A 57,671-nucleotide genomic window follows, 5' to 3' on the forward strand; every position below is an offset into this window, starting at 1 on the left:
TGACCGGCGTGAACGCCGCCTCGCCGGGATCGGCATCGGTCACCGTCAGCGTGCCGCCCGTGGCGAGGTGGCCCGCAGTAACGCCCTTGTCCTCCGTCAGCGCGCCAACATCGGTCCCGGCGATATGGGCGACATGCGGTACTATAGGAGGAATTTTGTCGTTGCCCAGCGTCGGCGGAATGTGATCCGGGGGCAGCTGGTTCGGAACCTTCATCCCGTCGGGAACGAGGTTCGGCGTATCCGTGCCCGCGACAACCGGCGGAATATGATCCGGGGGCAGCTGGTTTGGAACCTTCATCCCGTCGGGAACGAGGTTCGGCGTATCCGTGCCCGCGACAACCGGCGGAATGTGATCCGGCGGCAGCTGGTTTGGAACCTTCATCCCGTCGGGAACGAGGTTGGGCGTATCCGTGCCCGCGACAACCGGGGGAATGTGATCCGGCGGCAGCTGGTTTGGAACCTTCATCCCGTCAGGAACGAGGTTCGGCGTATCCGTGCCCGCGACAACCGGGGGAATGTGATCCGGCGGCAGCTGGTTCGGAACCTTCATCCCGTCGGGAACGAGGTTCGGCGTATCCGTGCCCGCGACAACCGGCGGAATATGATCCGGCGGCAACTGGTTCGGAACCTTCATCCCGTCGGGAACGAGGTTCGGCGTATCCGTGCCCGCGACAACCGGGGGAATATGGTCCGGCGGCAGCTGGTTCGGAACCTTCATCCCGTCGGGAACGAGGTTCGGCGTATCCGTGCCCGCGACAACCGGCGGAATGTGATCCGGCGGCAACTGGTTCGGAACCTTCATCCCATCGGGAACGAGGTTGGGCGTATCCGTGCCTGCGACAACCGGGGGAATGTGATCCGGCGGCAACTGGTTCGGAACCTTCATCCCGTCGGGAACGAGGTTCGGCGTATCCGTGCCCGCGACAACCGGGGGAATGTGATCCGGGGGCGCGGTCAGCGCCGGACCCGGGCCGAGATGAGGCACCTTGTCATTGCCCAGCGTCGGCGGGATGAGATCCGGTGACAGGTGCGGCGGCTGCCCCGGAAGATCCGCCCTATGAGGCAACGTCTCGCCAGGTCCCATGGCCGCCGAAGGTATCCCGGGCGGCCCTTCCGGCGAAATCGGAGATCCCCCAACGCCGGATGGAACAGGCGGGCTCTCATGCGTGTCTACTACCGGTTCGACATAGCCGGATGATGCTGGAGCACCCGCGGTTCCGGCATCGACATGGCCTCTGCCCGGATCAAGATCCGCGGCAATCCAACCAAATCCCTCTTCAGACTGGACTTGGCGAGGATCCTTAGTCTCGGTCGGAACCGCCGAACTGAACGGACTGATGTCTTTGGCGTCCGGCGATGAGTTGCCGCGATGTTCGGATCCAAAGCGAGCACGTGTCATGGTCGTCGCCTACCGTTCGGTCATTGCCAGATCGAGATTGGTGAAAACCGGCTTCCAGACATATTCAAACACGGTCTTCTTTCCCGTCAGGATATCGGCCTCCCCGGTCATTCCAGGGAGCAGAGCGAAACGGGCGGGATCATTTCTGAAGTAGGCCTGCGGAATGTCGATCAGCACTTCATAGTAAGCAGCGCCACGATCGGTCACGATCGTGGTCGGGGAAACCTCGGTGATCGTCCCGGAAAGCGCGCCATAGCGGCTGAAATCAAATGAATCGATCTTGAGGTTCACCCTTTGCCCGGGCACGACGAAACCAACATCCTTGGGCGAGAGCTGCGCAGCGAACCGGAGATCAACGTCTTTGGGTACGATCTCCGCGACGAGACCGCCGGGGGCCACCACGTGGCCGGACATCGTTTCCGGAACGGTCTGGACGAACCCGGCAACCGGGCTGGTAACGCGGGAGGCAGCGATGCGACGCCTGAGGCGGACGACCTGTTCCTCCATCTGCTGAACATCGCCGTTTATCTGCGTGATGCGATCTCTCGATTTGGTGGATTCGGTCAGTGCGATCTCACCCAACCGCTCTTGCAGTTCAGCCAATTCCGCTTCGAGTACGGTCTTCTTTCCAGAAAGGACGGCCAACTGGTAATCGTAATTGGATTCAGCCACCAGCGCCTCAGCCAAACGTGCGCTGGTCACTAGTCCTTTGTCAGCCAGCCCCTGAATGGCGGTCTTCTGCTCGTTGGCTACCGTGAGCTGGCGTTCGATCGCCGGCATTTCCGTCTCAGCAGCCTTAATATCCGCGACCTTGCCGGCGATCTGCCGTTCGATGATCTTGTGTTCCCCTTCCAGGAAAGCACGACGGGAGAGGAAAGCTTGAGTTTCGCGGTCAATTATCTGATGGATGCGATCCTCAGCGTCACTCCGGCTGATTACGTTTCCATTGATTGATGAAAACATCATCTGTGCGTCAACAGCACGCCCCCTGATGCTCACGAAACTTGGCTGCCGATTTTCCACCAAGGCAAGCAGGCGCTCACGTTCCAGCTCAAGCGACAACTGCTTTGCCAACGCTTCGCGAAGCTGGGAATAGTACTCCCGATTGTCGAACACTGCGATGAGATCGCCAGCCTGTACCAGATCGCCTTTGCGGACCGCGACGGATGCCACAGCACCACCGAACTCGCTCTGCAGGCGCTGCACTTGGCTGACAGGCTCTACCGCGCCGCGCGCCTTTGCTATTTCATCGACAGGCGTCAGCACCATCCAGGCAATAAGCATCACGAAGCAGACCATGACCAGCATCGCGCAGGCGTTGGCCAAATGTACCACGGGTCCATCGTTGATCTCGAAACGCCGAAGCTTTTCATTGTCACTGTGAGCGTTCATCTCTGGGAAGCCTTCTCAATCGGGCGTTCGGGACTCGCTGTCTTCTCGATCGGTCCGAAATACATAAGCGCGCCGCGGTTCAGCACCACGGCATTGTCGGCGATGCCGACCAGAGACGTGTCGTGCGTGGAGAAGAAAACAGTCGCTTTACCGCGGCTGGAATGGATGAATGCTATGAAATCCTGCTGTTCGGACTTGTCAGCACAAGCCATCGGATCATCCAGCAGCACGAGCGGCTTAACGGGGTCTATCACTTCGTCCCGCAGCGACGGATCATCTGGCCGAGAGCTTGGCCCAACCGCGCCGCGCTCTCCCATGACCGCCGCGATCGTCTGCCCGGTGATACGGCGTGGATTCCAGGAGCGCCCCGGCGAGGCTATTGCGTCCCGGCGTTCGGCGATCGCCGGCAGAATGAGGGTCGAAAGGGCGAGTTCATCAGGATCGTACTGGCGCGTGCTGATCCCATTCAGAAACACCTGACCAGATTGTGGAGTGAGAACACCAGCAAGCAGCCGTAGCAACGTTGTCTTGCCGGAGCCATTCGGACCGAGCACGACTGTCACACTACCAGGTTCGACCTTGAACGACAGGCTCGCGGCGGCCGGCTCACTGTCGCTGTCATATCGGAAATAGACTCCGTTAACGTCGATCGAAGGCGCGCTCCGCGGCGTGTGCTCGAGAGCGACCACCGGAGTCGCCAGGGTCGGGATATTGAGCGTCTGGTCGAGACCGGCCAGGGCTGATCGCGCAGCACGCAGTCGGGCGAGCCCCAGAAAGAAACCCTGGGCGGGTCCGGTTATCCGCCATGTCAGCATCATCGTTCCAACCAGAGCGCCGGACGATATGACACCCTCGATAGCCAGGTCGACGCCAACGGCAAGGGTCGCCAAAGCTGCCCCGGTGCCAAGGATCGAGCCGATCGACTGCAGAGCGCCGTAGCGAACCGCCGCTGCGTGTGCGCCGCGCGCCGCAAGCTTGGATGTATCGGCAAACCGCTTCAGCCATGCGTCGGCCAGTCCGCTTTCGCGGATCTCCGTCGCGCTGGAACTCAGTTCGTGCAACAGCGCTGTCCGCTCCGTCGCGGCGCGTGCCAGTTCGGGATCGACCTCGCGGGATGTGCGCGACAGCCAGAAGGCGACGGCAACGAAGAGCGCAAGGTAGACAATCGGTACGATGGCCAGAACGCCACCAATGAACGCGATAAGGACCAGCGAGACGAAGATGAAAGGGGCGTCGAAAACCGCCGGTATGTTGGCCGAAGCGAAGAAGTCGGCGATGCGGCGAACATGCGCAATGCGGGCATCGATCCTCTCGATCGACTGTTTCTGTAGCGCTTGCAGCGGCATGCGTAGGAGACGCACCTCCGCTGCGAGCCCTGCAAGCGACGAAAGTCGCGCATATTGGGCTGCCAATAGTCGAGAGCGGGCCAGCCTAAGGAGGAGCACGCACAGGACCACAACACTTGCACCCGCGATGAGCGGCACGAGCGATTCTGGCGCTCTGGCGCCAAGTACACGGTCGAACACCGCCATGGAAAACAGCGGAACGAGAGCGGCGAAGACATTCACGAAGAGAGACAATAGCAGGCCGTGACGCACCGTTCGCCGAACGCGGCGGACAAGTGACTGACGGATGATCGATCCGGCAGTAGCGCCGTCAAGGTTGCGCAGATAAAGCACTCGTTTTGAGTGGGCCAGGATATGTCGGACCCGTGCTGTGGTTGCCCCATTCGTGGACAATTCCCGATCGGCGCCGTTGACTCGAACGATCGCAAAAGCCTCGTCGCCCGCGATAGCCAGAACCGCACCGTCGAGCCCGTCCTGCCAATCGCGCGGCAGGCCAGGATCCACACTGACCGGAAGCTCGAGCAACGCAAGAACGGCCGCGGCGTCATCAAGTCGCTCGATGCCTACATCTTCCGGCAGTGCGCTGGAGAGGACCTTCGCACTGCGTCGCCAGCCCATTTCCGAAAGCACCTCGGCAAGCAGGCTTTCAAGGCTTGTCCTACCGTGGTGCGCACTCGCAGGTTCGACACGCTCGGAGGGCAGGCTGATCGGATCGGCTCCAAGCCTCTTCATGCTGCGATGCTTTCGATGGGCGAGGGGGCGACAATGACCCGCTCCGAGGTCGGCGGCAGCCCTCCCATGATGCCTTCACGTGTCAGCACGATAATGGTGATACGCCCCGCCAACTCCCCTAGAAGGGCTGCGAGACGGTCGGCGCCATCTTTGTCGAGGGCGTAGGTCGGGTTATCCAGGATGACAGCGCGCGGCGAGCCACTGAGACCACGTACGATGCCGACCCGTTTCGCTACGCCGCTCGAGAGCGGCAGACCGAACTCCGCACCAACCTGCGTTCTCACGCCATTTGCGAGGCGGCCGATCGGTATGTCGAGACCGAGCTTGGCGGCAATCGCCAGAGCCTCGTCAATGTTGCCGTTGTCGAAACCGGTTAGGTTATCGAGAATGGTCCCGCGAAATAGTTTCGGCATCGAGTTGACCAGTCGAACATTCACGTTGCCGGTTGCCGGTATGTCGCCCCCCTCCTGATCCGTCAGGCGCAACGACAGACGGCCAAGTGTCGCTTCGCCGCTTTGCGCAAAAGTGTCGGACACATCGCGAAACGCAGCCTCCGCACGCTCGAAGGACGCGAAGTCCAGGACAGTCAGGCTTCCCGGATCCACCCTGACGGTTACGCCATCCATCGTGAACGCGATGCCTATCGGACCACTTCCGCCGTCAGTTTTGGAACCGTCATCGCCAGACCTGGCAATACCCACGGGACCAGCCAACAAACTGCGAAGATGCTGATCGGCCGCAGAGGCGAGCTGCCGGCGCGCGAGCCCGGATGCGATGCCCACGAGGCCGGCAACAGCACGCTGACCGAGAATGAGACATGCTGCGACAGCACCCGTTGTCATGCTCCCATCCAACGCCATCACCGATCCCACGGCGAGGATGGCAACTGAAGCCGCGACGCTGGCGACCTGCGTCAGATCCATCAGAACGCCAGCCTGCGTTTCGGCCCTCTCCGTCGCCTCCGACGCTGTTTTTTCGGTGCGGACCAGCCGCATCATCAGCGTGCCGGCGATGCCCGTCGTACGAAAGACTTCAGCGAACTCTACGCCGGCCATAAGCAGCGACTTGTGCTCGCCGCGGGCTTCAAATCGATTGACCTCCGCAGCCTTGTGCCAACGCGCCGAAAGGAAGACAAATAGGCCCGCAACGGCAACAATGGCCAGGGGCGCGACGACCACTGGGCCACCTAAGAACCAGACCAGTATCAGGAAGACCACCGCAAACGGTGCATCGAAAAGCGCCAACAGGGACTGGCCGACGAGCACATCCCGGGACCGGGAAATCGCTGCGAAGAACTCTTCAATCTGCCCGGCTCCAAATCGTCGCAACTGGCTGCGCCGCATGGAAAGGGCCTGTTGTGCAACCTTAATGGAGAGACGATATTCAGCAATACTGCCCAATCGGCTGAATATCGCGGCGCGCGCGAAACGGGTCACGCCGTCCAACGCAATGGCTATGAGGACGGCAGAAAACAGCACAAAAGCTGTCCCGATGGCCTGATTTGCGAGTATGCGATCATAAACTTGGATCAGCGCCAGCGGCAGCGCCAGACCAAGAGCATTAGACAACACCGACAAGGCGACGAGCCACATTTTTGCGATTATTGATTTCGTCATCGTTCGCGCTCGTCCTGCTACAAACTATCGCCGGCGGCGATAGTGGCAAACTACGCTACGGAACCATCGAAATTGCAATCGCATTCAACCTAATTTTTTTTGTTTATATACTGCGGAAAATCACCATTTTTGATATTTTAAAATAATTCTAAACCTGACTTATTTTCTCCGCCTCGTCCACATCGTATTTTGCGGTCGGATGTCATTCGCGCTCGGAAGATGGCTGCCTTACCGTTGCCCGTAATCAGCTGCCACCAACGATGACATCGGGAATGACGAAGGTCTCGGTCCCGTTTACGGTTACATTCGTGTTGTCGTCATGGCGTCGTATCGTAACGCTCGCACCGTCAGGCGCGACGATTTTTCCATTGCTAAACACCAGCTTCCGCACGAATCCGTCCGGGAACGTGATGTCGATATCTGCCTCGCCCTGTCCTTTTCGGATGACACCGAAGCTGCACGTCGTTACCGACGCATCCCCCTTGAAACGGCAACTTATCCGGCCTGTGGCATGGTAGGGAGTCCCCGCAACGAGAGCGTCCGAAGTCGGGTCCGGCGGTGTTTCCGCTTCCCGAAGAAAGCGCCCATTGACCCACCCGACTTCATCGGAATCGCCCAGCAACTGGACCTTGCACCATCGGCCGGCATCGACCGGCCGGCAGCCAAGATTTCGAACAACAGCGCCGGTGGCCAGCTTTAGAACGACAGGGGCATCGGCCGAAGGCGAGGAGCGCAGATTAAGAGCGTCGCCATCACTTATGCCCGCCACCCGCCAAAAATCCGGCCCACCTCCATACCCGTCCGCAAAATCTGATTTGGGCGCGGCCACAGGCTTATTGTCATTCGCCGGAGCTATCGGCGCCTGCCGCGTTACCGTGTCGATGCGGAATCCGATCGTGAACGTGGCGCTGTCGGCGCCTGGCGCAATTACGTTGTGATAAGTCGAGTCATTGTCGGGGCTGAACGACACGGGCATCTTTTGACCGGCGCGCGCGCCAAGGGTGTATTTGACCGTGTCATAGCTGCGCACCGTGCCGCTGTAGGAGGCTGAACGTGCGCCTTCAGGAAAGTGAACGTTGATCGCGGACACGTTGTCGGCGTTCGCCGGAAGCGTGAAGACGCTTGTCGTCATCAGCCAAACTGCAGCAACAAGCACGCGCATGGCACAATTCCTTCAGAAAGCCCGCCCGCCGCTGAAAGACGGAACGCGGCCGCGAGCCGTCAGTTGACGTGACGCGAAGAACCCCAAGGTGTCCAATGACTAATGTCGCCGTCACGTGAGAAAAACTCATGCGCGCCGACGATGTGGCTGCGGCGGATATGCAAGGCACATGATGACCTGATCGACCTTCCAGAGCGCGCGCCGGACGCGCTGCTTGCCGACAAAGTCTATGATGCTGATGCCATCCAGAGCGCTTCAGCTTTTCATGAAAACGCAGAAACGCTCACTCTCTTTGTTTTTCCGCGTTTCCTTCACGCGAACCGCTTCACATTTCGCTCGGAAACGCTCCGGAGCGTCATCGCGACGCGGATGAACGCCCATAGCATCGGGTTGCCGTCCGTCCGCGCGGCAACTGAAACAGGACCTCAGGCGCTCAGAGACGGACGCTCTCAGAACCCCGCCATTCACGCCCACTATCCCCCGGCATTGCGCGCCATGAAATCCGCCGCGCCGCCATTGGCGGGGTCCACGAAGGTGATGTCGTCCGGCGCCCGGCGGGGGCTGTCGATGGAGAGGAAGACGACGGGCTCTTCCAGCAGGGTCGGCAGCGCGTGGACCACGCCGCGCTCGAAGAAGAGGAGGTGTCCGGGCGCGAATTCGGCTTCGTCGGACGGATCGCCCATCCAGAAGGTGCCGCGCCCCGACAGCACATAGAGATATTCGTCGCATTCGCGGTGGAAATGCGCGGGCACGGGGCGATAGGCGCGGAAGACCCGGCAGCTCGCCTCGGGCCGGTCGGTCAGATATTCGTCCGCCAGCATGGTCTGCGCGGTCGCCGGCAGCCGCGCGGCGATCTCGGCGGGAATGAACCGTGCCGATCGGGCGGCGCCCGATTGTTGTTGAAGATCCTCCGGCATCGCGCCCTCACATGGCCTGATCGAACAGCAGCGGCACCTTGCCCCGGACCGACAAATCCTCGGCATAGGCGCGCACCGGCGCGGGGAAGGTCAGCCCCTTCACAATGGAGAGCGAGCGCAGCACCGGCCAGAGCTTGATGTCGCTGATCCCGATCGCGCTGCGTCCCTCCAGAAGCGGGGCCAGCGCGTCGAGCTTCGGCTGCATCTGCGCCAGCAGCGCGGGCGTGTCGGCCATGAGCGCGTCGAGATCGCCGAAGGCGCGCTCCTCCCGCGCCCGATAGGCCTCGCGCGCGTCGGGCGTCGCCATCTCGGCGAAGTCGCCCTTCGTGAAGCGGGGAATGAACAGCTTCAGCCCCGGCTTCCAGGCGTCGTCGATCCAGGCATCCAGTGCCGGGTCGGCGGGGCCGTCGAACAGGGGCGTGCCGAGATGGTCCACGAAGCGGACGATGTCGAGGCTTTCGCCCATGAAGCTGCCGTCGTCCTTTTCCAGGATCGGCACGGCCTTCTTGCCGATCATCCGGATCGGTGTCTCGGCATCGCCCTCCAGGATCACCGACAGGTCCACGGGCACATCCTTCAGGCCGAAGGCCAGGCGCGCGCGGGTGCAGAAGGGGCAGTGTTCGTAGATATGCAGTCTCATGCGGCGCCTCCGGCCAGCGGGGTCAGCGGGATGACTTCGGAGCTTTCGATATAGTGCGGCAGCTCCGCGAACAACTTGGCGATATGCGGCGCGGCCAGATGGCGGTCGAGAAGCGCGCGGCTCGCCCATTCCTCGGTCCAGACGAAGCGGGCGGGGTCCGCGGCGTCGCGGTTCAGCTGATAGGTGATGCAGCCCTCCTCGGCGAGGGTGTCCGCGATCACGCCCCGGAACAGCGCCTCGACAATGGCTTCCGTGCCCGGCTTCGCGCGGAAGATGGCGACGACGGGAATGGTGGCGGCAGGGAGGGTCATGGCATGTCCTTACTGACGAGTAACTTACTCGACAGTAACTTTTCCATTGCGAAACGCAACCCCGCTGTGCGAAGCTGCGCGCGAGGCAGATTGAGGTGTCGATGGTCGACATATCCCCGCGCGTGGAGATGACCCGCGCCCGCCTGCGCGCCGCCGCGATCGCCGTTTTCGCCCGCAAGGGCTTTCACGACACCAAGGTCAGCGACATTGTCGCGGAAGCCGGCCTGTCGCAGCCGGCCTTCTATCTCCATTACGCGAGCAAGGACGCGGCCTATGAGGCGCTGGTGGCCGCGTTCCGCACCCGGCTGCTGGATGCCACGCGGCAATGCCTGATCTTCGCCGAGATCCGCGCCGCCGATGTCCCGGACAATGTGCGGGCGAGCTTCGTCCGGTTTCTCACCGTCCTGTCGGCGGATCCTGCGCTCACCGAGATCGGCTTCTACCAGCTTCCCGGCAGCAGCCTGACGCGGGCGCAGATGACCCTGTGGAGCATGGAGAATATGCGCCAGGAACAGGCGGCGGGCATCCTGCGGGCGGACATTCCGGTGCTTCACCAGGCCCAGTTGGTGATGGGCCTGCTGGACCAGATGGGTCGGCTGACGCCGGACGAGGTACCGGGGATCGCCGACATCTGCGCCGCCCTGTTCTGCAGCGCGCTGGTCGTCCGCAAATAGCGGCCCCTCTTATGGTTCCGCGCCCCGCGCCTCGTGGATCAGCAGCAGGATCTCATAGGCGAGATAGGCGGCCAGATGCGCGGACATTCCGTTCACGTCGTGGCCCGGGCTGACCGTGTTGATGTCCACGGCGACGATGTTGAGGCCCGACAGGCCGCGCAGCAATTGCAGCCCCTCGCGCGCCGAGAAGCCGCCCCAGGTGGGCGTGCACACGCCGGGGGCGACGGAGGGGTCGAAGGAATCCATGTCCCAGGAGAGATAGACCGGCCGGCCCGCCATGGCGGCGTGCAGCTCGGCCAGCACGTCCGCCTCGCCCCGCCGCACATAGTCGCGCATGGTGATGATGTTGTAGCCGAGGGTGCGCGTGTGATCGACCACCCCCGGCCGATAGGTCGAGCCGCGCACCCCCACATGATAGGAGGCGCTGGCGGAGACGCGCTGTTCCAGCGCCACATGGCTGAACTGGCTGGCGGCGTCATAGGGGTGATCGGGATCCACCGGGTGGCAGTCGGTGTGGCTGTCGACGTGGAGCACGCACAGGTCCGGCCACAGGCGCGCGGCGGCGCGCACCAGGGGCACGGAGATGGAGCCGTCGCCGCCGAAGCCCACCACCGTGGCGCCGGAGGAGGCGACCCGGAAGGCGGCCTCCTCGATGCGGGCGAACGCCTCCTCGATGCGGCCGGGCGTGAGGGTGACGTCGCCGCAATCCACGAGGCCCAGGGCCGCGCGCACGTCGAAATCGGCCCGCTCGGATTCATAGGCCCGCACCAGGGCGGACTGCTCGCGGATGGCGCGCGGCCCTTCCCGCGAGCCGATGCGGAAGGGATGGGTGCCGCAATCGAAGGGCACGCCGAGAATGGCCGCCTTGGCGCCCGTGGCCTGGTCGGACCAGGGCGCGCCCATGAAGCCGCTGCCCTGGTGCATCAGGGCGGCGCCGCTCAGCTCGGACATCTTCATGGGGCGGTGCCTTCCTGTGCCTCGGCCAGAAAGTCGAAGGCGGTCAGCGTGTGCACCTTGGCCACCGCCACCAGCTCATCGACGAGGATATATTCGTCCGGCGCGCCCATGTTGAACGGGGTGCAGCCGAACACGACGCTGGGAATGCCGAACATGCGGTAGATGCGGGCGTCCGACGCGCCCACCCGCATATTGGTGACCGGCGCTGCGCCGAAGACGCGGCGGGTGGCCTCCACCGTGCGTTGGACGATCTCATGGCCGGGCGGGGTGAAGCTCGCCGGATAGGACCGGATGATGCGCCAGCGCACGCCGTCGAGGCCGTCCAGCCCGTCATGCAGCGCCGCCTCCACCGCCTCCAGCGTGACGCCCACGGGGATGCGGATGTCCGCCGCCGCGGTGGCGGCCGCCGGCACCAGATTGGGAGAGATGCCGCCCTGCACGGTGCCGATATTGACCGTCACCCTCTGGAGCGTGTCCGCCTCGCCCACGCCCGACAGGGGCTCGGAGACGGGCTTGGAGGCCGCGATGGCCGCGCTCACCTCGGCGGGCGCGTCCACGGGCAAATCCTCCAGGCGCTTCAGCGCGTCCAGCGCATCGCGCAGGCGGTCGATGGCATTGAGGCCCTTGTGGACATGGGCACCGTGGGCGGGCTGGCCCTCGGCCTCGATCTCCACCCAGCACAGGCCCTTCTCGCCGAACCGCACCACCGTGGGCGATCCCACGTCGCCGCACAGCATGGCGTCGCCGCTGGCCTCCGGCACATGCTCCAGCAGCCAGCGGGCGCCGAGCGATCCCATATTCTCCTCGTCCCCGGCCAGGGTGACCACCAGTTCGCCCGTCCATCTGTCGGTATGCCCGGCGAGGATCCGGGCCGCCGTGAGGGAGCTGGCGATGCCGGCCTTCATGTCGGACACGCCGCGCCCATAGATGCGGCCCTCCCGGAGTTCGCCGCCCAGCGGCGGCACGCTCCAGGCGCCCTCGCCGATGGGGAAGGTGTCCAGATGCCCGTTCAGCACCAGGCGCCGGCCCGGCCGGCCGCTGGAGATGACGGCCACCAGATTGACGATGCCGGGCGCGCTTTCATAGCGGCGCACCCGCGCGCCGGGGATCTCCGCCAGCAGGGCGGAGGCGGCCTCGGCGATGGTGGTGACATCGCCGGGCGGGTTGGGCGAGCCGATGCGGACGAGGCGGCGGGTGGTCTCCACGAGGTCGTCGCGGCCCGCCTCCACCGCGTTGATCAGGCGGTCATGGAAGGGGGAAAGGTCACTGGCGGGCAAGGCGTCGCTCCCACACGCGGATCGCCATCGCCAACGGCCAGCAGATGCAGAAATAGACCACGGCGATGAAGGTGAAAATTTCGAGCGGCCGGAAGGTGGTGGAGGACAATTCCATGCCCCGGCGCGTGATCTCGCTCACCGAAATGACGGAGCCGAGCGAGGAGAACTTGATGAGCTGCACGAAGTTGGACGCCAGCGGCGGCAAGGTCATGCGGATGGCCTGCGGCATCACAATGCGCAGGAAGCTCTGCGTGGGCGTGAGCCCCAGAACCTGCGCCGCCTCCCGGTGGCCCTTCGGCACCGCCTGGATGCCCGCGCGGTAAACCTCCGAGATGAAGGCCGCCATGTAGAGCGACAGGCCGATCAGGATGGCGGCCAGCGACGAGATGCGGATGCCGAAGACGATGGGCAGCACGTAATAGACCCAGAGCAGCTGCACCAGGATGGGCGTGTTGCGGATGATCTCGCCCAGCGTGAGGCTGAAGGCCCGCAGCATGGCGAATTTCGACATGTCGAACAGCGCCAGCACGAGCCCGCCCAGCAGGGCGAAGACCAGCGACGTGGCGGAGATGATGAGGGTCAGCTCGAGGCCGGACAGAAGGAAGTCCAGGTTGCTCCAGATGATGTCCCAGCGAAACTGATAGCTGTTCACGGCGGGCCTCCTCCTGCGCGCCTCGGGGGTGGGACACGCGCTGCCCTGGCCGCTCCGGCCAGGGGCCGGGCGACGTGGCGGCGCGGGGTGCGGGCGAGCAGGCCGGCGCCGTCAGGGGGCGCCGGCAGCGTGTCTCAGGGGGATGGGCTCAGGGCGCGACGATGGGGCCGAGCTTGTTCTTGTCGGCATACTTCTTCAGCCGGCCATCGAGCTTGATGGTATCGATGAAGAGGTTCACGTAGTTCAGCCAGACCTGGTCGCCCTGGTTCACCACATAGGCATAGGGCGTGACGGCCAGCTTCTCCGGCGGCTCAAGAGCCTTGGCCCAGTCGAACTCGTCGGTGACTTTCACGGCGGTGGGATAGTCGGTCATGATCGCGTCCACGCGGCCGGCCACCAGTTCGCCTTCACGGGTATTGGGCGGGGCCACGGAGATCAGCTCCGCATGCTTCAGGTAGCCCTTCATGAAGGGCTCGATATAGGAGCCGAGCGTGACGGCCACCTTCATGCCGGGCTTGTCGATGTCGGCCCAGGTCTTGATGGGGCCGTCCTTGCGGGTGACGGCATAGATGTTGGTGATGAGATAGGGCTTGGAGAATTCCACCGCCTGGGCGCGCTTCAGCGAGGCGCCGACACCGAACATGCCGATGTCGCACTTGTTGGCCTGCAGGTCGGCGATGAAGGTGCCGAAGCTGGATTCCACGATTTCCAGCTGGGCGCCCAGCTCCTTGGCGAGTTCCTTGGAGAGATCGGCGTCGATGCCCTCGATCTCGCCCGTCTTCGTGTTGCGGAACGAGATGGAATAATAGAGCGGATACTGGCAGACGCGCAGCTTCTTGGTCTTGGTGATCTCGTTGAGCCGCGAATTCACCGCCTGGGCGGAGGCGGGCAGGGGCGCGACGATGCAGGCGGTGAGCGTGGCCGCTGCCGCCCAGCGCAGGAATTTCGGAAACACGAGCTTTGAAAGCGTGAGTGTCATGGCTTGATCCTCTGGTGGTTGTCCCGGCCTTGGATGGCCGATGTCAGTCCTGGAGAAGGGAAAGGAAGCGGCGGGCGCGCTCGGTGCCGGGCGCGGTGAAGAAGGCTTCCGGGGTCGCCTGCTCGACGATTTCGCCGCGATCCATGAAGGCGACGCGGCTGGCCACCCGGCGGGCGAACCCCATCTCGTGGGTCACCACCACCATGGTCATGCCTTCGCTGGCGAGCTGGCGCATGACGGCCAGGACCTCGTTGCGCAATTCCGGATCGAGGGCGGAGGTGGGCTCGTCGAATAGGAGCACCTTCGGCGACATGGCGAGCGCGCGGGCGATGGCCACGCGCTGCTGCTGGCCGCCGGACAGGCGGCTGGGATGCACGTCGCGCTTGTCGGAAAGGCCCACCTTCGCCAGCAGGGCTTCGGCGATCTCCACCGCTTCCGCGCGCCGCATGCGCTTCACCCGCAGCGGCGCCTCGATGATGTTCTGGAGCACGGTCATGTGCGGCCAGAGATTGAAGTGCTGGAACACCATGCCGATGTCCGGCCGCACCTCGCGCGCCGAGCGGCGCTCCTCCGAACTGTCCGTGGCGGAGGAGATGGTGACGCCGTTCATCACCACCGTTCCCGCGCTCGGCTGCTCCAGCAAGGCGAGGCAGCGGCACAAGGTGGTCTTGCCCGAACCCGAGGGGCCGATGAGGCAGACCACGTCGCTTGTCTGGATGGCGAGATCCACGCGCCGCAGCACCTCCACCGGGCCGAAGCTCTTGCTCACCTCATGGGCTGCGATCAGCGGCACAACCAAGGTCGGCTCTCCGTTCACCTTGACCATAAATTTTCGTTATGGTCTAAATTCGTTGTGGTTCAACACTCACTCATATTCGAGTGAAACGAACGCAAAAACGCAATAACCAAAATTTATGCAAATGGACTATCGCCTCCTCGAAGCCTTCCGGGCCGTCATCGATGCCGGCTCCGTCACCCAGGCGGCGGTCGCGCTGGGGCTCACGCAGCCAGCCGTGAGCGCGCAGATCGCGCGCCTGGAGCAGGAGGTGGGCTTCTCGCTGTTCGAGCGCTCCGGCAACCGGGTGCGGCCCACTGCCGAAGCCCTGGTTTTTCGCGAGGAGGTGGAGCGAACCCTCGCCAAGATCAACGATCTCAGCCGCGTCGCGGAGCAGATCCGCACCGGCGAGATGGGCGCCCTGACCATCGTCAGCCACCCCATGGCGGGCGTCACGCTCCTCCCGCCGGTGATCGCCGCCTTCGGCCGGGCGCGCCCCGAAGCCAAGGTGGAACTGAGCGTGCGCAACTCGGACATGGTGCGCTCGCTGTTTCCCTCGCGCACCTACGACATCGGCATCGCGGAGGCTTCGGTGGAGCCGGCGGGCCTCAGCATCACCCGCTATCGCATCCCTTGTGTCGCCATTCTGCCCAAGGGACATGCACTGGCTGCCCAAGACGTGCTCACGCCCGCGCTCCTGTCCGGCATGCCCTTCGTCAGCATGTCCCGCCAATGGGCGGCGCATCATCTGGTGGAGAAGGTGTTCGCGGAGGCCGGGGCCCATCTGAACGTGGTGGCCAATTCCGAGCTGTTCGCGGCCATCTGCATGATGGTGGCCCACGGGCTCGGCGTCTCCATCGTGGATGGCGCATCCGCCGCCCAGTTCCAGGGGCTCGGCCTGGAGGTCCGCCCCTTCGCGCCCACCGTCCTCTATGAGGTGGCGGTGTTCCACTCGGCCGACCGGGTGCCCTCGGCCATCGCCCGCAGCTTCCTGGACCTGTTCGATGCCCATATGGGCGCTTTCCTCTCTCCCGCCCATTCTCCCGCCCATGAGCAGCCCTGATGTCCCCCTCTCCCGATTTGTCCGCCGCCATCGCCGCTGATGCCCGCCTTCAGGAAGAATTCGACGCGCTCTGCGATTTCGGTGGCCGCCTCGCGGGGACGCAGGCCGAGGCCGACGCAATGGCCTATGTGGCCGCCCGTGGCGCCCTGGCCACTGGGGTGCCCTGCCGGATGGTGCCTGTAAGCTATGGCGGCTGGCGCGGGGGCGCGGCCGGACTGGACTTCGCCGATGGAAGCACGGCGCCCTGCCATCCGCTGGTGCGCAGCCGACCCACATCGCCTGAGGGCCTTGAGGCGGAAGTGCTGGATCTCGGCCGGGGCACCCCGGAGGAGTTCGAGGCGCACCGGGACGAGATCGCCGGGCGCATCGTGCTGGTGCGCCACGAGCTGATGTTCGTGGCCGGGACCATCCATCGCCGGCGCAAATACAATTGGGCCCTTGAGGCCGGCGCGGTGGGCTTCCTCATTGCCGGTCCCGTCCCCGGCGGGCTGGTGGCGGGCTCCTCCGGCCGGTCCGGGGACGAGCCGGGCATTCCCGCCGCCGGTATCGCGCCCGAGACCGCCGCCCGCCTGGCCCGCACCGCCGCCGGCCGGCCGAAGGTGCTCCTGCATATCGACGCGCAGGACGTGCCGGGCGAGACCTCCACCTTGCTGTTCGACCTGCCGGGGCAGGGGCCGGACCTGGTGGTGCTGAGCGCCCATGTGGATGGCCACGCCCTCAACGAAAGCGCCCTGGACAATGCCTCGGGCGTGGCGGTGGCGCTCGCCGTGATGCGCGCGGTCGCGCCCCATGTGGCGGGCTTCCGGCGCGGCGTGCGGCTGGCCTTCTTCAGTGCCGAGGAATGGGCGCTGACCGGCTCCGCGCAATATGTGGCGGGATTGGCGCCGCAGGAGCGGGAGCGCATCGCGCTCAACATCAATCTCGACACGGTGGTGGGGGGACGCCGCCATGCGGCGCTGACCAGCGGCTATGGCGCCCTCGAACCCTTCCTGCTGCGGGCGGCGGAGGGGGGCGGCCATGCCCTGCGCTGCGTGCGGCCGTTCCTGCAGAATTCCGACCACGCCAATTTCGCCGCCGCCGGCATTCCCGCCTTCCGGCTGGTGGCGGGCTATGACGAGCCCGACGCCGCCGTGCGCTTCGTCCTCACGCCGCAGGACATGCGCGACAAGGTCCTGCCCGGCGAGCTGGCGCGGGCGACGGAGCTGGCCGCGACGCTCCTCCTGGCCGCCTGCGCCGCCCCGCCGGAGGAGGCGGCGGGATGGCGCGTCATGTCGGCTTGAGGGGAGGGGGCGGCGCTGTCCGCCCCGCCGCCGGCCGCCGTCTCCGCCGATGGGGCGGCGGCGCGAGGGGTGACGTTCGGCGTGTGGTTATTCGGGGCTATTCTGCGGGAACACGGCCGCGCAGCCCGGATATATCGGCATGCTCGGACGCCTGATCCGCCTGCTCGGCGCGCTCCACGGCCGTTCGACGGGGCGTCGCAAGTGCGCGGTTCCGGGCGAGGGGGCGGGTTTGGAATGACGATTGAATACTTGGATCACAGCCTTCTTTTCTTTTGCCGAGACAAAGTCTCCGAAGGCGTTTCGCCGTAGCGGGTTTTATAAAGACGCGCGAAGTTTCCCATATGTGTAAAATATTGGGAGGCGATCATGATCACCGTGTCCTCCGCCGTCGCGACCAGCAAAAGCCGGCGTACCGCGTCCAGTCGACGGTCCGTGATCCACTGGATCGGACTGACATTCATGGCGCTGCGGAACGCATATTGAAGTCCGCGCGCGGAGAGGCCGCTGACACCTTCGAGGTCCGTCAGCGTGATCTTCTTTTCCAGGTGAGCCTCGATATAATCGCAGACCAGTTTCACTTTCGACGACACGGCGGCCGGCGAGGGCGTATGCGTATCCAGGAACAGATGCGGCGCCGTCAGCATGATGGTCGAGCGCAGGATCATCTCGGAAATCCCGAGCCGCGTGAGGAGGTTCAGGTCGGCCCCCATAAGATCCAGTAATTCCGCGTAATGCCGGAAAATCTGGTCGAAATTCACGTTTCCCGCCGCGAGCTTCAGGGGGCGGGGCGTATCCCAGTCCACGATGCGCTCGCGATCCGCCTCGGGGCGATCGCCCAGCATGGTGCGGGCGATGGTTTCCAACCGGCCGGGATCGATGTCGATGCCCATGATGGACCGGGCGCCGCTCTCGCCCTGCGCGTTGCCCGGCGGAAGATAAAGCGCCGCGCGGCCTTGCCCCCACTCGATGGACCGCTGTCCCCGGCGTGTCTGGCAATGGCCCAGCATGGGCAGCATGACGATGCCGCGCGGGCTGTCCGAGGTGGAAAACCGCATGGGCGTGCTGGAGGCCGCGACAAGGCGCAGATCCTCCACCTGGGCGGCGGAGAACGCGAACTGGAAGGGATCGTCCCGCTTGAGGGGGCGGTACTCGATCTTCAGCCGGGCGCTGGCAGTCTGCTGCTCCGACAGGTTCGCAAAATCGTTGAATGTAATGCTGTTCTTTGTTCCGAAAGGCAGCGGCGGCGATAGTCGCTTGTTCTTTGATTTCAAGATGATGCCATCTCCAAGATAGCAGTCGTCAATAACGTATTATGATCAAGCTCTGCGTCAGTTAGGTAAGGCGGGGCCGGTGAAAGAGTCAAGATGGCTGGTTGAAGATGAGCTGTTATGTAACATAATACCTATACGAACTCATTTCGGCGAGCGCCCGAGAAGCACCAGAAATAATTTTTCAGCCTCCTTTTCGCAATGGCGACAGTCCCTTGCGTAAGCCCGATTGCGGGCGTCGCGATGAGCTTCGTAGTTTCCCGGGCAATTGATTTCACACCCTAGGGTGGTGTGAGTCGGCATGCGCCCCCATTTCATCTTGGCGCGCATGCCGGTCTGCTGGGGAGCGGTATGATGCGCTTTGGGGCTGAACAGGCGGGCGGGAATCGGCGGGCCGCCGCAGGTCGCGGCAATGCGAGGCTCGCAGGTGCTCTCCCCGCGCATCCCGTTTCAGGAACGCGGCCCCATCTCCTGCATTCAGCGCCGTGCAAGGCCGGTCGCAGCGGCCTGATGTCCTCCACGCTCGTTCCGGCCCTGCGCGTCTCGATCATGGTGGCGGGCATGCTGCTGTGCACCGTGCCGGCCTTCGCGGATGGCGGCGCGGGCGGCGGAGGCATGTCGGGCGGCGCCGATCAGGCGACGATAGCCGGGGATAATGCCACTGCAGCCGGAAGCGGGTTCGGTGGCGGCGGGGGCGGGGCTGGTCTCACAGGCGGCTCCGGCGGCACGGTGACCGGGGGAGGCACGGGTGGCACCGGCGGCTCGTCTCCCGGCCAGGCGGGCAATGCCGGCAGCAACGGCAGCGGCGGCGGTGGCGGTGCACACGGCGCGGTCGTGACCTCCGGGGCCTTGCCCACCGCTTCGGTGACGGGCGGCGCGGGCGGCGCCGGCGGCGCGTCGATTAATTTTTCCGGTGGCGGCGGCGCGGGCGGCTGGGGTGCCGTCATCACGCTCCCGGGATCCCTGGATTGGGGATCCACGACCCTGTCCATCACTGGCGGAAACGGGGGAGCCGGAGGAAATGGTGGCTCCCTCTCTGATGCCGGGAACGGCGGCACGGGTGGTTACGGACTTTATATTTCGCAAGCCACGACCCTGGTTGGCGGCGGCCTGACAATCACCGGCGGAAATGGTGGTGCCGGGTATAGCAGCGGAAACGGCGGTATCGGTCTGTTCTTTGAAAGCGGAAGTCCCGTGACCGCAACGGTCGGCTCCGTGACGGGCGGAAACGGTGGTGCGGCGTGGCAGTCAACGCCCGGTACCGGCGGAGACGGCATCCAGGCGGGGACCCTCACTCTCACCACCGCGGGCCCGGTTACCGGCGGTAATGCCGGTGCCGGCGACTATGTGGCCTCGAATGCGGGTATCGGCATCAATGCCTATTCGCTCACGGCGACCATCAACGGGGCGGTAACCGGCGGCGTCGGGTCAACGACGCTGGGTATGAACGCCGTTGCCAGCAATGGCGGCGCGGCCATTGTCGGGTCGATTCTTGATCTGACGCTGAATGCGAACGGAGACGTGACCGGCGGGCAGGGCGGCCGGGCAGAAAACGACCAGAGCGGGAATGGCGGGGCGGGCATCATTGCCACCAACAGCCTTATCCTGACCGTGAACGGAGCAACCATCTCCGGTGGCCAGGGCGGTACGACGGGTTCGGGTACGGAGGGGAATGGCGGCGTCGGCATCATCGCGTCCTCCGCCACCATCACGCTCTCCGCCGATGCGAGTGTCATCGGCGGGGTCAGCGGAGATTTTGTCGTTCAGGCGAATGCCATCGAACTCTCCGGAAACAACAACGTACTCGAACTTGTGGGTAACGGGGCGAGCTATGCCACGTTCACCGGAAATGTGGTGGGGTCCACAACCGCCAACGACAGCAACTCGATGCGGCTCACGGGCACGGGTGGCACGTTCGATCTGGGCCTGATCGACTATTCATCTACGGCAAAGTTCCAGAATTTCCACGCCTTCGAAATCGACACCACCGCCACCACGGATGTGTGGACGCTCACCAATATGGCGCCCAGCGCGGCCCAAGGGACCGTATGGACCCTGACGCGCGGCACTTTGCAGGTGGGTGACAGCGGCACCAGCGCCACCATTCCCGGCAGCCTGACGGTGAAGAACGCGACGGTGCTGCGCAACGTTGGCGACGGCACCTCGTCCATCAACATCTACGATGGGCTCACCATCGAGAATGGCGGCACGATCACCTTGGTCGCGCGGGCTGATGACAGCACCCTGGTCGTCGGGCAGGCAACGGCCGGAGCGCTCACGTTCGGCAGTACGTCCGTGCTCAACGTCACCCTGGGCGCGCCCGGCTTCAATCCGCCGCTCATCGATGTGGGCGGCGCGCTGACATTCCAGGGAACCTTGAACGTCACCCCCGGAGCCGGCTTCGGGGTGGGCGACTACCGGCTGATCATCTTTCAGGGTGACAGCTACGGAACGGGCATGGCGGTCGATGCCTTCCCGTCCGACTACGATTACAACCTGCAATACGACACCGCCAACAAGCAGGTCATTCTCAGCGTCCTTGAGGGCGGCCTCTACTGGAACGGCGAGACGCTGACCAGCCCGCCTGTTGGCGTTCAGGGCGGCGACGGCGTGTGGATCGCCGGCAGCAAGACCAACTGGACCAATGCGGCCGGAACCAATCCGGCCTCCTGGAACGGCACCAAGGCTGCGACTTTCGCCGGCACGGCGGGCACCGTGCAGGTGGACGGGTCGGTGTCGTCGGGCGGGCCGGTGTCGGCCAAGGGCCTCAAGTTCGTCACTGACGGCTACACAATCGCGGGCCTGACACCCACCGACACGCTGACGCTCGTCAACGGCACCACCATGCCGAAGGTGAATGTGGACGGCTCCGGCACCACCGCCACCATGTCCGTCATCATCGCCGGTGCCTATGGGTTGGAGAAGATTGGCGATGGCACCTTGGTCCTGACGGGCGCGAACACCTATGCGGGCGGCACCACCGTCACCGCCGGTACGCTCCAGATCGGTACGGGCGGCTCGCTCCTCGGGGACATCGCCAACGAAGCGGCGCTGGTGTTCAGCACTACCGGCACGGCAGCCTATGCCGGCAACATCACGGGCACCGGCACGCTGGCGAAGACCGGCGTGGGCACGCTGACGCTCACGGGCACCGTCAGCCCCGGCGGCGGCACGACCATCTCGGGTGGCGAACTGCAGATCGGTGCCGGCGGCACGGCCGGCAGCATTTCGGGCGCCATCACCAACAACGCCGGGCTCGTGTTCAGCCGGTCCAACGACCTGACCTATGCCGATGTCATTTCCGGAAGCGGCACGGTTGAGCAAATGGGCGTCTCCACCGGCAAGCTCACGCTTTCGGGCACGAACTCCTATATCGGCGCCACCACGGTCACGTCCGGCGTGCTTGAGGTGACCAACGTCTCGGCCCTGGGCACGACCCAGTCGGGAACCACCGTCTCCAGCGGGGCCAGCCTCCAGATCAATGTGGGCGGCACCATCAGCGAGGCATTGACGCTCAGCGGCGCGGGCGCCTCGGGCTATGCGGGCGCGCTGAGGAAAATCGGCTCCGCTTCGCTCAGCTATGACGGCTCCATCACCCTTGACGACGACGCCACCATCGATGGCGGCGCGAACGGGTCGATGACCATTGCGGGGGGCATTTTCGGCACCGACGCGATCCTCACCCTCAGTCAGGTCGGCACCATCAGCGGTGTCATCGACCTCGATGGCGGCGGCGTCGTTGTGGGCGGCAGCTGGATCTTCTCCGGCGCCAATACCTATACGGGCACCACATCCGTCTCGAACGGCGCCACGCTGAGCGTCCAGAACAGCGATGCCTTGGGGTCCACCGCAGGCGGCACCACAGTGGCGGCGGGCGGAACGCTTAGCTTGAACGACGTAAACGGCGCCGTGACCATCGGTGCCGAGGCGCTTTCGCTGGGCGGTGGCGGCGCGAGCGTCGCCACCCTGGAAAGCGGCGGCGTGGGCAACAGCTATGCCGGCGCCATCACCCTGTTGGGCGATGCCGTGATCTCCGTGCGGCCCGGTTTCCTGGGCATGACCGGTAGCCTGACCCTTTCCGGCGACATCACCGGAACGGGGCAGAATCTTGCCCTGGAAGCCATGGGGACGGGCCTGATCTCCGGCAATATCGAGACGGGAACCGGGACGGTCACCGTCAATGCAGGCACCTGGACCCTGACCGGCGAGAATAGCTATTCGGGCCTGACCACCATCAATGGCGGCACGCTGCAGATCGGCAATGGCGGTACGACGGGCTCCATTGAAAGCGATGTCGCGAACGGCGGGGCGCTCGTTTTCAACCGCTCGAACGACTTCGCCTATGAAGGCGAAGTGTCCGGTTCCGGCACCCTGGAGAAGAAGGGCGCGGGCACGCTGACGCTCACGGGCGCCAACAGCTATACGGGCGCCACCACCGTTTCGGCAGGCACGCTCTCCATCGGCGACGGGACCACGGCAGGCTCCATCGACCCCACCGGCGGCATCGCCGTGAGCACCGGCGCGACACTCGCCTTCGACGCTCCCAACGTCGTGAGCTATGGCGGTGTGGTCTCCGGCGCGGGCGCGCTTGAAAAGCGGGGCGCGGGTGCCCTGGTCCTGACGGGGGCCAGCACGCTGACCGGGCTCACAACGGTCGCGGAGGGCACGCTCATACTGCACGGCGGCAGCCTTGCAGGCGCTGTCAGCGTTTCCAGCGGCGGCACGCTGGTCGGCGGCGCCACCGCGGGGACCGTTACGGGGGCAGTCACCATCACGGCCGGCGGCACGCTGGCCGGCACGCCGGGCACGACCCCGCTGTCCACAGGTGCGCTCACCTTCTCCAGCGCCACCTCGGTCCTGTCCGTCACGCTCGGTGCGCCGTCCACGACGACAGCGTTCGACGTGACCGGCAACCTTGTGCTCGGCGGGGTGCTGGACATCACGGCCGGCATGGGTTTCGGCACCGGCACCTATAGGCTCTTCGACTATTCAGGTACGCAGTCCGGGACCATGGCCATCGGCGACGCGCCGGCGCACACCTTGTTCGCGCTCGACACCATTACGACCGCTGGACAGGTGGACCTCCGGGTGGCGGAGGGCCTGTGGTGGAATGGTGCCGGCACGCCCGGAAACCTGGTCGGCGGCAGCGGGACCTGGAACGTTCAGGCCGCGCCGACCAATTGGACCAACCAGGCCGGGAGCTCCACGGTTGCCTGGACGCAGGGCGGCCTCGCCATTTTCGCGGGCACCGCGGGCACCGTGACGGTTGCGGGCAGCACGAGCCCGCAGGTGGCGGGAATCGAGTTCATCACGCCGGGCTACACCATCGTCGGCGACACCCTGTCGAGGGCCATCCGGCTGACGCCGCTGGTGGTGGGGTCCGCGCCCCTGATCAGCGTAGAGGAAGGCACCGCGACGATCGGTGTCGTGCTCAGCGGCAGCGACGGCTTCGAGAAGACGGGCGACGGAACGCTGGTGCTCACGCGCGCCAATGGGGGGCTCGAGGGCGTCATCACCGTTTCCTCCGGTGCGCTCCAATTCCAGGGGGACGCAAGCGTCGGGGGTGAGCTCACCATCAAGTCCGGGGCGTCCTTCGTGGCCGCCCCTGGCGCGACGGGCGGTGTCGCGCTGGGGATGACTCTTGAGAGCGGCAGCTCCATGTCGATGGCGGCGGACGGCGTGAGCAGTCTCACTGCCGGCAGCTTCACCATGCAGGCCTCGACGACGCTCGGCATCAGCCTCGGTGCCCCCTCCAGCACGGTGGCATTGTCGAGCGCGGGCGACCTCGACCTGCACGGCACCATCAATTTCACGCGGGGCGCCGGCTTCGGCTCGGGCACCTATCGTCTGTTCGACTATGGCGGCACGTATGACGGAAGCGGCCTCGTTCTCGGGCCGCTGCCGCAATATTCGCTGGTGGCGCTCAGCACGGCGACGGCCGGCCAGGTCAACCTGCTGCTGGCGGCGTCCCAATGGTGGAACGGCACCACCACAACGCCCGGCGGGTCGAGCGTTCAGGGCGGCGACGGCATCTGGAACGTTTCGGCGGGAGCCACGAACTGGACGGACCAGAGCGGCGCCATGGCGGACCCCTGGTCGCAGGGCGGCATCGCCATATTCGCGGGATCGGCCGGGACGGTCACGGTGAGCGGTGCCACCAACCCCCAGGTGGCCGGGATGTATTTCCTGACCTCGGGCTACACCATCACCGATGGGGGGATCTCCCTGACCAGCTTCAACGGTCAGGTGCCGGTCATCACGGTGGGCAATTCATCGCCCGCCACGGCCGGCGTCACCGCCACGATCGCATCCGCTCTCAGCGGAACGGCGGGCCTGGAGAAGGCCGGGTCGGGAACGCTGACGCTGACGGGGAATAACAGCTTCACCGGGAACTCCCTGATCTCCGCAGGATCGCTCGTCTTCAGCGGCGGCACCTCCACCGCCGGGCAGATCGATATCGCGCGTGACGCGGACACCACGGGGTCCATGACGGTCACCGGGTCTGGCACCAGCCTGAACATCGGCATAGCCGAGTTGTATGTCGGCAATTTCGGGACCGGTTCGCTGACGGTTTCGGACGGTGCGACTCTGACGACCGGCTATGGCTCATTGGGACATGATGCCGGTTCGGTCGGCAGCGCGACCGTCACCGGAGCTGGGTCCACCTGGACCGTAAACGACAACTACATTTATGTGGGAAATTACGGCACCGGAACGCTTCTCGTGTCCGATGGCGGTACCGTAAATGCCGACTACATGTATGTCGGCTACTACCAGGACGTGACTGGGGGATCCGTTACCGTCACCGGAACGGGGTCCTCCTTGAACCTCGTGGATGGCATCGAGCTCGGCGTATACAATAACGGATCGCTGACCATCTCCGATGGTGGATCGCTGACCAGTGGGGAGGCCTATATCGGCACCTATACTGGTTATTACGGAACCTATACTGCGGATGCGACGGTTACCGGCGCAGGCTCGACGTGGAATCTCGGCACGTCTTCCATCACGCTCGGTTATGAATATAGCGGAACGGTCGGCACGCTGACGATCGAGGATGGCGGCACGGTCACGAGCGGAACCGGCTATCTCGGCTATTATGACGGCACCAGCGGTGTGGTGACGGTTACCGGCGCGGGTTCCACATGGGATCTGGGAAGCGCGGAGCTTTATGTCGGCTATTCCGGCAACGGCACGCTGACCATCTCGAACGGTGGCACGGTCACCAGCGGCGACGGATATCTCAGCGACGACACCACGAGTGTCGGCATCGCGACGGTGACCGGCAGCGGATCGACCTGGAATCTGGGAGCGAACGTCCTTTATCTGGGCGACTATGGCGGGACCGGCTCGCTCTCCGTCGTGGACGGCGGCGCGGTGATCGCCGGCCAGATTGTGAAGGTCGCGGGCGCGGCGGGGGCGACTGTCACCCTCGACGGCGGCATCCTGCGGGCCGGCGCGGACCAATCGGACTTCCTGTCCGGCTTTGCGTCAACCGACATCGTCCTGTCGGCGGGAGGCGGCAGCATCGACACGAACGGCTATGCCGTGGGGGTGTCGAGCATTCTGTCCGGCGCGGGCGGCCTGACCAAGGCGGGCGCCGGCACGCTGACGCTGACCGGGGCGAACAGCTACACGGGCGGCACGACTGTGTCGTCCGGAACGCTGCAGATCGGCTCCGGCGGAACGGCCGGCTCGGTGCTGGGTGCGATCGCGAACAGCGGCACGGTTGCGTTCAATCGGTCGGACGATATCTCCGCGCCGGGCGCGATCACCGGCACGGGCGCGCTGATCCAGCGCGGCACCGGAAAGCTGACCCTCACCGGTGCGAACAGCGCCGCGGCGGGCACGACGGTCCAGAACGGGACGCTCGAAATCCTGAACGGCGTGTCGCTGGCCAGCAACGTGACGGTGCGGGACGAGGCGACGCTGAAGGGCGAGACCAGCGGGACCTCCGGCGCGGTGATCACCGGCGCGGTGACGGTGCAGTCCGGCGGCACGCTTCTGGCGGCGCCGACATCGGCGACCGGCCAGTACGGCCTGTCCATGACCAGCCTGACCCTGGAGAGCGGGGCGCATCTGCATTCGGTGCTCGGCACCAATACGGGCACGGCGGTGTTCCAGGCGGGAACGTTGACGCTGGGCGGCGTCCTGGATGTGACCGATGCCGGCGGAATGGCGCTCGGCGTCTACCGGATCCTCAGCTACACGACGCTCGCGGCGAATAACGGCTTCACGCTGGGCGCGACGCCCAGCGACTTCGCCTATGACATCCAGTACCAGCCGGGCCAGGTGAACCTGGCGGTGATGGATGGCTCGATGCTGTATTGGAACGGCAGCACCCTGTCGCCCAATCCGGACCGCACCGTGACCGGCGGCTCCGGCACATGGAGCAACACCGCCGCCACCAACTGGCTGACCAGCCAGTTCAACCAGTCCGTGCCCTGGACGCCCGCTTATGCGGTCTTCACCGCCGCACCGGGGGAGGTGACGGTCAGCGGTGCCGTCGCCACTACGGGCATGCAGTTCATGGTGGATGGTTACGCGCTCGCCGGGGGCACCGTCACACTGTCGGCGGCATCAGGCCAGACCCAGGTCAATGTGGGTGATGGGACGCCCACCGGCGCCAGCTATGTGGCCACCATCGGCTCGGTGCTCGCGGGTTCGACCGGGCTCGACAAGCAGGGCCTGGGCACCCTCGTCCTCACCGGGGTGAACACCTATACAGGCGGAACCACCGTCACCCAGGGCACGCTCCAGATCGGCGACGGGACCGACAGCGGCGTGCTGCCGGGCAACGTGCTCAATGACAGCGTGCTGGCCTTCAATCCGGCGGGCAGCGACACCTATGCGGGCGTCATCTCCGGTTCGGGCGCCTTCACCAAGCTCGGTTCCGGCACGCTCACCTTGTCGGGCATCAACAGCTTCTCGGGAGCGACTAGCGTCGCGGGCGGCAGGCTGGTGCTGGAGAACGGGTCCTCGCTCTCCAACACCGCGGCGACGTCGGTGGCGGCCGGGGCGACGCTCGAACTGGGCAATGCGAGCGAGACCATTGGCGGGCTCAGCGGCGCGGGCGCGGTTCAGCTGAACAGCTACTGCCTGACGGTGGCGGGTGCGGGCTCCAGCTCTTACTCGGGCACCATGAGCGGCACGGGCTGCCTCACCAAGACGGGCGCGGGCACGCAGATCCTGTCGGGCACCAACGACTATACGGGCGGCACCACGGTCTCCGAGGGCGCCATCAGCGTCGGCGCGGCGGGTGCCATCGGCACCGGCGGCCTCACCCTGGAAGGCACGGGCGCCTTCATCGCTACCGCCAGCTTCACCCTCACCAATGCCGTGACGCTGGATCAGGTGGCCGGTTCCGGCGGCGGCACGTTCCAGGCGGAAGGCGCCGGGACCACGCTGACGGTTTCGAGCGCCATTTCCGGCGCCGGGAGCCTGACCAAGACCGGTGCGGGCACGCTGCTGGTGAACGGCACCAATAGCGGCACGGGTGCGACCCTGGTGAATGTGGGCACCATGATCGCCGAGGGCGGACAGGCCATCGGCGACCTGAGCGCGGTGAGCGTCGCGAGCGGGGCGCGTCTGATCATTCGCCCGTCGGGCGTGACGGAAGCGGTCGGCTCCATCGCGGGCGCCGGCGCGCTGGAACTGGTGGGCGCCACCCTGGATGCGGGTGGCGACAACAGCACCACCACCTATTCCGGAATCATCAGCGGCTCGGGCGGGCTCAAGAAGTCCGGCACGGGCGTGCTGACGCTCACCGGCACCAACACCTATGAGGGCGAAACCCAGGTTTCGGCAGGTGAGGTGGTGATCGGCGGCGGGGCCTCCCTGTCCGACACGGCGCGTCTGTCGGTGACGGCGGGTGCCAAGCTCTCGCTCACCAATGCCAACGAGACCGTGGGCTCGCTCGGCGGCGGCGGCGAAGTGGCGCTGGGCGGCCACTGCCTGATCACCGGCGGCGATGGCACCTCGTCCAGCTTCTCGGGCGCCATCACCGGCTCGGGCTGCCTCACCAAGACCGGCGCGGGCACCATGGCGCTCACCGGTACCAATTCCTATACCGGCACCACCACCATCTCCGAAGGCGCCATCCAGGTCTCCGCGCAGAGCGCGCTGGGCTCCGGGCCGCTGGCGCTCCAGGGCGGCGGCACGCTGGCGGTGGCCGCCAGCTTCACGTTCGGGCAGACCGTGTCCCTGACGCCTGCGGGCGGAGCGGGCGGGGGCACCTTCCTGGTGAGTGATACGGGCGGTGTCGCCGATACGCTGACGCTGACCAATGTGGTGTCCGGCACAGGCGCGCTCACCAAGACGGGCACCGGCATCCTCTCCATGACCGGCGCCAACACCTATGCGGGCGCGACCACGGTCTCCGGCGGCGAGCTGCGCATTGCCAACGGGGCGTCGCTTTCCGACACGGCGCGGCTCACGGTGGGCGGCGGGGCCAAGGTCTCCCTCACCAATGCCAACGAGACCGTGGGCTCGCTCGGCGGCGGCGGCGAGGTGGCGCTGGGTGGCCACTGCCTCATCACCGGCGGCGACGGCACCTCGTCCAGCTTCTCGGGTGCCATCACCGGGTCCGGCTGCCTGACCAAGACCGGAACGGGCACCATGACGCTCACCGGCACCAACAGCTATAACGGCACCACCACCGTCTCCGAAGGCGCCATCCGGGTGTCGGCGGCCGCCGCATTGGGCTCCGGCCCCCTGGCCCTCGAAGGGCCCGGCACGCTGCGGGCGTCCAGCACCTTCACCTATGGCGCGGCCATCTCTCTCACCCCGGTAGGCGGTGTGGGCGGCGGCACGTTCGAGGTGGACGCCGCCGAGACCCTCACGCTGACCGGCGTGATCGCGGGGCTCGGCAATCTGGCCAAGACCGGCACCGGCACGCTGGTCATCGGCGGATCGACCACCAACACCTATCAGGGCGCCACCGCCGTCAATGCCGGTACGCTCATCGCGGAGGGCGGCAACGCTATCGGCGACACGAGCGCCGTGAGCGTGGCTACCGGCGCGACCCTGATCATCAGCCCGACCGGAACCACGGAAACCGTGGGTTCGCTGTCGGGTGGCGGTACCGTGACGCTGGACGGGGCCACTCTGGCCGTGGGTGGGAGCAACACCGACAGCACATTCGCGGGCAGCATCGGCGGTTCGGGTAGCCTGACCAAGATCGGTACGGGAACGCTCACTATCTCCGGCACCACCGGCACGACTGGCAGCACCGAAGTGCAGGCCGGCGGGCTTGCGGTGGCGGCCGGCGGCAGCGTCGGCGGCGACATCTATGTCTACGACCAGGCGACGCTGTCGGGCGGCGGCACGGTGGGCGGCACGGTCCATGTGCTCGACGGCGGCACGCTGGCGGGTGTGCCGGGCGCCGGCCTCACCATGGGCGGGCTCAACATGTCCGGCGCGGCGAACCTTGCCGTGACCCTCGGCGCGCCCAGCGCCTCGCCGGTCTTCACCGTGAACGGCAACGTGACGCTGGACGGCACGCTGAACGTCTCCAGCACCACGGGCTTCGGCCTCGGCATCTACCGCATCGTGTCCTATACGGGCGCGCTCACCAACAACGGCCTGGAGGTGGGGCCGCTCTCCGGCGGGCTCTCCGGCGGCGTGCAGACGGCCATTCCCGGGCAGGTGAACCTGTTCGTGGAAGATCCCAACAGCCCGATCCTGTTCTGGAACGGGTCGCACACCACGCCCACCCAGGCAGTGCTCGGCGGCACCGGCACCTGGACGGCGGACGCCCAGACCAACTGGATCAACGCCTCCGGCACCATCTCGAAGAGCTGGAACAGCGGCTTCGCGGTCTTCCAGGGCGCGGCGGGCACGGTCACCGTGGATAACGGTCCCGGCCAGGTGCAGGCGGTCGGCATGCAGTTCGTCGATACCGGCTATGTGGTGACGGGCGGCTCCATCCTCCTGTCGGGCGTGAACCCCGCGCCCATCCGCGTGGGCGACGGCACCGCCGCGGGTGCGGCGACGCAGGCCACCATCGCCAGCGTGCTCATGGGCACGACCGGCATGGAGAAGAGCGACTTCGGCACGCTGATCCTGACCGGCGCCAACACCTATACGGGCGGCACCACGGTTTCGGGCGGCACGCTGCAGATCGGCAATGGCGGCGCCACCGGCTCCATCCTGGGCGATGTGGTGAACAATGCCGCGCTCGCCTTCAACCTGTCGGGCGAGACCTCGTTCGGCGGCGCCATTTCCGGCACCGGCACCGTGACCCAGGCCGGGTCCGGCACCCTGACGCTGGCGGGGGCGAACAGCTTCTCCGGCGGCACCACCATCGAGAGGGGCACGCTGCGCCTCACCGGGGCGCAGGCCCTGGGCACGGGCGGGCTGACCCTCAACACGGCGGGCACGCTGCGGGCGAGCGAGACCTTCACCTATGGCGGCGCCATCGGGCTGGTTCAGACCGGCGATGCGCCCACGGGCAAGGTGGAAGTTGACGCCAGCAAGGCGTTCACCCTGTCGGGCGTCATCTCCGGGGCCTACGGCCTGGAGAAGACCGGGACGGGAACGCTGATCCTGACCGGCGCCAACACCTATACGGGCCTCACCACCGTGACGGCGGGCACGCTGCAGATCGGCAATGGCGGCACCACCGGTTCCATCGCGGGCGATGTGCTGAACAATGCCAGCCTCGTCTTCAACCGCTCCGACACCTACGCCTTCACGGGCGCCATCTCGGGCACCGGCGCGGTCACCTTCACCGGCGGCGGCACGGTTCTGTTCTCCTCGCCCTATACCGGCCCCATCGCCGTGGACGATTCGGTGGTCCGCCTCCAGGCGGGCACCACCACCGCCTCGCCCTTCACGGTCAATGCCGGCGGCATCCTGGGCGGCAGCGCCACCATTGGCGGCCTGACGGTGAACAACGGCGGCACGGTGGCGCCGGGCTATTCGCCGGGCACGCTCATCGTGAACGGCGCGGTCACCTTCAATGCCGGCTCGGTCTATGCGGTGGACGTGACGCCCGACGGGCAGCACGACCTCATCCTCTCCACCGGCACGGTGACCCTCTCGTCCGGGGCGAGCGTGCAGGTGGTGGCGGTGCCGGGGCAGTATGCCGCCAACGCCACCTACACCATCATCAACACCACGGGCACGGTGACGGGCACGTTCGGCTCCGTCACCTCCGACTATGCGTTCCTGCAGCCGACCCTCACCTACGATCTGCAGAACGTGTATCTGTCGCTGGTCTATACGGGCATCGACTTCGTCGAATATGCGCAGACGCCCAACCAGGCGAATGTCGCGGTCGCCGCACAGGCGCTCGGGGCCGGAAACCCGGTCTATGACGCCATCTTCACCCTGCCGGACGGCTCGGTGGCCAATGCCTTCAACCAGCTCTCCGGCGAGATCTATCCCTCGGTGGGCACGGTCATCCAGCAGGAATCCATCTATCTGCGGGATGCGGTGGGCGCGCGCCTGCGCCAGTCGGTGACGGACGGTTCCGGCGCCCTCGCCAATGCGGCGCGGGCGGGCGGGCCGGCCAATACAAGGCTCAGCCAGGACCTCACGCCCACTTTGTGGGCCCAGGGTTACGGCGGCTGGGGCAACAGCTTCGGCAACGGCAATGCGGCCAGCATCTCCTCGTCCATCGGCGGTGTCTTCGCCGGTCTCGACGTGGCGATCGCCGACAATGCCCGCGCTGGTATCGTGGCCGGGTTCAGCCAGTCTCAGTTCGACGTGGATGCGCGCAACTCCGCGGGCTCCATGGACAATTACGACATCGGCTTCTACCTGGGCGCCCAATATGGCGCGATCGGGCTCCGGGGCGGCGCGTCCTATGCGTGGCACGACGTGAATGTGGGACGCACCGTGTCCTTCCCCGGCTTCTCCGGGGCCAACGATGCCGGCTACACGGTGGGCACCGCGCAGGTGTTCGGCGAGGCGGGCTATCGCATGGCCGTGGGCGCCTACGAGTTCGAGCCCTTCGCGGGTCTGGCCTATGTGAGCGTGTCCGGTGCCACGTTCGCGGAAGGCGGCCTCGGCGGCTCCGCGCTCCGGGTGGATCTGGGCTCGCAGAACACGCTCTACACCACGCTGGGCGTGCGCGCGGCCACCTCCATCCAACTGGGCGGCCATACGCTGACGCCGAGCCTGACCCTGGGCTGGCAGCATGCGTTCGGCGACACCAACTCCACCGCGAGCATGATGTTCGCGGGCGGCGCGACGCCGTTCCAGATCCAGGGCGTGCCGATCGCGGAGGATACGGCGATCCTCGGGGCCGGATTGGCCTATGCGCTGTCCGACATGGCGACCTTCCAGGTCAATTATGCCGGCCAGATCGCCTCGGAAGCGAGCCAGAACGCCTTCACCGCGCAGTTTTCGCTGAAGTTCTGATACAAAAGGTCTCCCGCCATCCTGGATGGCGGGGGATTGTCCCATCGGGGAAGGACGGGAAAGATTATGCGTTCCAGTTTCATCATTGCCGGCGCGACCCTGGCGGCCGCGGGCGTCTTGTGGGCGGCGCAGGGCGGGATCGCCCAGGCGCAGCAGGCCCAGCCCGCTCCGGCCCGGCCCGCCGCGGCCGCTCCTGCCGCTCCTGCTGCCGCTGCCGCTGCCGCCGACCCGGCCCAGCCCGTCGCCACCACGGCCACCTATCAGGACTGGCTGATGCGCTGCGTGGCGCAGGCGGACAAGTCCAAGGTGTGCGAGATCGTCCAGAACCTGCAGGTGCAGGGGCAGGGGACCGTGGCCAGCATCGCGGTCGGGCGTCCCGATCCGAAGGCCGCCGTCAGCCTCGTCATCCAGCTGCCCCAGGGCGTGTGGCTGCCGGCTGGCGTGAAGTTCCAGGTGAGCGAGAAGGCCAAGCCCTTGCAGCTGGAATATAAGCGCTGCGCCCAGGCCTGCGTTGCCGAGGTGTCGCTCGATGCCGCCGCGGTGCAGGCGCTGAAGTCGGCCACCGAGCCGGGCAGCTTCACCTTCGAGGATGGTTCGCGCCGGGCGGTGACGCTGCCGGTCTCGCTCAAGGGCTTCGGCCCCGCCCTCGACGCCAGCCTGAAATCCTGACCCCAGCCTTGCGCGCCTCTCCTTCAAAGGGGAGGCGCGGCGAGACAGAAGAGAGATCCGCGTGACCAGCACGTCCCAGGGCGCTTCGCCCGCACGGCTTCCCCTGTTCTACCGCTCCCCCGCCCTCCTGCGGCTGGATGAGCATCACAGCGTCGGCGTGCGCGAGAACAGCGATTCCGCCTTCGCCGCCGCGGCCACCGCGATCCCGCTGGTGGCCGGCGAGTTCCTGCAGGCGCAGCGCCACTATCCCATCGTCTTCTCCAGCGATGCGGGGGCGATGCCCCTGGCCGTGACCGGACTTGCCGCCGGCCAGAACCTGTTCGTGACTGCGGACGGCGCATGGGCGGCCGGGGCCTATGTGCCCGGCTATGTGCGCCGCTATCCCTTCATCAGCATGGTGCCCGCTGAAGGCGGAAACACCATGCTGGGCATCGACCTTGCCGCTCCCCAAGTGAGCATGGATGCGGCCCGCGACGGTGCCCGTCCCCTGTTCACGGCGGAGGGCACGGCGAGCGAGGCGGCGGCCGCCGCCATTGCCTTCTGCGATACCTATGCGCTGGAGCATGAGCGGACGCGCGAGTTCGCGGCGGCGCTGGAGGCGAACGGCCTGCTCATCGAGCGCGCTGCGCGGATCGCGCTCCCCGACGGGACGGAAAAGACGGTCCAGGGCTTCCGCCTCATCGACGACGCGGCGTTCCGCGCTTTGTCCGGCGAGACGCTCGCGAGCTTCCATGCGCGGGGCTGGCTGGACCTCGTGGTCCTCCACATTGCCTCGCAGGCCAGCTGGCACGCGCTCATGGCGCGGGCAGCGACGCAATCCTAGGCGCTGTCCCGCGCTGAGCGGGGTGGGTCCTCCGATCCTTGGAAAGCTGGCCTGGCCCCGAGCCGGCCTCCCTCCGGGCCCGACAACGGGCTCGCCCGCGGCATTGGCCGCGAGCCGCATCACATGCGATTTCGTGCCGCGCCGGCTGTGGTGCGCGACAGGGCCCCTTGCTGGCGGGCGGTTCCGGCAATGGCCGTGGTGATCTGCTCCGCGCGGATCATCGCTTCCGTGATCGACGTGATCACGGAAGCCGTATTCTGCGTCGCGACCTGGATTTCGCTGACCTAGCGGCCGATGTCCTTCGTTGCCCGGGAGGTCTGGGAGGCCAGCGCTTTCACTTCGGACGCGACGACGGCGAGACCCTGATCATCGAGAGTTCACGTCCACCGGGCTCGGCCTTGCCTGAGCGGGCACGGTCTCCTGCGTCCGGGGCTGGGCTCCAGGACGGATCGACAGCGGGTCAATCCGCGCCATCCGCACCGTCAGGCCATTTAATCTATAAAGTTTATAGAATTTATGTTGACCACTGCGTGCACCGGCCCCATCATGAGGCTGAGAGGTGGTGCGGTCGTGTAGGCCCGTCGCCGTGACCCGCAATGCGACCGGCTTGAGCGAGGCGCAGATGACCTTGATCAGACCGCCCCGGCACCTGTGTATGAGGGGCAGTGTGGCGCAGCCGTAACGGCTGCCCGCTGCCCGTACGTCCTTCTCACATCTCCATTTCCGCCTGTTTCGAGAAGGCGCCGGTCATTCCGGCGAATGCCCTCCCATGTCCGTTGCATCCCCGTTCCTCGTCCGTGAAGGAACCCGCCCATGACGTTGCGCATCGTCGGTTTCTCCGGCAGCACGCGCCGCCCTTCGCGCACCCGCAGTCTCGTGGAAGCGGTGGCGCAGGAGCTGTCCGCCCGCCGCGCCATCGACTTCGTCCTGCACGATCTGGTGGATGCCGGGCCCGGCGTGGGCGCCTTCAGCCGCGAGGCCCTGCCTGCGGAAGCGCGGGCCATCATCGCCGATATCGAGGAGGCCGACGCCCTGGTGGTCGGCTCGCCGGTCTATAAGGGCTCCTATACGGGCCTCTTCAAGCATGTGATCGATTTCGTCGATCCGCTCGCGCTGGCGGGCAAGCCTGTGGTGGTCACTGCCACGGGCGGCGGGCATCGCCACGCTTTGGTGGTGGAGCACCAGTTGCGGCCGCTGTTCGGCTTCTTCGCCGCCCAGACCGCCCCCACCGCCATTTATGCCAGCGACCACGACTTCACCGACGGGGTCCTCGCCGATTCCGCCGTGCGCGCCCGGGTCACCCAGGCCGCTGCGGAGCTGGACCGCCTGCTCCCGCGTACGGCGCCGCGCGCCGCCACCATCAAAGTCGCCTGACGGCCGGAGCCTGTCCCATGATCACGAAACGCCAATTCCTCGCCGGCTCGCTCGGTGCCGCCGCCCTCGCCGTGTCCGCCCGCGGAGCTTCCGCCCAGGAGGTGCCGAAGGAGTTCCGCGTGGGCTTCCAGAAGTCCAGCGGCATCCTCGTCACCGCCCGCCAGCAGCAGGCGCTTGAGAAGCACCTGAAGCCGCTCGGCGTGGAAAACGTCAAATGGATCGAGTTCCAGTTCGGCCCCCCGCTTCTGGAGGCACTGGGCTCTGGCTCGGTGGATATCGGAACGGTGGGTGATACGCCGCCCATCTTCGCCCAGGCGGCGGGGGCGAACCTGCTCTATGTGGCGAGCGCCCCGGCCACCCAGAATGCCACGCTGGTCCAGAAGGATTCCCCCATCAAGACGGTGGCGGACCTGAAGGGCAAGAAGGTGGCCTTCGCCAAGGGCTCCAGCTCCCACAATTTCATCGTCCAGGCGCTGAAGAAGAACGGGCTGCGCTACACCGACATCGAGCCCGTCTTCCTCGCCCCGGCGGACGCCGCCGCCGCCTTCGCCTCCAACCGGGTGGATGCCTGGACGGTGTGGGATCCCTATTACGCTTTGGCCCAGAAGCGTCACGACGCGCGCGCCATCGTGACCACGGCGGACGGCCTGCCGAGCCATTCCTTCTATCTGGCCAATAAGGGCCTCGTGGAGCGCTCGCCCCGCACGGTCCAGGGGGCGTTGGACGCGCTGCGGGAGGTGACGGCCTGGGCCGCGCAGAACCGCGACAAGGTGGCGGCCCTCACCTCCGAGCTCACGGGTGTCGAGTACGAGGCGCAGAAGATCGCCACCGATCGCTATCCCATCGAATTCAACCCGGTGACGCAGACGGCGATCCGCCAGCAGCAGGAGATCGCCGACACCTTCCTGGAGCTGAACCTGATCCCCCGGAAGATCACCGTCACCGACATCGTCTGGTCCCAGGCCCGCGCCTGACCCCGGTTTCAGATTTCAAGGAACACGTCCCATGATCCGCCTCTCCCGTATCGCCGCCGCCGTGGCGGTGGCCTTCACCGTGTTCGGCTTCACCTCCGCAGGCGCGCAGGAAGCGCCGCCCAAGGAATTCCGCATCGGCTTCCAGAAGGCGGGCCTGCCCGTCATCACCCGCCAGCAGAAGCTGATCGAGACCGCGCTGGCGCCCCAGGGCGTCAATGTGAAGTGGGTGGAATTCGCCGCCGGCCCGCCGCTTCTGGAGGCGCTCAATGCGGGCGCCGTGGATGTGGGCTGGACCGGCGATGCCCCGCCCATCTTCGCCCAGGCGGCGGGCGCCAATCTCGTCTATGTGGCCGCGCTTCCCTCCAACGGGGCGGGCGAGGGCATCCTCGTGCCGGCGGATTCGCCCATCAAGAGCGTGGCGGACCTGAAGGGCAAGAAGGTGGGCGTCACCAAGGGGTCCAGCGCCCATAACCTGCTGGTGGCGGCGCTGGAGCGGGCGGGCGTGCCCTTCTCCGACATCACCCCGGTCTATCTGAGCCCGGCTGACGCGGCGGCCGCCTTCGCCTCGGGCAAGATCGACGCCTGGTCCATCTGGGACCCCTTCTTCGCCATCGCCGAACTGCGCCAGCAGCCGCGCGTGCTCACCACCACCAAGGATGAGCTGAACGTCAACACCTACTTCCTCGCCAACAAGACCTTCGCCAATGCCCATCCCTCCACCGTTGTGAAGGCGGAAGAGGCGCTGAAGCAGAGCGCGGCCTGGGCCAATGCCAACAAGCCCGAAGTTGCGAAGGTTCTGTCCGAGGTCACGGGCGTGGATATCGCCGCCCAGACCCGCGCCGCCGATCGCCAGGTGTTCGGCGTCTTCCCGCTCACCGACGCCGTCATCGCCGGCCAGCAGCAGACCGCCGACCGCTTCGCCAAGCTCGGCCTCATCCCCCGCGCCATCGTGGTGAAGGACGCGGTCTGGGTGCGCCCCCAGAGCTGAGCCCGGCATTGTCACGAGAGATTGTCCCATGACCCGCGATCCCCTCAATTTCTTCTGGTTCATTCCCACCCATGGCGACGGCGCCTATCTCGGCTCCGAGACCCGCCAGCGCCCGCCGGAGTTCGGCTATTTCAAGCAGATCGCCCAGGCGGTGGACCGGCTCGGCTACCAGGGCGTGCTGCTGCCCACCGGGCAGAGCTGCGAGGACAGCTGGATCACCGCCACCGGCCTTGCGGCGGTGACGGAGCGGCTGAAATTCCTGGTGGCGCTGCGTCCCGGCGTGACCACGCCCGCCTTCGCCGCGCGCCAGACCGCCGCCCTCGACCGGCTGAGCAACGGGCGCCTGCTGCTCAATGTGGTGGTGGGCGGAAACCCCACCGAACTGGCGGGCGACGGTGTCTTCATCGGCCATGACGAGCGCTATGCCCAGGCGGCGGAATTCCTGGAGATCTGGGAGCGCCTCGTCACCGGCGAGACCGTGACGTTCGATGGAAAATATTACCGCATCGAGGGAGGGCGGCTGGATTTCACCCCGGTCCAGAAGCCCCGGCCGCCGCTCTATTTCGGCGGCTCCTCGGAGGCGGGCCAGCATCTCGCCGTGGACCAGACCGATCTCTATCTCACCTGGGGCGAGCCGCCGGAGGGCGTGGCCGAGAAGATCGCCCAGGTGCGCCGCAAGGCCGCCGCGCGCGGCCGCTCCGTCCGCTTCGGCATCCGCCTGCACTTCATCGTGCGCGAGACCGAGGAGGAAGCCTGGGCGGCGGCGGACAAGCTCATCAGCCGCATTTCCGACGACCAGATCGCCCGCGCCCAGGAGCGGTTCGTGAAGGAGATGGATTCGGTGGGCCAGCGCCGCATGGCGGCCCTCCATGGCGGGCGCCGCGACAAGCTGCTGGTGGCGCCCAATCTGTGGGCGGGCGTGGGCCTCGTGCGCTCCGGCGCCGGCACGGCCCTGGTGGGCACGCCGGAGCAGGTGGCCACGCGGCTTGCGGAATACCAGGCGCTGGGCGTCGATACGGTGATCGGCTCGGGCTATCCGCATCTGGAAGAGGCCTACCGGGTGGCCGAACTGCTGTTCCCCGCCTTGGGGCTCGGCCGGGATGCCGCCTTCAACCGCAACGTGGCGAACGAGTTCTCCGTGGGTACCCATGGCGGCTCGCGGTTGAAAGCGGCGTCATGACCGCGCTCGCCCGCTTCGTGCGTCAGGGTGTGGGGTGGATCCTGCCGCTCCTCCTGCTGGTGGTCTGGGAAGTGGCCGCCCGCCTCGGGGAGATCCCCAAGAACATCCTCCCCGCCCCGTCCGACGTGGGCGCCGCGCTCTGGAAGCTCTCCGTTTCCGGCGAGATCTTCCGGCACATCTATGTCTCCTCCTGGCGGGCCCTCACGGGCTTCGCCATCGGCGGCTCCATCGGCTTCGCCCTGGGGCTCGCCAACGGCCTGTCGGATGCCAGCCGCGCGGTCTCGGACACGACGCTGCAGATGGTGCGCAACATTCCCCATCTCGCCCTCATCCCGCTGGTGATCCTGTGGTTCGGGATCGACGAGGAGGCGAAGCTCTTCCTCGTGGCGCTGGGGGTGTTCTTTCCCATCTATATCAACACGCTGCACGGCATCCGCACGGTGGATCCGCAGCTCATCGAGATGGGCCGGATCTACGGCATGTCGCGCATCGCGCTGTTCGTGAAGGTGATCCTGCCCGGCGCGCTGCCCTCCATCTTCGTGGGCCTGCGCTACGCGCTGGGCATCATGTGGCTCACCCTCATCGTGGCCGAAACCATCTCGGCCTCCTCGGGCCTCGGCTACATGGCCATGCAGGCGCGCGAGTTCCTGCTCATCGAGGTGGTGGTCCTGTCCATCCTCATCTACGCGCTTCTCGGCAAGCTGGCGGACAGCGCCGCCCGCCTGCTGGAGCGCGTCTTTCTCAAATGGCACCCCGCCTTCCAGCTCCAGTGAGGTGAGCCCATGAACATCGCCCTACGCGACGCGCAGCCCGCTTTCAGTCCTCAGGTGCGGTTCGAGGGTGCGCCCTTCCTGGCCGCTCCCAAGGTCCAGGCGCCCGCCCCCGATGCGGGCGCGGCCTTCGCCTTCCAGGGCGTGCGCAAGGCGTTCGGGCCGAAGGCCGTGCTGCATGGGCTGGACCTGACTGTCCCGGCCGGCGCGTTCGTGGCTGTGATCGGCAAGAGCGGTTGCGGCAAGAGCACGCTGCTGCGCCTCCTCACCGGCCTGGACGCGCCCACCTCCGGCGCCATCGCCTTCGAGGCAAGCGGGGCGAAGGATCCGGCGCGGCTCACCCGCGTGATGTTCCAGGAGCCGCGCCTGCTGCCCTGGGCGCGGGTGGTGGCCAATGTGGAGGTGGGGCTCTCTCACCTGCGCTCCAAGGCCGAGCGGCGACGGACCGCGCTCTCCTTGCTGGCGGATGTGGGCCTCGCGGACCGGGCGGATGAATGGCCCTCGGTCCTCTCCGGCGGCCAGCGCCAGCGCGTGGCCCTTGCCCGCGCGCTGGCCAGCCGTCCGCGCATCCTCGCTCTGGATGAGCCGCTGGGCGCGCTGGATGCCTTGACCCGCATCGAGATGCAGCAATTGCTGGAGCGCATCTGGCTCCAGCAGGGCTTCACGGCGGTTCTGGTCACCCATGACGTGGCCGAGGCGGTGGCCCTGGCCGACCGCGTGGTGCTGGTGGAGGAGGGGCGCATCGCCCTCGATCTGGAGATCCCGCTTCCCCGTCCCCGCCGTCGCGGCTCGCCCGAGCTGGCGCGGCTGGAAGGGGTGATCCTGGAAAAGCTCCTGGGCAGCGCCGCCTGAGGCGTGCGCCCGAGCAGACTTCAAACGGCCCGAGGATTGGGATATTTCGCGGTTGGCGGCGGGTGTTCCGCCGAGTTCTCCTGCACGGGCGCCGCGCCATGACCCTCAGCTTCACCGGCCTCTCCGCCTTCCCGCTGACGCCGGCGGACGCTGAAGGCGTGGTGGATGTGGATGCCCTCGGCCGCCTCGTGGACCGGATCGCCCGGAGCGCGCCGGACTCCATCGGCCTGCTGGGCAGCACGGGCATCTATGCCTATCTGGATCGCACTGAGCGCAAGCGCGCGGTGGTGGCAGCCGTGGAGGCGGCGGGTCGTGTGCCGGTGATCGTCGGCGTCGGCGCGTTGCGGTCCTCCAGGGCCTGCGACCTCGCGCGGGATGCCGAGGCGGCCGGGGCGGCGGGACTTCTCCTCGCCCCCATGTCCTATACGCCGCTCACGCAGGACGAGGCGGAGCACCATTATCGCGCGGTGTCCGGCGCCACGGGCCTGCCGCTCTGCGTCTACAACAATCCCGGCACCACAGGCTTCCGCTTCCCCCCGGACCTGATCGGCCGGCTGGCCGCCTTGCCCCGGATCGCCGCCATCAAGATGCCGCTGCCGGCGGACGGGGATTTCGCCGGGGAACTGCGCACGCTTCGCCCCCTCGTGCCCGACAGCTTTGCCATCGGCTATAGCGGCGACTGGGGCGCGGCGCCCGCTCTGCTGGCGGGTGGTGCGGCCTGGTACAGCGTGGTGGCGGGCCTGCTGCCCGGCCCGGCGCTGCGCCTGACCCGCGCCGCCCAAGCGGGGCAGGCGGACGCGGCGGCGGCCCTCGATGCGGCCTTCGCGCCCCTGTGGTCGCTGTTCCGCGCCCATGGGAGCCTGCGCGTCATGTATGTGGTGGCCGAGCGCCTGGGCCTTTCGGTCGGTGATCCGCCCCTGCCGCTCCGGCGCCCGGATGCGTCCGTGGCGCAGGAAGTGGAGGCGGCCCTGGAGCGGCTGGCGGTCCTGTAAGCACTGCTGCTCTCAGGAAGAGGGGAAACGCCCCACCTCCGCCGCGCCGAACTTGTCCCGGTAGTCCTGCGGGCTGACGCCCAGCTGGCGGCGGAAGGCGCGCCGCATGCGCTCCTCGTCCACGAAGCCGCAGCGTGTGGCGATTTCCTTGATGCTCTGGCGCGTCTCCTCCAGGGCGCGGCGTGCCGCATCCAGCCGCAACTCCTCCACCACCTTGGCGGGCGTCCGGCCGGTTCGGGCCGCATAGAGGCGCGCGAAAGTGCGCGGGCTCATGGAGGCCCGCTCCGCCAGCACCTCCACGCGGAGGTCTTCCATCAGGTGATCGCTGATCCAGCGATGCAGGCCCTCGAAGCCGGCATCGTCCGCCTCCTGCAAGGCGAGCGGCACGCTGAACTGGGTCTGCCCTCCCGCCCGCTTCAGGAACACCACGAGGCGCTTGGCGACGCGGATCGCTTCCCCGTGGCCGCGATCATCCTCGATGAGCGCGAGGGCGAGATCGATGCCCGCCGTGACCCCCGCCGAGGTCCAGACCGGTCCGTCCCGCTCATAGATGGCATCGGGCGACACGGTCAGTTGCGGATATCGGTCCTGCAGCAGCTTGCAGGAGCCCCAATGGGTCACGACCCTGCGCCCGGCGAGCAGCCCCGCCGCCGCCAGCACGAAAGTGCCGGTACAGACCGAGCAGACCCGGCGGACCTGGGCGGCATGGGCGGTCAGCCATTGGAGGAGTGGCCCGTGGGCTGCCGCCTCATGGACGCCCGGGCCGCCCACCACCAGCAGCGTGTCCACCTCGCCCACCTCCGCGAGGGACCGCGTCATGAGTTCGAGGCCGGAGGAGGTGCGGACCAGCCCGCCCGCCACGGACGCCACCGTCAGGCGATAGGGCGCGGGCTCGCGTCCGGCCGTCTCGCACGACAATTCGAAAGCCGCCAGCGGGCCGGACAGGTCCAGCAGCAGGGCATCGGGAAACACCACGAAGACGACGGACCGCTGCGGCATGCCGCTCTCCACCGGCTGCAATCGAAAGGTGGCAGGAAAGGAGGGCAGAATGTCGTTTCCGCCTTCTGTTGTCATGCCCAAAATCGGTCTTCAGAAAAACGGGAGGCATCCTTGAGTAAACAGACACTGGATATCGGGCTTCTGTTCTTTCCCGGAATGACGCAGCTCGACGTAACCGGACCCTTTGAAGTGTTCGCGCGCCTGCCGGGCGTGCGAATGCATCTGCTGTGGAAGCGCATCGAGCCCATCACCAGCGATGTGGGCCTCACGGTGATGCCGACCACCACCTTCGCGGACTGCCCCGCGCTGGACGTGCTCTGCGTCGGTGGCGGGCCGGGCCAGATGGCGCTGATGGACGACCCGGAGGTCATGGCCTTCGTGGCGCAGGCGGGGGCTGAGGCGCGCTATGTGACCTCGGTCTGCGCGGGCTGCTTCATCCTGGCGGGCGCGGGCCTGCTGGACGGCTATCGCTCGGCCTGCCACTGGCTCTCGCGCGACCAGTTGTCGGTGCTGGGCGCGATCCCGGTGAACGAGCGCATCGTGGTGGACCGCAACCGCATCTCCGGCGGCGGGGTCACGGCCGGGATCGACTTCGCCTTTCAGGTGGCCGCCGAACTGTGCGGCGACGATGTCGCCAAGCGCCTCCAGCTCATGCTGGAATATGATCCCAAGCCCCCCTTCGACATTTCGGAGACGACGGCGCCCCCGGACGTGCTGGAGGAAATCCGCACTGCCGCCCGGCCGCTGCTGGAGGAGCGGCTGCGCTCCAGCGAGCGGGCGGCCGCGCGCCGGCGCGCAGAGGGCACGGCGCCCGCCCAGGCCGGAGCCGCGCAATGACCCGGACCATCCGGCGCACGGAGGAAGACGGGCAAAGCGTCTTCCGGTTCGAGGACCCGGCCTGCGATCTCTCCGGCGTCATTGTCGTGGATTCGCTGGTGCTGGGGCCGGCGACCGGGGGATGCCGCTTCTGGCGCTATGACGACCCCGCCGCCATGCTGGCCGACGCGCGGCGGCTGGCGCGCGGCATGAGCTACAAGAATGCCATGGCGGGCCTGCCCCTGGGGGGCGGGAAATCCGTCATCCATCGCCCCGGCGGCGCGTTCGACCGGGAGGCGCTCTTCCGGGCGTTCGGCGAGGTGCTGAACGACCTTCGCGGCGTGTATCTGGCGGCCGAGGACGTGGGCACCACGCCCGGTGACATGGAAGTGGTCCGCGCGCAGACGCCGTTCGTCTTCGGGTTGCCCGCCAGCGGCATGCAGGCCGGGGGCGATCCCTCGCCCTGGACCGCGCTCGGCGTCTTCCTGTGCATCGAGCAGGTCTTCGCGCGGCGCGGCATGGCGCTCGCGGGACGCCGGGTGGCCGTCCAGGGGCTCGGCAGCGTGGGGCGGGACCTGTGCCGGCAGCTTCATGCGGGCGGCGCTACGCTGGTGGTGGCCGATGTCCATGAGCAGGCGGTGGCGCGCCTGCTGGCTGAGGTGCCTGCGGAAGTGGTTTCGCCGCACGCCATCCACCGGGCTCATGTGGACCTCTTCGCCCCCTGCGCGCTGGGCGGAGGGCTCAATCCGCAGACCATCCCGGAGCTGTCGGCCGCCTTCGTGGTGGGCGCGGCGAACAACCAGCTCGCCACCCCCGACGATGGCGAACGCCTGCATGCGCGGGGCATCCTCTATGCGCCCGATTATGTGGCCAATGCGGGGGGCATCATCAATGTTGCGGCGGAATATCTGGGGCACGACCGGGATGCGGTTCTCGCCCGCGTGCGCCGCATTCCGGATCGGCTGACCGAGGTGCTGGACCGGGCGGAGCAGACCGGAACATCTCCCGCGCGGGTGGCCGACGCCATGGCGCGCGACCTGATCGCCACCGCTTCGGGGGAGGCCATCCTGGCAACCGGATAGCTGCCGCCGTCGCGCGGCGTGCGGGCCTTCCGGCCCGCCTCCACGCGATGGCAGAAAACGAGGGAAAACGGCCATTGTAGGCAAGTGAGACGCGGCGCAAGCTTCACATAACGAGCACCTGAAGGCGGGACATCCAAACGATCCCGCCGACCACCTTCCAAACCATTCAAGGCCGCGAAACGCGGCGCGCAGGGGAACACTTCAATGATCCAGGACCGAAAGATTCCACACGGGACACGTTCGATAAGCCGCCTGCTGGCCTCGGCCGCCGGCGTGCTCGCGGCATTGGTGATGACCGCCGGTGTCTCCGTCGCGCAGATTTCCAACGGCACCATCAAGATCGGCCTCATCAACGATCAGTCCGGCCCGCTCTCCGACCTGTCGGGCCGTGGCTCGGTCGCGGCCGCGAAGCTGGCGCTGGAGGATTTCAAGAAGCTCGACCCCGCCGTGAAGGTGGACCTGCTGGTGGCGGATCACCAGAACAAGGCGGACGTGGGCGCGCAGGTGGTGCGCAAATGGTTCGATGCGGACGGCGTGGACATGGTGGTGGATGTCGGCAATTCGGCCGTCGCCCTGGCCATCCAGTCGGTCGCCCGTGAGAAGAACAAGATCGTCATCTATTCCGCCGTCGGCACGGTGGACATCACCGGCAAGCAGTGCGCGCCCGGCGGGCTCGCCTGGCTCCACGACAATTACAATCTGGTCGCCGGCCCCATCCGCAAGCTGGTGGCGCAGGGGCAGGACAAGTGGTTCTTCATCGCCGCCGACTATGCCTTCGGCCGGAACATGGTGTCCGAATCCGAGCGCATGCTGAAGGAGGTGGGCGGCAAGTCCATGGGCGCCGTCTTCCATCCGCTGGGCACCAGCGACTATTCCTCCTTCCTCCTGCAGGCCCAGGGCTCGGGCGCGAAGGTGGTGGCGTTCGCCAATGCGGGCGAGCAGCTGGTTTCCTCCATCAAGCAGTGGAACGAGTTCAACATGAATGCCGGCCCCCAGACGCCGGTGGCCCTGCTCATGTTCCTCACCGATGTGCACGGCATGGGCCCGCAAATGGCCCAGGGCCTCACCACCGTCACGTCCTGGTACTGGGACCTGAATGACGAAACCCGCGCCTTTGCGAACCGCTTCTTCGCGCTGCACGGGGCCATGCCCACCGCGCCCCAGGCGGCGGTCTATTCGGCGGTGTTCCACTATCTGAAGGCCGCCGCCGCCATCAATTCCGACGATACCGACCGCGTGCTGGAGAAGATGCGCGCCACGCCGGTGGACGACTTCTATGCGCCGGGCGCGAAGCTGCGGGCGGACAACAAGCTCGTGCACGATTTCTATCTGGTGCAGGTGAAGGCGCCGAAGGACGTGCAGAAGCCCTGGGCCTATTACAACGTGGTCGAGAAGATCCCGGCGGACGTGGCCTACCGCCCCCTGAGCGAGAGCGAGTGCCCGCTGGTCGCGGCAAAGACGAAGTAGGCGCCACGCACAAGGCGGCGACACCAATCACGTTCAGGAAGCGCCCAAAAACAACGGCCGGAGCGTTTCAGTGCCTCCCTGGAGACATTGGACGCTCCGGACCGCGCCAATCATCCCCTTTTCCGGAGGCTGGCAGCCTTGGCGAAGCGTGCGTTCGACCATCTGATCAAGGGCGGGCGGGTGATCGACCCCGCCACCGGCCGCGACGAGATTGCCGATATCGGCATCGCGGCGGGGGTGATCACGGCCATTGGCAACATTCCCGCCGAAGACGCGGAGACGCGGATCGATGCGTCCGGAAAAGTGGTCTGCCCCGGCTTCATCGATATCCATGCGCATGGCCAGTCGGTGGCCGCCGATTGGATGCAGGCCTTCGACGGGGTCACGACGACGCTCGAGCTGGAAGTGGGCGTGCTCCCCGTGCGCGACTGGTACACGCGGCAGGCGCGCGCACGGCGCGTCCTCAATTACGGTGCCTCGGCGAGCTGGATCTTCGCCCGCAAGCAGGTGATGGGGGGCATCCTCCCGGATCCCGGCAAGCACCCCATGGAGATGATGGGCGAGGGCGCCGACAATCGCGGCGGCTGGTCCAGCGACAGTGCGAGCGCGCCCCAGGTGGCCGACATCTGCGCGGTGGTGGAGACGGGCCTGCGGGAGGGCGGCATCGGCATCGGCATCGCCCACGGCTATGCGCCGGGGGCGGGCATCAAGGAGATGAGCGAGGTGTGCGGCCTCGCGGCGCGCTGGAACGCGCCCACCTTCACGCACATCCCCTTCATGGCGAACACCGATCCGCGCAGCTCCGAGGAATCCTACATCCGCATCATCGGGCTTGCCGCCGCGACCGGCGCCCACATGCATATCTGCCACCTTAACTCCACCTCGCTCCAGGACATCGCGCGGTGCCGGGCGCTGATCGAACAGGCCCAGTCACGCGGCCTGCCCGTCACGGTGGAAGCCTATCCCTATGGCACCGGATCCACCGTCGTCTCCGCCAGCTTCTTCGCGGCGCGCGACTTCCCCGAGCGCACCGGCACGGGTTACGCCAGCATCGAGCTGATCCATACGCGCCGCCACATGAGGGACCGCGACGATCTTCTCGCCACCAGCGCCGAGGACCCCGCCGCCCTGGTGGCGTGGCACTTCCTCGACAGCGCGCAGGACCGGGCGCACCAGGAGCTTCTGGACCTGTCCGTTCTCTATCCCGGCGGGGCCATTGCTTCCGATGCCATGCCGTGGGTCGAGCCGGACGGCTCCCTCTATTTCGGCGAGGACTGGCCGCTGCCCCGGCACCTGTCCTCCCATCCGCGATCTGCGGGCACCTTCACGAAATTCATCGGCGAGTATCACCGCGCGTGGGGCAAGGTGGGCCTCATGGAGGCTATCGCCAAATGCACCATCGTGCCGTGCCGGGTGCTGGAAGCCTGCCTGCCCGCCATGGCCCGCAAGGCGCGCCTGCAGGAAGGGTGCGATGCGGACGTGATCGTGTTCGATCCCGCCCGGATCGCGGCGAAGGCCAGCTTCTCCCACATGACGGCCCCGGCCGAGGGTGTCGAAGCGCTGCTGGTGGGCGGCATGCCGGTCATCCTGGACGGGCGGCTCGATACCCAATCGCGGCCCGGTCGCCCGCTGCGCGGCGGGGGAGCGGCCGGTGGCTGACGCGCACGCTGTCCCCGTCCTGCTGGTGAGCGGCAGCCTGGGGGCGGGAAAGACCAGCCTGATCAACCTGCTGCTGGGCGCCGACCATGGGCTCGCCCTCGCGGTGATCGTGAACGATTTCGGCGCCATCAATATCGATGAGGCCATCCTGGCCGCCACGGGCCAGCCCATCTACGGGCTGAAGAACGGCTGCATCTGCTGCTCCCTGCAGGGCGACCTCCTGCGCACGCTCGCCAGCCTGCTCTCACTGGGCCGCCCGCTCGACGCCATCGTGATCGAGGCCAGCGGGGTCTCCGATCCGCGCGGCATCATGGAGGCGCTGTTCGACCCCGTTCTGCGAGCGGCGGTTCGGCTCGACGCCGTGGTGACGGTGGTGGATGCGCAGGAGCATGACCCGGCCGACGATCTGTGGTGCGCCCAGGTGCGCGCCGCCGACCTGGTGGTTCTGAGCAAGACCGGACAGACGGCCCCCGCGTCCGTGGCGGCGTTGCGCGCACGGCTCGGCGAGATGGGGAAAACCCTCGTCTTTTCGGCGGACGAGGCCGGAGGCATACCACTGGACCTGCTGTTCGCACGGACGTTCGACCATGCCCGGCCGTCCGGGGCGGATCCGCACCCGCTCATCACGGACGCGCGGTTCACATGGCTGGAATGGACCGCGTCCGGCCCGGTCTCGCTGCCGCGCTTTCAGGCGGCCATCGGGAGCCTCGCGCCGCATCTGGCACGGGCCAAGGGCTTCCTCGCGTTCCGGGAGCGGCCGGGACAGGGCTTCCTGTTCCAGCTCGTGGGTCGCCGGGCCAGCCTGACGCCGAGCGATGGGCCGGACCAGGGCACGCGGCTCGTGCTCATCGGGCCCACGGGACGGTTCGATCCGCGCCGTGCGGAAGCCGCGCTGGACACAACGACACGGGAATGAGACGCCGGGGCCGCGCGGTGCGCCGTGTCCCGGCCGCGGATCGGGTGGGGAGTGAGCATGGCGGAAGTGGCAGTCCTGGGCGCGGGCATGGTGGGCATCGCAACGGCTCTCGCCGTGCAGGCGCGGGGCCATGACTGCGTCGTCATCGACCGCGCGCCCGTGGGGTCGCAGACCAGCTACGGCAATGCCGGGATCATCCAGGCGGAGGCGGTGGAGCCCTATGCGCTGCCCATGAGCCCCCTGGCGCTGCTCGCCATGGCGTTCGGGGCCAAGAATGCGCTGGACCTCCACTGGCCCTCGCTGCCGCGCCAGGTGCCCGCGCTCTCTGCCTATTGGCGGAACTCGCTTCCATCAGCCTTGGGCAAGGTCATTCCCCTCTGGCGGCAGCTGGTATCGGAGGCGCTCGAATGCCACGGGGCCCTGATCGCGGCGTCCGGAGCGGACGGCCTGATCCGCAGGGACGGCTATTGGGAAGCCCACGCCACCGAAGCCGGGTTCGCCACGGCCATCCGCAACGCCGAGCGCCGCAGGCAGCTTTACGGGCTCGACTTCGCCATCGCCGACCCGGCCGGATTGTCCCGCGCGGAACCGGCCTTGAGGGGCTCGCTCGCAGGCGCGATCCACTGGACCTCGCCTTGGACCTGCCGGTCGCCGGGCGAACTGGTGGGCGCTTACGGCAAGCTGTTCGAGGCGAAAGGCGGTCATATCGTGAGCGGCGATGCCCATACCCTGACGCGCGCGGGCGCGGGCTGGCAGGTGGCGGGCGAAGACGTGGAGCGGGTCGTCGTCGCTCTCGGCCCCTGGTCGCCCTCGCTGCTCGCCACCCTCGGCTATCATGTGCCCATGGTGCGCAAGCGCGGCTATCACCGGCACTATGAGGGCGATCCCGGCCTGAGCCGCCCCATGCTGCTGGCGGATCATTCCGTGGTCCTCTCCCCCATGCGCCAGGGGCTGCGGATCGCCACCGCCGCCGAACTGTCCGATGCCGCGCCGCAGGTGCATCCGCGGCAACTGGCCCGGGGCGAGGCGGTGGGGCGTGCGCTGCTGGATCTCGGGCCGCCGGTGGAGCCCGTGCCGTGGTCCGGCACGCGCCCGTGCCTGCCGGGCATGCTGCCTTTGGTGTGCGCGGCGCCCCGCCATCCCGGCCTGTGGCTCCATTTCGGCCACGGCCATCAGGGCTTCACCCTGGGCCCCGTGACCGCCGAGCGGCTGGCGCGGGCCATGGATGGGGACAGGGCCGCCATCCATGGCCTGGACCGGGGGATGAGGTAGGCCTTCAGCCCGCGCGGGCGGCGGCCTGCTGGGCGAGCGCGAGCCGGTGTGCCTTGGCGGCCTTCATCTTCTCTTCGAGCCGCGCGAGGATGTCCGGCGGCGCGGTTTCCGGCGAACCGGCATTGAAGGGCGGCGCGGGGTTATATTCCAGGCGCAGCTGGATGGCTTCCGCCGCCTCGCGGTCCACCAGCTCGGCGATGACCGTGAGGCCGAGATCGATGCCCGCCGTGATGCCGCCGCCGGTGATGCGGTTGCGGTCGATGCAGACCCGCTCGTGGGAGAGCGTCACGCCGAAGACGGGCAGGATTTCCCGGGCGCTCCAATGGGTGGCGGCCTTGTAGCCCTTGAGCAGGCCCGCCGCCGCCAGCACGAGAGAGCCCGTGCAGACCGAGGTCACATAGGTGGCGCCCGCCGCCTGCTGGCGCAGGAAGTCCAAAACCTCCGCGTCGCCCATCAGCTCGTCCGTGCCATAGCCTCCGGGCACGCAGATGACGTCCAGCTGCGGGCAGTCGGCGAAGCTGGTGGTGGGCGTGATGGACAGCACGGTGTCGCTCGTCACCGCCTCGGTGTTCTTCCAAATGAGATGGATCTCGGCCCCGGCCAGACTGGAGAACACCTGAAGCGGCCCGGTCATGTCGAGCTGCGTGATGCGCGGGAAGACGAGGAAACCAAACTTCAAGGGCTTGAGCATTCTGCGGCCTTTTCCATCCGACCTTGACGGTCCGAGAATGCCATGATGCCATTTCAGCTGAAATGTCTCAGTTCCCTCATTTACGGACATAGCCGATGATTGGGATCCTGGTCTTTCCCGATTTCCAGCTGCTGGATGCCTCCGGCCCGGCCTCGGTGTTCGAGATCGCCAAACGGTTCGTCCCCACCGCGCCGCCGATCCGGATGATCGCGATGCAGGCGGGGCCGGTGCGCAGTTCCTGCGGCGTCGAGGTGCTGGCATCGAGCCTGCGATCCGCAGGCGGGATGACGACGCTGATCATCGCCGGCGGGTTGGGCGTGGAGACGGTCATCGACTGCCGCACCACGTTGGGCTTCGTGCGCCGCCTCGCCCGCAGCGGCGTGCGCGTGGCGAGCGTGTGCTCCGGGGCCTATGTGCTTGCGGCGGCGGGCCTGCTGGAGGGCCGCAAGGCCACCACCCATTGGTGCCGCACCCAGGACTTCGTCTCGCGCTATCCGAAGGTGAAGCTCGACCCCGACCGCATCTTCCTGCGGGATGGGAATGTCTGGACCTCCGCCGGCATCACGGCGGGCATCGACCTGGCGCTGGCCATCGCCGCCGAGGACCATGGCGATGCCGTGGCCAAGGACATTGCCAGCCAGCTCGTCCTCTATCACCGTCGCAGCGGCGGCCAGTCCCAGTTCTCGTCATTGCTGGAGCTGAAGACGCCGAACGGGCGCTTCGGCCCCCTGCTCAGCTGGGTGCGCGAGCATCTGGACCAGCCCCTCACGGTGGAGATGCTGGCCGATCGCGCCGGGCTCAGCCCCCGCCACTTCGCCCGCGCCTTCACGGCGGAGACGGGTGCGACGCCCTCCAAGGCCATCGAGCGGCTGCGGCTGGAGGTGGCGCGCGAGCATGTGCAGTCCTCGGGCGAGCTGATCGAGCGCGTGGCCGAGAAGACCGGGTTCCGCGATCCGGAGCGCATGCGCCGTGCCTTCGTGCGGGCGTTCGGCCAGCCCCCCCAATCCCTGCGCCGGGCGGTTCGCAAAAGCTGACCTGCGCGCCGCGCGGGTCCCGCCTGCCGCCGCCAGATGGCCAAAGGCGATGCGGTTCGTCTATGGTGCCGCGCGTTTTTCCAGCCTGATCGGCCTGTCGTGACCCCTTCTGCCCGCCTGCAAGCCACCCTCGAACTGATGCACGAGGTCGATAGCGTCGTGCGCCCCGCCGATGCGGTCATCTCGGCATGGTTCCGGGCCAACCGCCATTTGAGCGACAAGGATCGCGGCTTCATCGTCGAGTTGATCTATGGGCTCCTGCGCCATCACGCACGGCTCGGCTGGTGGCTGGAGAAGCACGGGCGGCCGGACGTGCCGCGCAATCGCCTGCTGGCATGGCTCGCACTGGATGGCGGCAAGACGCGGGATCAGGTCCAGGCCCTGTTCTCCGGCGGCAGGTTCGCGCCCGCGGCCCTGACCGATGCCGAGCGCGCGCTGCTGGTGAAGCTGCAGGGCTGCACGCTCGATCATCCCGCAATGTCGGAAGAGGTGCGCGGCGAATGCCCGGACTGGGCGCTCGAACCCTTGCGGCGCCGGTTCCGCGAGGCCTTTCCGCGCGAGATGGCTGCGCTTCTCACGCCGGCTCCGCTCGACCTGCGGGTCAACCCCATCAAGGCCACCCGCGACGACATGGTGCGCGCGCTGCGCGATCTCGGCCTGCCCGCCGAGCCCTCGCGCATGGCGCCCTACGGCATCCGCGTGAATGAGAGGCCCTCTTTGTCCGGCCTCCACATGCTGAAAAGCGGCGAGGTGGAGATCCAGGACGAGGGCTCGCAGCTCGTGGCCGTGCTGGTGGACGCGAAGCCGGGCGAGCGCGTGGTGGATTTCTGCGCCGGGGCGGGCGGCAAGACGCTGGCCATCGCCGCGCAGATGCAGAACAAGGGCCATGTCATCGCCTGCGATGTCATGGAGGGTCGCCTGAAGCGCAGCACCGAGCGCTTCCGGCGGGCGGGCCTGCACAATATCCAGACCCGGCACATCGCCAGCGAGACCGATCGCTGGGTGAAGCGGCACAAGGGCTCCTACGACCGGGTTCTGGTGGATGCCCCGTGCAGCGGCACGGGCACATGGCGCCGCAATCCAGACGCTCGCTGGCGCGTGCTGGGGCCGGGGCTGGACAATCTCCTGCCGCTCCAGGCCTCGATTCTCGCGAGCGCCGCGCGGCTCGTGAAGCCCGGCGGGCGGCTCGTCTATGCCACCTGCTCCCTGCTGTCGGAGGAGAATGAGGACCAGGTCGCCGCCTTCCTTGCGGCTCATCCCGCCTTCCGCGTGGTGCCGCTTCGCGAGGCCGCGCCGCACCTGACCAATTCGGCGCATCCCGACTATCTGGCGCTGACGCCCGCGCGCAACGATACCGACGGCTTCTTCGCCGCCGTGCTTCAGCGCGAGGCGGCCCCGGTTCCTGCCGCGCCTGAGAGCGAGAGCGCGGACCCCGAATGACGGGCGCCCGCCTCGCTACGCGGTCAGGCGCAGTCGTCCGGCCCGGCGCACCGTAGCCACCGCCGGCTCTGCGATGCGCAGGCAGGACCGCAGGGCCGCCACTTCCGGGCAATCGGCCGTGCCCAGCGGGGCGATGAGAAAGCCGTTCGCCAGCGCGTCGCACCGGTGGCCCGGATAGCGCCGCGCGCTCCCCTCAATCAGCACGTCGATCTTGCCTTCGCCCAGTTCGTGCAGGCCCGCGGGCTGGCTGATGCGCACCGCGAAATGCGGCTGCTCCCGGCGAAAGCGCGCGAGCCGGGTGCGCAGGTCGTCCATGTCCATGCGGCCGTTCACGCCGATATGGAGCAGGACCGAGATGCCCTCGGGTCTTAGCTCGGTCGTCGCCTGCGCGATGCAGCCGAACGCCTCGCGGATCGACGCCAGATAGGTTTTCCCGGCCGGGGTCAGCACCACCTGCCGGGGCAGGCGCTCGAAAAGCGAAACGCCGAGCCGCTCCTCCAGCAGGCGAACCTGCTGGCCCACCGCCCCCGCCGTCACATGCAGCTCGTAGGCGGCCTGCTTGAAGCTGAGATGGCGGGCGGCCGCCTCGAAGGCGCGCAGGGCGTTGAGCGGCGGCAGCAGATACGTCATGTCAGGCTCCGGACGTGCGGGCCGCGAGCATGCACCGGCCCCCCTTGCGCGACAAAGCAGAAATCCTGCTTTGTCGCGGGCACGGCGCGCCCCTAGGGATGGGCCGCTCCTGCCCCCCGAGGGACCCCGCCTTGCCCATCGACACGCCTTCCATCGAGACGCACTATTCCTGGGGCCGCCTCTGCGCCTCCATCGTGCTCAGCACCCTGGGCTGCGTCGGCCTGTGGTCCCTGGCAGTGGCCCTGCCCGCCGTGCAGGCGGATTTCGGCGTGCAGCGGGGCGGGGCGGCCTTGTCCTATACCTTCACCATGCTCGGCTTCATGGCCGGAGGCATCGCCATCGGCCGGCTGGCGGACCGCTACGGCATCCTGCCGCCCTTCGCCGGCGGCACCATCCTCATGGGTCTGGGCTACATCCTCACGGCCTATGCCCCGAACCTGCCCGTCTTCGTGGTCGTCTCCGGGCTGACCATCGGCATCGGCAGCGCGGCGAGCTTCGCGCCCCTCGTGGCCGATGCCTCCCTCTGGTTCGACAGGCATCGCGGCCTCGCCATTTCGCTGGCCACCGTCGGCAGCTCGCTGTCCGGCGTGGTCTGGACGCCGTTCATCCAGCATTTCATCGCGCAGGATGGCTGGCGTCAGACCCATATGGGCATCGGCCTCTTCTGCATGGCCACCATGCTGCCGCTCTCCCTCGTCCTCCGGCGGCGGCCGGTGGTCGCCACGCCCGCCGCCGAAGCCGCGAGCCAGCGCACCGGCGAGACCCTGAATCTGCCGCCCAATGTGACCCATGCGCTGCTGACCGTCGCGGGGCTGTGCTGCTGCGTCGCCATGGCCATGCCGCAGGTGCATCTGGTGGCCTATTGCGGCGATCTCGGCTACGGCCCGGCGCGCGGGGCCGAGATGCTGGCGCTCATGCTGGGCTTTGGCGTGGCGAGCCGGCTGGTCTTCGGCTGGATCCTGAACCGGATCGGCGGCCTGCGGTCGCTGCTATTGGGCTCCGCCATGCAGGCGGTCGCCCTGGCGCTCTATCTGCCGTTCGACGGGCTCGTGTCGCTCTATGTGGTGTCGGCCATGTTCGGCATGGCGCAAGGGGGCCTGGTTCCCGCCTATGCGGTGATCGTGCGGGAGCTGTTCCCGGCCCGCGAGGCGGGCCTGCGCGTCAGCCTCGCCATCTCCACCACGCTCGCCGGCATGGCGCTGGGGGGCTGGATGGCGGGGGCCATCTATGACTGGACGGGCTCCTACACCGCGGCGATCGTCAACGGCCTCGCCTGGAACCTGGCGAACATGGCCATCGCCTTCTGGCTGCTGCGGCGGATGCACGGCGCAGGAAAAGGCACCATCCCGCCGCTTCAGGGCCGCCCGGCGCGCGCCGGCTGATGCCGCCACGCGCGGTTCCGTTCACTTCGGCAGGGGCACGCCCTTGGTGGTGAAGCGCTGTGCTCCCCGGCTCGTGGGCCGCACGGGGCGCTTGGTGCCGGCGGCCTTGCCGGTTCCGGGCGGCTGGTAGGCGGGCACGAGCTGGTCCGGGCGCGAGCCGATCAGGTCGGCGCGGCCCATCTCCTTCAGCGCCTCGCGCAGGAGCGGCCAATTGTCGGGGTCGTGGTAGCGCAGGAACGCCTTGTGCAGCTTGCGCTGCCGCCCGCCCTTCACCGTCTCCACCGTGTCGCTGGCCCCGCGCCGCACGCCGCGCAGCGTGTTGACGCCGGTATGATACATGGCGGTGGCGGTGGCCATGGGGGAGGGCAGGAAGGTCTGCACCTGATCGGCCCGGTAGCGGTTCTTCTTGAGCCAGATCGCGAGGTTCATCATGTCCTCGTCGGTGGTGCCCGGATGCGCCGCGATGAAATAGGGGATCAGGTAGTATTTCTTGCCCGCCTGCTTGGCCGCCGCCTCGAACATCTCCTTGAAGCGGTCATAGGTGCCGATGCCCGGCTTCATCATCTTGTCCAGCGGGCCGCGCTCGGTGTGCTCGGGCGCGATCTTCAGGTAGCCGCCCACATGGTGGGTCACCAGCTCCTTGATATATTCAGGGCTCTGCACCGCCAGATCGTAGCGCACGCCGGAGGCCACCATCACCTTCTTGACGCCCTTCACCTCGCGCACCTTGCGATAGAGGCGGATCAGGTCGTCATGGGAGGTGTTCAGGTTCGGGCAGATCTCGGGGAAGACGCAGGAGGGCAGGCGGCACGCCGCCTCGATCTTCGGATCCTTGCAGGCCATCCGGTACATGTTGGCGGTGGGCCCGCCCACATCGGAGATGACGCCCGTGAAGCCCGGCGTCTTGTCCCGGATCAACTCGATCTCGCGCAGGATCGAGCCTTCCGAGCGGTTCTGGATGACGCGGCCTTCATGCTCGGTGATGGAGCAGAAGGTGCAGCCGCCGAAGCAGCCGCGCATGATGGTCACCGAGAACTTGATCATGTCCCAGGCGGGGATCTTCGCATCGCCATAGGAGGGATGCGGCGCGCGCGCATAGGGCAGGTCGTAGACCGCATCCATCTCGTCCGAGCTGAGCGGGATGGGCGGCGGGTTCAGCCAGAGGTCGCGGTCGCCATGGCGCTGGACCATCGGGCGCGCATTGCCGGGATTGGCCTCCCGGTGCAGCACGCGCGAGGCGCGGGCATAGGCCTCGCGGTCCTGCTCCACCTGCTCGTAGGCGGGCAGGCGGATGACGGTCGCGCCCGGCTGGCGGGTCGCCCCCTCATCGGCCGAATCCAGATCGTCGGCGTGCAGCTCGGCGTAATGCTCGGGCACGCGGCGGAACAGGGCGACGCCGCGCACGGAATCGAGGTCGCGCGGGGATTCCCCGTCCGCGAGGCGGTTGGCCACTTCGACCACGGCGCGCTCGGCATTGCCGTAGATCAGCAGGTCGGCCTTGGCGTCCGCCAGGATGGAGCGGCGCACCTTGTCGGACCAGTAGTCGTAATGGGCGATGCGGCGCAGCGAGGCCTCGATGCCGCCCAGTATGATCGGCACGTCCTTGTACGCCTCGCGGCAGCGCTGCGTGTAGACGATGGTGCAGCGGTCCGGCCGCTTGCCGCCTTCGCCGCCCGCCGTATAGGCATCGTCATGGCGCAGCCGGCGGTCCGACGTGTAGCGGTTGACCATGGAATCCAAATTGCCGCCGGTGACGCCGAAGAACAAAGTGGGCTTGCCCAGCGCCTTGAACGGCTCGGCGGACTGCCAGTCCGGCTGCGAGAGGATGCCCACCCGGAAGCCCTGGGCCTCCAGCAGCCGGCCGATGATGGCCATGCCGAAGCTGGGATGATCCACATAGGCATCGCCCGTCACCAGCACGATGTCGCACGCATCCCAGCCCAGCGCGTCCATCTCGGCGCGGCTCATGGGCAGGAACGGCGCCGCCTTGCCGGCATTCGGCCGGTGGGGGGGCAGCGAAATCAAAGGGTTTACGGCGACAGCTCGGATGTCCATGGGGTCCACGCATAAGACTGCACCGCAGCGAATTCAACCGACGGCGTTTCAAGGCGCGGACACTTACCCGTCATCCATGGCCGGATGGCGGCGGCGGGCGGAAATTGAGACGCCGGTATGGGTGGCGATGCCGCAGGTTGGATACAGCGGCATCGGCTGCGGGCGGGATGTGGCAGGCCGGCGTATGATCGCCGCAAATAGCATGCGCGGTGACGCTCACGGGAAGGCAAGCCCGTGCATCTGTGCGCGCGAGGTTAATAGAAAATAAGATATTGAAATAACGAGAAAATTTCGGCGTTGCGCCAAGTGCGGGTTGGCACCCGGTCGTCATCCGCCAACATACGTACTTCTCCATGTTGCAACTTATGGTGCGAATCGCGCATCCATTGCGCGTGTTCTCGTTGCGGCAGGGCTTCAATGGACATCTATGGGCATTCGTTGCCGGGACGGCCTTCTTCGGAGTGGGAGTCCTATCTCGACCACGCCGCGAACGTGGCGGACTTTACGTCCGGCTTTGCGGCGCCCTTCGGCTTTGCCGCACTGGGCCGACTTGCGGGCCTGCTGCATGACCTGGGAAAGCTCTCACCGGAATTCCAGGCCTATATCCGGGGCGAGCGCGACAGCGGGGGCGATCATTCCGCGGCGGGCGCGCGCGTGGCGTTCGATGCCTATGGCGAAAACGACCTGCTCGGCGTCCTGCTGGCCGCGACCATTGCGGCCCACCATGCGGGGCTGCATGACGGCCTCGATCTGCGGGACCGGATGGAGCGCGCCAAGGCTCTCGTCCCGGCCGATTGGC

Annotated in this window: 42 protein-coding genes and 1 pseudogene (1 of these 43 cut by a window edge); 24 read left to right on the forward strand and 19 right to left on the reverse strand. The window is 67.2% G+C overall.

Translation table 11 applies throughout. The features are described 5' to 3' along the window. The 5 genes from EJJ38_RS20235 to EJJ38_RS00875 all read right to left on the reverse strand — a co-directional run. A partial coding sequence (locus tag EJJ38_RS20235; protein WP_164738360.1) for a hypothetical protein occupies positions 1-1,399 on the reverse strand: 1,399 nt, incomplete at its 3' end. Between the two features lie 9 nt (positions 1,400-1,408). Then, positions 1,409-2,791, reverse strand: a complete 1,383-nt coding sequence (locus EJJ38_RS00860) for an HlyD family type I secretion periplasmic adaptor subunit (RefSeq protein WP_127088219.1) — start codon at positions 2,789-2,791, stop codon at positions 1,409-1,411. Beyond that, positions 2,788-4,869, reverse strand: coding sequence for an ABC transporter transmembrane domain-containing protein (locus EJJ38_RS00865; RefSeq protein ID WP_127088220.1), 2,082 nt, complete (start codon positions 4,867-4,869; stop codon positions 2,788-2,790). Before EJJ38_RS00865 ends, EJJ38_RS00860 begins: the two co-directional genes overlap by 4 nt. Further along, positions 4,866-6,485, reverse strand: a complete 1,620-nt coding sequence (locus EJJ38_RS00870; protein WP_127088221.1) for an ABC transporter transmembrane domain-containing protein — start codon at positions 6,483-6,485, stop codon at positions 4,866-4,868. Before EJJ38_RS00870 ends, EJJ38_RS00865 begins: the two co-directional genes overlap by 4 nt. 244 nt (positions 6,486-6,729) lie before the next feature. Continuing rightward, positions 6,730-7,647, reverse strand: a complete 918-nt coding sequence (locus tag EJJ38_RS00875; protein WP_127088222.1) for an SH3 domain-containing protein — start codon at positions 7,645-7,647, stop codon at positions 6,730-6,732. Positions 7,648-7,806: 159 nt separating this feature from the next. Between EJJ38_RS00875 and EJJ38_RS20875 the strand changes: the two are divergent. Further along, positions 7,807-7,896, forward strand: a pseudogene (locus EJJ38_RS20875) (IS5 family transposase); the annotation flags it as partial. A gap of 224 nt (positions 7,897-8,120) precedes the next feature. On the opposite strand, the gene EJJ38_RS00885 reads toward EJJ38_RS20875, so the two are convergent. The 3 genes from EJJ38_RS00885 to EJJ38_RS00895 are packed head-to-tail and all read right to left on the reverse strand — an operon-like array spanning position 8,121 to position 9,515. Beyond that, on the reverse strand, positions 8,121-8,564 hold the full coding sequence (locus tag EJJ38_RS00885; RefSeq protein WP_127088223.1) for a cupin domain-containing protein: 444 nt from the start codon (positions 8,562-8,564) through the stop codon (positions 8,121-8,123). A 7-nt stretch (positions 8,565-8,571) separates the two neighbouring features. Continuing rightward, positions 8,572-9,204 carry a glutaredoxin 2 gene (gene grxB, locus EJJ38_RS00890; protein ID WP_127088224.1) on the reverse strand — a complete coding sequence of 211 codons (633 nt, stop codon included), beginning with the start codon at positions 9,202-9,204 and terminating at the stop codon, positions 8,572-8,574. Continuing rightward, positions 9,201-9,515 (reverse strand): putative quinol monooxygenase, encoded by a 315-nt coding sequence (locus EJJ38_RS00895; RefSeq protein WP_127088225.1) that lies wholly within the window; start codon positions 9,513-9,515, stop codon positions 9,201-9,203. The genes grxB and EJJ38_RS00895 overlap by 4 nt, the downstream gene beginning before the upstream one ends. 101 nt (positions 9,516-9,616) lie before the next feature. Here EJJ38_RS00895 and EJJ38_RS00900 point away from each other — a divergent pair, with 101 nt between their 5' ends. After that, positions 9,617-10,189: a TetR/AcrR family transcriptional regulator gene (locus tag EJJ38_RS00900; protein WP_127088226.1), complete on the forward strand. Its 573-nt coding sequence runs from the start codon at positions 9,617-9,619 to the stop codon at positions 10,187-10,189. Positions 10,190-10,198: 9 nt separating this feature from the next. Here the strand turns inward: EJJ38_RS00900 and EJJ38_RS00905 are convergent, their stop codons facing one another. The 5 genes from EJJ38_RS00905 to EJJ38_RS00925 form a co-directional block, all read right to left on the reverse strand. Further along, a complete protein-coding gene (locus EJJ38_RS00905; RefSeq protein WP_127088227.1) occupies positions 10,199-11,146 on the reverse strand; it encodes an arginase family protein in 948 nt (315 codons plus the stop codon). Beyond that, positions 11,143-12,423: a M20/M25/M40 family metallo-hydrolase gene (locus EJJ38_RS00910; RefSeq protein WP_127088228.1), complete on the reverse strand. Its 1,281-nt coding sequence runs from the start codon at positions 12,421-12,423 to the stop codon at positions 11,143-11,145. The genes EJJ38_RS00905 and EJJ38_RS00910 overlap by 4 nt, the downstream gene beginning before the upstream one ends. Then, the gene (locus EJJ38_RS00915; protein WP_127088229.1) at positions 12,410-13,075 is read right to left on the reverse strand and encodes an amino acid ABC transporter permease; all 666 of its coding nucleotides are present in this window, start codon (positions 13,073-13,075) and stop codon (positions 12,410-12,412) included. Before EJJ38_RS00915 ends, EJJ38_RS00910 begins: the two co-directional genes overlap by 14 nt. A 148-nt stretch (positions 13,076-13,223) precedes the next feature. After that, positions 13,224-14,054: an ABC transporter substrate-binding protein gene (locus tag EJJ38_RS00920; protein ID WP_127088230.1), complete on the reverse strand. Its 831-nt coding sequence runs from the start codon at positions 14,052-14,054 to the stop codon at positions 13,224-13,226. Positions 14,055-14,097: 43 nt separating this feature from the next. Beyond that, on the reverse strand, positions 14,098-14,880 hold the full coding sequence (locus EJJ38_RS00925) for an amino acid ABC transporter ATP-binding protein (protein WP_127088231.1): 783 nt from the start codon (positions 14,878-14,880) through the stop codon (positions 14,098-14,100). A gap of 94 nt (positions 14,881-14,974) precedes the next feature. Between EJJ38_RS00925 and EJJ38_RS00930 the strand changes: the two genes are divergently transcribed. Both EJJ38_RS00930 and EJJ38_RS00935 read left to right on the forward strand, forming a co-directional pair. Further along, on the forward strand, positions 14,975-15,892 hold the full coding sequence (locus EJJ38_RS00930) for a LysR substrate-binding domain-containing protein (protein WP_164738361.1): 918 nt from the start codon (positions 14,975-14,977) through the stop codon (positions 15,890-15,892). Then, positions 15,892-17,172, forward strand: a complete 1,281-nt coding sequence (locus tag EJJ38_RS00935) for a M28 family peptidase (protein WP_127088233.1) — start codon at positions 15,892-15,894, stop codon at positions 17,170-17,172. Before EJJ38_RS00930 ends, EJJ38_RS00935 begins: the two co-directional genes overlap by 1 nt. 254 nt (positions 17,173-17,426) lie before the next feature. Here EJJ38_RS00935 and EJJ38_RS20525 read toward each other — a convergent pair whose 3' ends face one another. Then, a complete protein-coding gene (locus EJJ38_RS20525; RefSeq protein WP_245454050.1) occupies positions 17,427-18,443 on the reverse strand; it encodes a helix-turn-helix transcriptional regulator in 1,017 nt (338 codons plus the stop codon). Positions 18,444-18,950: 507 nt separating this feature from the next. On the opposite strand from EJJ38_RS20525, the gene EJJ38_RS00950 reads away from it, so the two are divergent. The 3 genes from EJJ38_RS00950 to EJJ38_RS00960 all read left to right on the forward strand — a co-directional run bounded on the left by EJJ38_RS00950 (position 18,951) and on the right by EJJ38_RS00960 (position 34,299). Beyond that, positions 18,951-32,807 carry an autotransporter-associated beta strand repeat-containing protein gene (locus EJJ38_RS00950; RefSeq protein WP_164738362.1) on the forward strand — a complete coding sequence of 4,619 codons (13,857 nt, stop codon included), beginning with the start codon at positions 18,951-18,953 and terminating at the stop codon, positions 32,805-32,807. Positions 32,808-32,873: 66 nt separating this feature from the next. After that, positions 32,874-33,476 carry an invasion associated locus B family protein gene (locus EJJ38_RS00955; RefSeq protein ID WP_127088236.1) on the forward strand — a complete coding sequence of 201 codons (603 nt, stop codon included), beginning with the start codon at positions 32,874-32,876 and terminating at the stop codon, positions 33,474-33,476. 61 nt (positions 33,477-33,537) lie between these two features. Then, positions 33,538-34,299: a SapC family protein gene (locus EJJ38_RS00960; RefSeq protein WP_127088237.1), complete on the forward strand. Its 762-nt coding sequence runs from the start codon at positions 33,538-33,540 to the stop codon at positions 34,297-34,299. A gap of 119 nt (positions 34,300-34,418) precedes the next feature. Here EJJ38_RS00960 and EJJ38_RS20740 read toward each other — a convergent pair whose 3' ends face one another. Next, entirely contained in the window at positions 34,419-34,544 is a 126-nt protein-coding gene (locus EJJ38_RS20740) for a hypothetical protein (protein WP_274704715.1), read from the reverse strand. A gap of 568 nt (positions 34,545-35,112) precedes the next feature. On the opposite strand from EJJ38_RS20740, the gene msuE reads away from it, so the two are divergent. The 7 genes from msuE to EJJ38_RS00995 all read left to right on the forward strand — a co-directional run bounded on the left by msuE (position 35,113) and on the right by EJJ38_RS00995 (position 41,429). Then, positions 35,113-35,673 (forward strand): FMN reductase, encoded by a 561-nt coding sequence (gene msuE / locus EJJ38_RS00965; protein ID WP_127088238.1) that lies wholly within the window; start codon positions 35,113-35,115, stop codon positions 35,671-35,673. A 17-nt stretch (positions 35,674-35,690) separates the two neighbouring features. Then, complete coding sequence (locus EJJ38_RS00970) at positions 35,691-36,647, forward strand: aliphatic sulfonate ABC transporter substrate-binding protein (protein ID WP_127088239.1); 957 nt, start codon at positions 35,691-35,693, stop codon at positions 36,645-36,647. A gap of 31 nt (positions 36,648-36,678) precedes the next feature. After that, a complete protein-coding gene (locus EJJ38_RS00975; protein ID WP_127088240.1) occupies positions 36,679-37,635 on the forward strand; it encodes a sulfonate ABC transporter substrate-binding protein in 957 nt (318 codons plus the stop codon). A 28-nt stretch (positions 37,636-37,663) separates the two neighbouring features. Continuing rightward, on the forward strand, positions 37,664-38,815 hold the full coding sequence (gene ssuD, locus EJJ38_RS00980; protein WP_127088241.1) for an FMNH2-dependent alkanesulfonate monooxygenase: 1,152 nt from the start codon (positions 37,664-37,666) through the stop codon (positions 38,813-38,815). Beyond that, entirely contained in the window at positions 38,812-39,588 is a 777-nt protein-coding gene (ssuC, locus tag EJJ38_RS00985) for an aliphatic sulfonate ABC transporter permease SsuC (protein ID WP_127088242.1), read from the forward strand. Before ssuD ends, ssuC begins: the two co-directional genes overlap by 4 nt. 9 nt (positions 39,589-39,597) lie before the next feature. Next, positions 39,598-40,437 (forward strand): ATP-binding cassette domain-containing protein, encoded by an 840-nt coding sequence (locus EJJ38_RS00990; protein WP_127088243.1) that lies wholly within the window; start codon positions 39,598-39,600, stop codon positions 40,435-40,437. Positions 40,438-40,535: 98 nt separating this feature from the next. Then, positions 40,536-41,429 (forward strand): dihydrodipicolinate synthase family protein, encoded by an 894-nt coding sequence (locus EJJ38_RS00995; RefSeq protein ID WP_127088244.1) that lies wholly within the window; start codon positions 40,536-40,538, stop codon positions 41,427-41,429. Positions 41,430-41,441: 12 nt separating this feature from the next. On the opposite strand, the gene EJJ38_RS01000 is transcribed toward EJJ38_RS00995, so the two are convergent. Further along, positions 41,442-42,428 carry a GlxA family transcriptional regulator gene (locus tag EJJ38_RS01000; protein WP_127088245.1) on the reverse strand — a complete coding sequence of 329 codons (987 nt, stop codon included), beginning with the start codon at positions 42,426-42,428 and terminating at the stop codon, positions 41,442-41,444. A gap of 111 nt (positions 42,429-42,539) precedes the next feature. Between EJJ38_RS01000 and EJJ38_RS01005 the strand changes: the two genes are divergently transcribed. From EJJ38_RS01005 to EJJ38_RS01030, 6 genes are all read left to right on the forward strand, one after another. After that, positions 42,540-43,265, forward strand: a complete 726-nt coding sequence (locus EJJ38_RS01005) for a DJ-1/PfpI family protein (RefSeq protein WP_127088246.1) — start codon at positions 42,540-42,542, stop codon at positions 43,263-43,265. Next, entirely contained in the window at positions 43,262-44,326 is a 1,065-nt protein-coding gene (locus EJJ38_RS01010) for a Glu/Leu/Phe/Val dehydrogenase family protein (protein ID WP_127088247.1), read from the forward strand. Before EJJ38_RS01005 ends, EJJ38_RS01010 begins: the two co-directional genes overlap by 4 nt. A gap of 204 nt (positions 44,327-44,530) precedes the next feature. Further along, complete coding sequence (locus EJJ38_RS01015) at positions 44,531-45,793, forward strand: ABC transporter substrate-binding protein (protein WP_245454051.1); 1,263 nt, start codon at positions 44,531-44,533, stop codon at positions 45,791-45,793. 138 nt (positions 45,794-45,931) lie between these two features. Beyond that, positions 45,932-47,452 carry an amidohydrolase family protein gene (locus EJJ38_RS01020; RefSeq protein WP_127088248.1) on the forward strand — a complete coding sequence of 507 codons (1,521 nt, stop codon included), beginning with the start codon at positions 45,932-45,934 and terminating at the stop codon, positions 47,450-47,452. Next, positions 47,445-48,368, forward strand: coding sequence for a CobW family GTP-binding protein (locus tag EJJ38_RS01025; protein WP_127088249.1), 924 nt, complete (start codon positions 47,445-47,447; stop codon positions 48,366-48,368). Before EJJ38_RS01020 ends, EJJ38_RS01025 begins: the two co-directional genes overlap by 8 nt. A 57-nt stretch (positions 48,369-48,425) precedes the next feature. Continuing rightward, the gene (locus tag EJJ38_RS01030; protein ID WP_127088250.1) at positions 48,426-49,640 is read left to right on the forward strand and encodes an NAD(P)/FAD-dependent oxidoreductase; all 1,215 of its coding nucleotides are present in this window, start codon (positions 48,426-48,428) and stop codon (positions 49,638-49,640) included. A gap of 4 nt (positions 49,641-49,644) precedes the next feature. On the opposite strand, the gene EJJ38_RS01035 is transcribed toward EJJ38_RS01030, so the two are convergent. After that, on the reverse strand, positions 49,645-50,331 hold the full coding sequence (locus EJJ38_RS01035; protein WP_127088251.1) for a DJ-1/PfpI family protein: 687 nt from the start codon (positions 50,329-50,331) through the stop codon (positions 49,645-49,647). A gap of 95 nt (positions 50,332-50,426) precedes the next feature. On the opposite strand from EJJ38_RS01035, the gene EJJ38_RS01040 reads away from it, so the two are divergent. After that, on the forward strand, positions 50,427-51,365 hold the full coding sequence (locus tag EJJ38_RS01040; RefSeq protein WP_127088252.1) for a GlxA family transcriptional regulator: 939 nt from the start codon (positions 50,427-50,429) through the stop codon (positions 51,363-51,365). 99 nt (positions 51,366-51,464) lie between these two features. Further along, on the forward strand, positions 51,465-52,805 hold the full coding sequence (locus EJJ38_RS01045; protein ID WP_127088253.1) for an RsmB/NOP family class I SAM-dependent RNA methyltransferase: 1,341 nt from the start codon (positions 51,465-51,467) through the stop codon (positions 52,803-52,805). A 15-nt stretch (positions 52,806-52,820) separates the two neighbouring features. Here EJJ38_RS01045 and EJJ38_RS20745 read toward each other — a convergent pair whose 3' ends face one another. After that, positions 52,821-53,435 carry a LysR family transcriptional regulator gene (locus EJJ38_RS20745; RefSeq protein ID WP_205666066.1) on the reverse strand — a complete coding sequence of 205 codons (615 nt, stop codon included), beginning with the start codon at positions 53,433-53,435 and terminating at the stop codon, positions 52,821-52,823. Positions 53,436-53,533: 98 nt separating this feature from the next. On the opposite strand from EJJ38_RS20745, the gene EJJ38_RS01055 reads away from it, so the two are divergent. Next, complete coding sequence (locus EJJ38_RS01055) at positions 53,534-54,817, forward strand: MFS transporter (RefSeq protein WP_127088254.1); 1,284 nt, start codon at positions 53,534-53,536, stop codon at positions 54,815-54,817. 21 nt (positions 54,818-54,838) lie between these two features. On the opposite strand, the gene EJJ38_RS01060 is transcribed toward EJJ38_RS01055, so the two are convergent. After that, positions 54,839-56,785 (reverse strand): YgiQ family radical SAM protein, encoded by a 1,947-nt coding sequence (locus EJJ38_RS01060; RefSeq protein ID WP_420836856.1) that lies wholly within the window; start codon positions 56,783-56,785, stop codon positions 54,839-54,841. A 393-nt stretch (positions 56,786-57,178) separates the two neighbouring features. Between EJJ38_RS01060 and EJJ38_RS20880 the strand changes: the two genes are divergently transcribed. Next, positions 57,179-57,671, forward strand: partial view of a CRISPR-associated endonuclease Cas3'' gene (locus EJJ38_RS20880; protein ID WP_420836857.1) — the start only. Its footprint extends 1,460 nt past the window's final position; only the first 493 of its 1,953 coding nucleotides appear in the window; its start codon is at positions 57,179-57,181; its stop codon lies beyond the right edge, outside the window.

The sequence above is a fragment of the Aquabacter cavernae genome (genome assembly GCF_003993795.1).
In the GTDB taxonomy this organism is placed as follows: Bacteria; Pseudomonadota; Alphaproteobacteria; order Rhizobiales; family Xanthobacteraceae; genus Aquabacter; species Aquabacter cavernae.

Coding starts and splice junctions, on each gene's coding strand:
- EJJ38_RS00860 (WP_127088219.1), bottom strand. CDS start 2,791: ATGAACGCTCACAGTGACAATGAAAAGCTTCGGCGTTTCGAGATCAAC.
- EJJ38_RS00865 (WP_127088220.1), bottom strand. CDS start 4,869: ATGAAGAGGCTTGGAGCCGATCCGATCAGCCTGCCCTCCGAGCGTGTC.
- EJJ38_RS00870 (WP_127088221.1), bottom strand. CDS start 6,485: ATGACGAAATCAATAATCGCAAAAATGTGGCTCGTCGCCTTGTCGGTG.
- EJJ38_RS00875 (WP_127088222.1), bottom strand. CDS start 7,647: ATGCGCGTGCTTGTTGCTGCAGTTTGGCTGATGACGACAAGCGTCTTC.
- EJJ38_RS00885 (WP_127088223.1), bottom strand. CDS start 8,564: ATGCCGGAGGATCTTCAACAACAATCGGGCGCCGCCCGATCGGCACGG.
- grxB (WP_127088224.1), bottom strand. CDS start 9,204: ATGAGACTGCATATCTACGAACACTGCCCCTTCTGCACCCGCGCGCGC.
- EJJ38_RS00895 (WP_127088225.1), bottom strand. CDS start 9,515: ATGACCCTCCCTGCCGCCACCATTCCCGTCGTCGCCATCTTCCGCGCG.
- EJJ38_RS00900 (WP_127088226.1), top strand. CDS start 9,617: ATGGTCGACATATCCCCGCGCGTGGAGATGACCCGCGCCCGCCTGCGC.
- EJJ38_RS00905 (WP_127088227.1), bottom strand. CDS start 11,146: ATGAAGATGTCCGAGCTGAGCGGCGCCGCCCTGATGCACCAGGGCAGC.
- EJJ38_RS00920 (WP_127088230.1), bottom strand. CDS start 14,054: ATGACACTCACGCTTTCAAAGCTCGTGTTTCCGAAATTCCTGCGCTGG.
- EJJ38_RS00925 (WP_127088231.1), bottom strand. CDS start 14,880: ATGGTCAAGGTGAACGGAGAGCCGACCTTGGTTGTGCCGCTGATCGCA.
- EJJ38_RS00930 (WP_164738361.1), top strand. CDS start 14,975: ATGGACTATCGCCTCCTCGAAGCCTTCCGGGCCGTCATCGATGCCGGC.
- EJJ38_RS00935 (WP_127088233.1), top strand. CDS start 15,892: ATGTCCCCCTCTCCCGATTTGTCCGCCGCCATCGCCGCTGATGCCCGC.
- EJJ38_RS00950 (WP_164738362.1), top strand. CDS start 18,951: ATGTCCTCCACGCTCGTTCCGGCCCTGCGCGTCTCGATCATGGTGGCG.
- EJJ38_RS00955 (WP_127088236.1), top strand. CDS start 32,874: ATGCGTTCCAGTTTCATCATTGCCGGCGCGACCCTGGCGGCCGCGGGC.
- msuE (WP_127088238.1), top strand. CDS start 35,113: ATGACGTTGCGCATCGTCGGTTTCTCCGGCAGCACGCGCCGCCCTTCG.
- EJJ38_RS00970 (WP_127088239.1), top strand. CDS start 35,691: ATGATCACGAAACGCCAATTCCTCGCCGGCTCGCTCGGTGCCGCCGCC.
- EJJ38_RS00975 (WP_127088240.1), top strand. CDS start 36,679: ATGATCCGCCTCTCCCGTATCGCCGCCGCCGTGGCGGTGGCCTTCACC.
- ssuD (WP_127088241.1), top strand. CDS start 37,664: ATGACCCGCGATCCCCTCAATTTCTTCTGGTTCATTCCCACCCATGGC.
- ssuC (WP_127088242.1), top strand. CDS start 38,812: ATGACCGCGCTCGCCCGCTTCGTGCGTCAGGGTGTGGGGTGGATCCTG.
- EJJ38_RS00990 (WP_127088243.1), top strand. CDS start 39,598: ATGAACATCGCCCTACGCGACGCGCAGCCCGCTTTCAGTCCTCAGGTG.
- EJJ38_RS00995 (WP_127088244.1), top strand. CDS start 40,536: ATGACCCTCAGCTTCACCGGCCTCTCCGCCTTCCCGCTGACGCCGGCG.
- EJJ38_RS01000 (WP_127088245.1), bottom strand. CDS start 42,428: ATGCCGCAGCGGTCCGTCGTCTTCGTGGTGTTTCCCGATGCCCTGCTG.
- EJJ38_RS01010 (WP_127088247.1), top strand. CDS start 43,262: ATGACCCGGACCATCCGGCGCACGGAGGAAGACGGGCAAAGCGTCTTC.
- EJJ38_RS01015 (WP_245454051.1), top strand. CDS start 44,531: ATGATCCAGGACCGAAAGATTCCACACGGGACACGTTCGATAAGCCGC.
- EJJ38_RS01030 (WP_127088250.1), top strand. CDS start 48,426: ATGGCGGAAGTGGCAGTCCTGGGCGCGGGCATGGTGGGCATCGCAACG.
- EJJ38_RS01035 (WP_127088251.1), bottom strand. CDS start 50,331: ATGCTCAAGCCCTTGAAGTTTGGTTTCCTCGTCTTCCCGCGCATCACG.
- EJJ38_RS01040 (WP_127088252.1), top strand. CDS start 50,427: ATGATTGGGATCCTGGTCTTTCCCGATTTCCAGCTGCTGGATGCCTCC.
- EJJ38_RS20745 (WP_205666066.1), bottom strand. CDS start 53,435: ATGACGTATCTGCTGCCGCCGCTCAACGCCCTGCGCGCCTTCGAGGCG.
- EJJ38_RS01055 (WP_127088254.1), top strand. CDS start 53,534: ATGGGCCGCTCCTGCCCCCCGAGGGACCCCGCCTTGCCCATCGACACG.
- EJJ38_RS01060 (WP_420836856.1), bottom strand. CDS start 56,785: ATGAGCCGCGCCGAGATGGACGCGCTGGGCTGGGATGCGTGCGACATC.